Consider the following 57,671-nt stretch of genomic DNA (forward strand, 5'->3'; position numbering starts at 1 on the left):
CTGTCCCCTGCCCCGAACCCTCAGACTCCTCCCCCTCTTCCATATTTTGTATTTTTTACATGGTATAATTGGCAGGAATTGTGAGAATTCTCTTTAGTAGAAAATGAGAGCAGGAGGATTCGGCAATGGCACTGAATAAGGTGGAAATATGCGGGGTAAATACTTCAAAGCTTACGGTGCTTACCAATGAAGAAAAAACGCAGCTGTTTGAGCGGATAAAAGAAGGGGATGAGGAAGCCAGACAGCAGTATATCAAAGGAAACCTGCGGCTGGTGCTCAGCGTGATCAAACGGTTTTCCAACAGCAATGAAAATGTGGACGATCTGTTCCAGATAGGCTGTATCGGACTGATCAAGGCCATTGACAACTTTGACTCCACGCTGAACGTGAAATTCAGTACCTATGCGGTTCCCATGATTATCGGGGAAATCCGGAGATTCCTGAGAGACAACAACGCCATCCGTGTGAGCAGATCACTGAAGGACACGGCTTACAAGGCAATTTACGCAAAAGAAAACCTCATGAAGCAAAACCAGAAGGAACCCACCATTGCCGAAGTGGCAACGGAAATCGGGATTCCCAAGGAAGACGTTGTGTACGCCCTGGACGCCATCCAGAATCCCATGAGCCTTTATGAGCCGGTCTACACCGACGGCGGCGACACCCTCTATGTCATGGATCAGATCAGCGATAAAAAAAATAAAGAAGAAACCTGGGTGGAGCACCTTTCCCTCAGTGAAGCCATGAAAAAACTGAACGACAGAGAATATGAAATCATTTCCCTCCGCTTTTTCGAAGGAAAAACCCAGATGGAGGTAGCGGAAATCATCGGCATTTCCCAGGCACAGGTGTCAAGGCTTGAAAAAAACGCCCTCAAGGTGATGAAAAATTACCTCAGCGCCTGAAAACCACCCGATTGAAAAATGTGACCGAAAAAATGAAAAAGCATATAATAACAGTAAAAGACCACGCGCCAAGCGGACAGGGAGACGGATATGCTTTTTTCAGAGCTGAAATGCAAGGAAGTCATAAATCTCAGAGACTGCAGAAAGCTGGGACATGTGACGGATTTTGAATTCGACCAGTGCAGCGGCTGCATCTGCAAACTGATCGTACCCGGCGGAGCCAAATGGAAATCCTTTTTTTCCTGTGACACGGATCATGTAATCTGCTACAACGATATCAAGCAGATCGGCCCCGATATTATAATTGTAGATTTGCCGGAATAACCCGGCTGAAAAAAGACGGACAAAAAACACCCATGCCCGTCTTTTTTTGCGCCCAAAAACGCTGTTCCTGCGCCTAATATCCGAACACCAGTTCCTAAGTTGACATAAAACCAAACCTTCGTTATAATAAGTAAAAATAAAGTGCCTTTTTGCGGGCATTCGGAGGTTTAAATTATGAAATGTCCATTTTGCGGCCACGACAACACAAGAGTCATCGACTCCAGACCTGCTGATGAAAACAACTCCATCAGAAGACGCCGCGTATGCGATGAATGCGGCAAACGCTTCACCACCTACGAAAAGATAGAAACCATTCCCCTCATAGTCATCAAAAAAGACAACAACAGGGAAACCTACGACCGATCCAAAATAGAAGCCGGCGTACTCCGCGCCTGCCACAAAAGACCCGTCAGCGCCAACCAGATCACACGCCTGGTAGACGAAGTGGAGACAGAGATCTTTAACAAGGAAGAAAAAGAAATCCCCAGCCAGGTCATAGGCGAACTGGTAATGGACAGACTCAAAAGCCTGGATGCCGTTGCCTACGTCCGTTTTGCCTCCGTATACAGGGAATTCAAAGACATCAACACCTTTATGGATGAACTCAAAAAAGTAATCACCACAAAATAAGAAAGAGAAAACCATGACCGAAGAAAAAAAACAAAAACTCACCGCCGCCAGGGCAAAAGTAGACAAAGCCAATAAATGGAGACTGACCTTCCTCTTCATAGCCGTCCTTTTCCTCCTCTTCATCTTTTTCGGCGGCAAATTCTTCGAACAGACCCCCTGGTTCCAAACCGCAAAACAATGGATCTACTTCATCACCGGCTGGGACCTGATTTTCGTCCTCATCAGCACCCTCATCCAATTCTATTTCACCATTAAATACAACAAAATCGTAAAATCCTAAAAAAACCTATATTCCAATACACCACTACAAAAAATCCTCCGTGCCGCCCAAGCCACAGAGGATTTTTTACAACGTTCCATTTCCACGCCCTTCTCCTTTCTATTTCGTAAAACTGTCCGCTGCCCCTCACAGTTACAGCTAAAATCCATCCAAAATCTCCTTTGGCGACATATTTTAGCCCTCCTGAATCCCTTTCTTACGATCAGCGCAAACCGCTGTCCTGCTGAACAGTTACTCTATATTCTATTACAACAATAAATACAACAATAAAATTTACCGCATGAGCCATAATACGTAGAGCGTTGCGAGCCATCCCGTCTCTGTTTTGGGGGCCGGACTGCCGGGGGAGCCTCTGCTGTTGCTTACCGCTGGGGGGGCGGCATAGTTTTCTGTAAGGGTCGTATAAAAACGCCGGTCCTTACGACGCGTCCTCTGCGTCGTTAGTACCGCTGCGTTTTTAACCGAGCGAAAGCGTGCCCGCACAGAAAACTATGCCGCCCCCCCAGCGGTAAGCAACAGCAGAGGCTCCCCCGGCAGTCCGGCCCCCAAAACAGAGACGGGATGGCCCCCCCACGCCAACGAATTATCCCATGCCTGAAATTTTTCTTGCTTTTTAACTTATTTTTGTATACAATAGGGCGGTAAAACTAAATAAAGAAAAGGTACTTTTCACGCCCAGTCGGAAAAGTGCTGAGAGAGAAAGGAAAAACACATGAAGACAAAGGCTTTGAAAAGGTTTCTTTTGACTTTAGTGTTCACAACACTAACTATTGCACTGAGCGCATGCTCAGGTGATAAGGCAGGTGAGGACTCTTCTCAGATAACGATTGGCATACCTCAGGACATTGAAGACAGTCTTGACCCCCACAAAGCGGTGGCGGCAGGAACTGAAGAGGTATTGTTCAACCTGTACGAAGGACTTGTTAAGCCGGACAGCAGCGGCGAGCTGCAGCCGGCGGTGGCGAGTGATTATCGGATATCGGAAGATGCAACCACCTACACTTTTACCCTCAGAGATGGGGTAAAATTCCATGATGGCAGTCCGGTAACGGCGGAGGACGTGAAGTATTCCATAGACAGATGCGCCGATACCACGAACGGAGAACCCCTGGTAGCGGCGTATTCCCATATTCAGAGCGTGAATATTGTGGATGAGAAAACAATAGAAGTGGTGCTGGACGGCCCGGACACCGATTTCCTTGCTTATATGACCAATGCCGTCATTCCCGCTTCCAATGAGAATCCGGATACCAATCCCATCGGTACCGGCCCCTATAAATATGTGTCCCGTTCCCCCCAGGAGAATTTTGTCATAGAGAAATTCGACGATTACTGGGGAACTCCGGCCAATATCGAGCATGTTACCTTCAAGGTATGCGCCAATACGGATTCCATCGTCATGGATTTAAACGGCGGCTCCATTGATATGTTTGCCAGAGTGACCACCGCCCAGGCGGACCAGCTGGGAGATAATTACCAGGTGCTGGAGGGAACCATGAACCTGGTGCAGGCGCTCTACCTGAACAATGCGGCGGAGCCTTTTACCGATGAAAGAGTGCGGCAGGCGCTTTGCTATGCAGTCGATCCCCAGGGAGTCATGGACATGATTTCCGAAGGAAAGGGAACGGCCATCGGCAGCAGCATGTTCCCTGCCTTTGAAAAATATTTTATGCCCGAGCTTTCAGATATGTATGCTGTGAATCTGGAGAAGGCCAAAGAGCTTCTGAAGGAAGCCGGATATGAAAACGGATTTTCCTTCACCATCACCGTGCCCTCCAACTACCAGCAGCACATCGACACCGCCCAGGTCCTGGTGGAGCAGCTGAAAAAAATCGGTGTAACCGCTGACATTAACCTGATTGAATGGGACAGCTGGCTGTCCGACGTCTATGCGGAAAGAAATTACCAGGCTACGGTGGTGGGCGTGGATGCCTCGGCCCTGACGCCAAGCGCCTTGCTTTCCCGATTTGTTTCCACCGCGGGCAATAATTTCATCAATTTTAACAATGCCGATTATGACGCCGCTTATGCGAAAGCGCTTGGCACCATCGATGATGACGAGAAAACGGCTGCCTTCAAGGAATGCGAAACACTGCTGGCAGAGCATGCGGCCAATGTTTATATCCAGGATCTGCCCTATCTGGTGGCGCTGAATAAAAAATATGCAGGCTACGAATTCTATCCGCTGTACGTACAGGATGTTTCCAAGCTTTATATCGTGGAAGAATAGTTATAGTTCAGACAGGCCTGCACATTTACAAAGAATGAGCTGCGGCAGCTTCGCAAGGGAGAGTGAGTGCGACGTGAAATATTTTATAAAAAAACTGATATCCATGGCAGCGACCCTTCTGGTGGTATCCTTCCTGGTGTTTCTGGCGTTTGCAGTGATACCGGGGGATCCCGCCACTGCGAAGCTTGGTACGGAGGCTACGCCGGCCAAGGTGGAGGCGCTGCGGGAGGAGATGGGCTTAAACCGTCCGATTCCCGTGCGTTATGCTGCCTGGCTGGGCGGCCTGCTGCAGGGCGATATGGGAACCTCCTACAGCTACAGCATGCCTGTAACGAAAATGGTGTCGGATAAAATTCCGGTAACCCTGACCCTGACACTGATGTCCTTTGCCATGATGGTTCTTATTTCCATACCGCTTGGCCTGTATACGGCAAAGCATGAGGGAGGGACCGCCGATCATGTGGTTTTGGCGCTCAACCAGATCATCATGGCTGTGCCGCCGTTTTTTTCAGGAATACTGATTACGCTCCTGTTCGGGCTGATCCTGCATCTGTTTACGCCGGGCGGCTATGTTTCCTATACAAAAAGCATTCCGGGCTTTTTGGGCTACCTCTTTTTCCCGGCGCTGGCCATTGCCCTCCCCAAGGCGGCCATGGCGGTGAAGCTGCTGCGCAGTTCCATTGTGCAGGAAATGCGCCAGGATTATGCGAGAACGGCGTACAGCAGGGGAAACAGCACCAGGAATGTGATGTATAGGCACCTCCTGAAGAACGCCATGATTCCGGTAGTGACTTTTTTGGGAATGGCGCTTGCGGATATGATAGCGGGAAGCATTATTATCGAACAGGTTTTTAATATTCCGGGGCTGGGCAGAATCCTGCTCACCTCCATTTCCAACCGGGATTATCCTGTGGTGGAGGCCATTATTGTGCTGCTGGCCTTCCTTGTTATTTTCATCAACTTCCTTGTGGATTTTATTTACAAGAAAATCGATCCCAGGATCCGTGTACAGTAACCGGAAAGTCTGCCGGCGCGACGGTTTGGGCGGCTGCTTGTTTTTACAGCGCCCCAAGCGGCCGGGAACCGGCGGGAAGAGGCTTGATAATGAAAAAAAAGAACTTGAATTTTATTCTGGGAAGCATACTTACGGGAATCGTCCTTCTGGTGGTGCTGGTGGGCATTTTTTACACGCCCTATGATCCCACGGCTATGGACAACGCGAATAAGCTTTCCGGCATTTCCCTTGCACATCCCTTCGGCTGTGATAATTTCGGAAGAGATATTTTAAGCCGTGTTATGAAGGGCAGCGGGACCACGCTTCTGGTGGCGCTGTCCACAGTGGCCATCGGCACCTTTTTCGGCGTGCTGCTGGGGGCCTTTACAGGATATTTCGGCGGGCTCCTGGACGAGGTGCTGATGCGTATCATCGATGTGGTGTTCGCTTTCCCCAGCATCCTTCTGGCGCTGGTATTCATCAGCCTTCTGGGGCCGGGAAAGGGCAACGTGATCATATCCTTAGGAATCGCCTTCATTCCCAGCTTTGCCAGGATCGTGCGCTCGGAGTTCATCCGCTGCAAAAATATGGATTACGTGAAGCTGGCCAGGCTGGCCGGCGCGGGGCATCTGCGCATCATGTTCGTGCATATCCTGCCCAACACCATATCCGTGCTGGTCCCGGCAGTCATGATCGGCTTTAACAACGCCGTTCTGGCGGAAGCGGGCATGAGCTATCTGGGGATAGGCGTGCAGCCGCCGGATGCCAGCCTGGGCCGGATGCTTTCCGAAGCGCAGACTTATATTTTTTCCGCGCCGGGCTTTGCCCTGTTCCCGGGTATTTTTATCGTGGTGATGGTGCTTGGCTTCAGCCTGCTTGCGGAAGGCTTAAAAAGGGATTAAGGGAGGCTGTGTGCTCCCTCTGGAAAGGCGGTAAGCGATGCTTGACGTAATCGATCTGAATCTGGAATTTCATGATCACCTGGTCCCCGAAACCGTGGTGCATCATTTTAACCTGCATATGGAAGAAGGGGATATCGTGGGGCTGGTAGGGGAATCCGGCTCCGGAAAATCCATGACAGCGCTGGCAATCGCCGGGCTTCTCCGCCGGCACGATATGAAAAAGACAGGACAGATAATGTTTCGCGGCACCGACCTTCTGACCTGTCCGAGAAATCAGCTGCGCGGCTATCAGGGGGATGACATCGGCATTGTTTTCCAGGAACCGATGACCTCCCTCAATCCCGTATACCGGATAGGCTGGCAGGTGGAGGAAAGCCTTCGGATACACCGCCCTTCCATGAGCCGGGAGGACAGGAAGGGAAAAGCGATGGAAATGCTCCGCGCGGTGGAGCTTCCCGATCCGGAGCGAATTTACCATTCCTATCCCCATGAAATATCCGGCGGCCAGAGACAGCGAGTCATGATAGCGGCGGCCATGATCTGCGATCCGGCGCTGCTGATAGCGGATGAGCCCACGACAGCGCTGGATGTGACGGTGCAGCTGGCAATTGTAAAGCTTCTGAAAAAGCTGAACCGGGAGAAAAAAACAGGGATTTTATTCATCTCCCATGATCTGAGCCTGGTAAAACGTCTCTGCGAGCGGATTGTGGTGATGAAGGACGGTCGGATCGTGGAAGAGGGCGTATGTGATCAGATTTTTGATGCGCCGAAGGAAAGCTATACGCAAAACCTGATAGCTGCCATCCCCAGATGCGAAAAGCCGGCGGAGGTTTGACATGGAAAATACACAGACGAACAATATTCTGATGGTGAAGGATCTGCGGGTTTCCTATTCCCAGGAGGCGGGCAGCGTGTTCCGCCCCAAGAAGGATCTGGACGTTTTAAAGGGCGTTTCCTTTTCCATCCGTGAAGGGGAGGTTATGGGGCTGGTGGGAGAAAGCGGCTGCGGGAAATCAACGCTTTCCAAAGCGCTCCTGGGCCTGATTCCCAAATATGAAGGGGTGATTGTCCAGAAGTCGGAGCATCCCCAGATGATTTTCCAGGATCCCTTCAGCTCCCTCAATCCTGCGAAAAAGGTGGGATGGATTCTGGAAGAGCCGCTCCGCCTGAACACGGGGCTTAACAGGGCGGAAAGAGAGAAAAAGGTGTCTGAGATGCTGCGCAGGGTGGGGCTGGAGGAAAAGCTGGCGCAGCGCTATCCCAGACAGCTGTCTGGAGGCCAGCGGCAGCGCGTCTGCATTGCGGAAAGCCTGATGCTCTCCCCGAAGCTTCTGATAGCGGATGAACCGGTTTCCGCCCTGGACGTAACCATACAGGCGCAGATTATCGCCCTTTTGCGCAGCATACAGAAGGAGATGGGGCTTGCCATCCTTTTTATCTCCCACGATATGCGCGTGGTGTACCAGCTGAGCCAGCGGGTGATGATCATGAAGGACGGGGAAATCGTGGAAAGCGGCGACGTGGAACAGGTTTATTTCCATCCGGAGCATCCTTATACGAAGAAGCTTCTGGAAGCGGCGGGGATACTGGAGGAAGGCGACTGACAGGCGGCCTGGCTGCAGGCGGGCCGGTGGAAATGAGGAAAGGGAAGAAAACAGATGTTTGAAAGGTTTTATCCGGATAAATATGTGGAGAGCGCCTACGTGATAGATTACGAGGGCATGTATAAAAAGGGCTACCGGGGAATTATTTTTGACATTGATAATACGCTGGTGCCCCATGGGGCGCCGGCTGACAAGAGGAGCATCGCTCTTTTCAAGCGGCTGAAGGCCATTGGATACGAATGCCTGCTGCTTTCCAACAACAAGGAACCCAGGGTGAAAATGTTTAATGACGCCGTGCATGTCCGCTATATTTACAAGGCGGGGAAGCCGGGCGTTAAAAATTATGAACGGGCCATGGATTTGATGGGGACGGACGATGTGAACACTTTTTTTGTGGGCGACCAGCTGTTTACGGATGTGTGGGGCGCCAGGAATGCGGGGCTGTACAGCTTTCTTGTTAAGCCCATCAACCCAAGGGAAGAGATACAGATCGTCCTGAAGCGCTATCTGGAAAAAATCGTTCTTCATTTTTATAAGAAGAAACTGGAAAAGGAGGGCAGGAAAGATGATTGACGGGAAAACAAGGATTTGCGGTCTGTTCGGTAATCCTGTGGAGCATACGCTTTCCCCTGTTATTCATAATACGCTGGCGAAGCGGTGCGGGATCAATATGGTATATGTGCCCTTCCTGGTGGACGGGGACCAGGTGAAGCAGGCCGTGGAAGGCGCCCGGGCGCTGCAGCTACTGGGGGTGAATGTGACGGTTCCCCATAAGAGCGCAGTGATCCCGTACCTTGCGGAGATTGACAGGGAAGCGTCCTTAATCGGTGCGGTAAATACGCTTGTCCCGGTGGAAAACGGCTTCAAGGGCTATAACACGGATCTCCCCGGCCTGTACCGGGCGCTGGTCTCCGAAGGGATCAGCCTGTCAGGGGAAGAGGTGATTCTTCTGGGCGCGGGCGGAGCGGCCAGGGCGGCGGCCTTTCTCTGTGCGCTGCGGGGCGCTAAAAGAGTGTATCTGCTGAACCGGAGCCTGGAAAAGGCGCAGGCTGTTGCAGAGGAGGCCAATCTCGCGGCGGGACGGCAGTGTATCCTGCCCATGGAGCTTTCCAGCTGGAAGAGCCTTCCTGAAAAGAAATATCTGGCGATTCAGGGAACCTCCGTGGGACTTGCCCCCAATACGGACGAAGCGGTGATTGAGGACCGGGATTTCTACCGGCTGATACATACGGGCTTTGATCTGGTTTACCGTCCGGCGAATACCAGGTTCATGCGCCTGACCGAAGAAGCTGGCGGAAAAGCCTGCAACGGCCTGAAAATGCTGCTGTATCAGGGTGTGGAAGCCTTCGAGCTGTGGACCGGCCTTAAAGTGAAGGAAGAGGATGTGGCATTCTGCTATGAACAGATGAAAAAGGAACTGGAAAAAAATGAGTAGGAACAAAAGGAATATTATTCTTATCGGCTTCATGGGAAGCGGGAAAACAACCCTTGGCATCCGCCTTTCCTACAGGCTGCGCCGTCCGCTCCTGGATACGGACAGATGGATCGAAAAGGAGCAGGGGATGAGCGTGTCGGACATCTTTGCCTCCTATGGGGAAGAAGGCTTCAGGCAGCTGGAAACCCAGGCGGTAAAAAGCCTTCTGGAAGCTGACCCCGGCCAGGTGATTTCCACCGGCGGCGGGCTTCCCATGCGGGAGGAGAACCAGGCGCTGTTAAAGCAGCTGGGCTTTGTGGTCTTTTTAAGGATCCGCCCGGAAACTGTATGCGAAAGGCTGAAGGGGGACACCACCCGGCCGCTGCTTCAAAAGCCCGATCCCGAAGGTGAGATACGCAGGCTGCTCGCCGTAAGGAACCCCATTTACGAACAGGCCGCCGACCGGGTGGTGGACGTGGACGGGAAGGATTTTGAAGAGCTGCTGGAAGAGATACTGGATGGAACGGACATCCAGCCGGAAGGGAGATTAAAATGAAAATACTTGTAATTAACGGGCCGAACCTGAATTTCCTCGGAATTCGTGAGAAGAATATTTATGGAACCCAGGATTATGCGTATCTGCAGAAGCTCCTGGAGGAAAAAGGGAAGGAAGCGGGCTGCGAGGTGACCGTATTCCAGAGCAACCACGAGGGCGCGATTATAGACCGGCTGCAGGAAGCATATTTTGACGGGACGGATGGTATTGTCATCAATCCGGGCGCCTTCACCCATTACAGCTATGCCATCAGAGACGCGCTTGCAAGCATTACGGTGCCCAAGGTGGAGATCCATATTTCCGATATCACGAAACGGGAGGAATTCCGGAAAACCTCCGTTACCGCGCCCTCCTGTGACCGCCAAATCTACGGCCAGGGGCTGGACGGATACCTCCAGGCCATAGATTTTATACTGGAAAAGCAAATTCTGTAAAAAAACAGTTGAAAAAAGCATATTTTTATTATAAACTAGTAGGGAATTAAACGTGAAAATTTAGGAGGAATATTTTTTATGATTTCTGCAGGTGATTTCAGGAATGGTATTACAATTGAAGTAGATGGCAATATTTTTCAGATAGTAGAATTCCAGCATGTGAAACCTGGCAAGGGCGCCGCTTTTGTAAGGACCAAGCTGAAAAATATCATTAACGGAGGCGTGGTGGAAAAGACCTTCCGTCCTACTGAAAAATTCCCGCAGGCACGTATTGATAGAAAAGATATGCAGTATTTATATTCTGACGGTGATTTATTTACCTTTATGGATATGGAAACCTATGATCAGGTTGCGCTGAATTCCGAGACTGTCGGAGATGCGCTTAAATTCGTAAAGGAAAATGAAGTGTGCAAGATATGCTCAACCAATGGCGGCGTATTTGCAGTGGAGCCTCCTCTTTTCGTAGAACTAGAGATCACCGAAACAGAACCCGGATTTAAGGGAGATACCGCTACAGGCGCATCCAAGCCTGCCACAGTGGAAACCGGAGCTGTTGTATATGTACCTCTGTTCGTAAACCAGGGGGACAAGATCAAGATCGACACCAGAACCGGAGAATATCTGTCCAGAGCATAATCAGCAACGGAATGCTGTTCTATTATTTAGCCTATAAGACAATGGGATTTCTGCATGGCAGAGTTTTCATTGTCTTTTTTATTTCATGGAAAATGCGGCCTGCGGCCGGACGAAAGCCGCGGCCCAAATGCCTCATGAACCAAATTTTATCGGATCGAAAAGCATGTCTTAAAGTCAAATCTTAAATTCTAACAAAGAGAGGATATTAAATGGATTTTAAAAAATTTGTAAAAAAAGTAAAGGATGGCGCACAGGCCTATCTGGGAGACGGCGTTTCCCTGTCCGTAAGCACAGTATTAAAGAACAACGGCGTTAATCTTACGGGGATTATTTTCATGGACGGGGACAGCGACGTCGCTTCCACCATATATCTGGATGGGCTTTATGAGGAATATAAGAGAGGAAAAACGATGGGGGAAATCGTCCGCCAGGTATGTACGGTTTATGAGGAAAATAAACCGGAACAGAACCTGAATATGGATTTTTTCCACGATTATAAGATGGTGAAGCCAAGGCTGGCCTGCCGCCTGATTAACTGTGAGAAGAATCAGGAGCTGCTTGGCGGCCATCCCCACAGGGAATTTCTGGATCTTGCCATTGTATACTGCTGTATCCTTATGAGCGATAACATGGGCTGCGCCTGTGTCCTGATCAGCGATATGCACGCCCGGTACTGGGATGTGGACGAAGAGACGCTTTACCGGGATGCGCTGGAGAATATGCCGCGCATACTGCCTGACGAGCTTTCCGACATGGATGATTTCATGTATGACATAGTCAGGAAGGCAGTAGAGGAAAAGCTGGAGCTGACAGCAGAGGGTGAGAAAACGCAGGAGGATGAGGAGTGCCGGGCCATACTGGACGGGATTGCGGAATTCCTGGCAGGGCTTCCCCTGGAAAAGGAGCCGGAGCGTAAAATGTACATACTTACCAATAAGCAGCATTTTTATGGAGCGGCAGCCATTTTGTATCCCGGGATTCTGGAAAGCTATGCCGGTAAGCTGGGACATGATTTTTATATCCTGCCCAGTTCCGTGCATGAAGTGATTCTGCTTGCGGATACGGGAGTGGAAGACAGAGAGCATCTATATGATATGGTGCGGGAAGTAAATGCGCAGAATGTGCCTGAGGAGGAGCTTTTATCGGACAATGTTTACTATTTCAGCCTGAAAAGCGGAAAGATAACAATTCTTTGATATTCTGAATAATTCTTAAGATGCTATAAATTTTCTATTTTTCCAAAATGAGATCTGGACAACCGGAAAAACTTGTGCTATTATATGTCAGAGTGATGCATGTAACAAATTTGTAATATTTAATCAGTGCATCAACATATCTTATGCACCCGTAGTCTAATGGATAGAACGGAGGCCTCCGACGCCTTTAATGCAGGTTCGATTCCTGTCGGGTGCATTTGTGTCACTCTGGCATATAATTTGCCTTGCTGTGAATATATCAGCCAAGTGTAACTGGAGAACCGCCGCAGGGCGGTTCTGTTTTAAAGTCGATGTTTTCAGGATTGAAGGTGTGAAATTGAGCGAGGAACAGAAGAAAATGCCTGATGGCTCCAAGCCGGAGGGTGCGCTGAACGAATTTATAGAATTGCTGAAAAAGAACAAGAAGTCGCTTGCCGTTATCATTGTGACAGCGGTGGTGCTTTTGGGGATCGGGATTCTGCTCGGTTCGCTGATAGGCAAGAAATCGGGAGACAAGGATGCTACCCAGGAACAGTCCCAGGCTGCGGCTGCGCAGACACAGTCCACAGAGGCCATTCCCAATGTGCCCATGGAGGTCAACGCCTATCCCGAAATCAATTCACTGATGAAGAAATATTATAATGCAGCCGCAGAGGGAGACATGGAGACCGTCAAGTCCCTGAAGGACTATTCGGATCAGGCCGAGCTGCTGCGCATCCAGGAAAAGAGCAAATACCTGGAAAGCTATGATGATATCAACTGCTATACAAAGCCCGGCCCCATCGAGGATTCCTATGTTGTCTATGTCACCTATTATGCCAAGTTCCACGATATTGACCAGAAGGTGACGGGGCTGAATACCTACATTGTATGCCGGAAGGCGGATGATTCCTACTATATCCATGACTGCTCGGAAGATGAGTCCATGAAGGAATACCGCACCAACGTAACCAAGCAGGACGATGTGGTGGATTTGTTCAATAAAGTTCAGGTAGAATATAACGAAGCCGTGACGGAGAATGAAGAGCTTGCCGCATTCCTTACCGATCTGTCCGAGAAGCTCAAGACAGCGGTCGGCGATGCCCTGGCGGAAGCCGAAACAGTAAGCGGGACGGAGACCACTGAAGAAGAAGGCCAGGAGCCTGCCGATAATGCAGGGGAAGCCGCCTCTTCCAGGGTAAAGGCCACTGATGTGGTCAATATCAGAAAGTCCGACAGTGAGACAGCCGATTCTCTTGGAAAGGCTCAGGTGGGAGATGAATTCGCCCTCCTGGAGAACCGTGCCAACGGCTGGTCCAAAATTGATTATAACGGCCAGGAGGCCTTTATCAAATCGGAGTTCCTGGAAGCGGTTTCCGAAGAACCTGAGAATGCAGGTGACGGAAATGCCGAAGCAGGAAACGAAGCGGCTAACGCAGATAATACTGATAATACCGCCAATACCGATAATACGGCAAACACTGATAATACCACACACAACGGCCAGGCGGATACGCCGGGCGCAGGTGACGGCGCGCCGTCTGCCAATGTACCCAACAGCGGAACCTACCGCCTTACCACCACCGTTAATGTCCGTAAATCCGCAAGCGAAACAGCCGACAGGCTGGGCGTAGGGTACTCCGGTGACGAAGTAGAAATCCTGATGAAACAGGCCGACGGCTGGACAAAGGTCAAATTCAAAGGAGAGACCGGATATATTAAGACGGATGTATTAAAATAGCTAATTTGTTGTTTGTGACCCATGCGGCCTTGCGCTACAGGGATTGCGCCCCATACTGCTTCCCGCCTCCCATTTCGGGCCGGCCGGCAGCCGTATGGGGCTTTTTTGCGCCAACCTCAAAAACAAGATATTTCTAACTGCTCTGCCAGACTGTTGCCAACGTGCCTAAACTCCTCGCTGCGCTCGTCAGACAAGCCACTAAAATCAACAGCAGCCCGGCAGAACGAAGCAGTAAGAAATATCACCGTTTTTTCCTATGGAGCAGAAAAAAGCCCCACACAGCAGCCGGCCAGCCCGAAATGGGAGGCGGGAAGCAGTATGGGGTGCGATCTCCACAGCACAAGGCCGCACGACGCGTAACGTAACTAATTAAATAAGAAACCGTCATAATTATAAAGAAGAATAAAGAAAATAAAAATGAATAATAAAAATCTCCCCGGAAATACTTACTAAAAAAAGTATTTCCGGTTTTTCATTTTTTAAAAATATATTTTTTTCAATAACTACGGCTCAGCTCCGTGCTGTCCGGGGGTTTTTCCGCCGCTCCGCTATCCGGTCCTGCTCCGGCGCTGGCGGGTGTTTTCCGGTGCATGAGAAAAAATGGAGATGTTTCTTACTGCTCTGCCCTGCCAGGAACCGGCTGCTTTTAGCGGCTTGTCTGACGAACATAAGCATCTAAATACGCCCAGCCGCAAGGCGCCGGCGTATTTAGACGCTTATGTGAGGAGTTCAGCCGCGTTAGCCGATTCCTGACAGGACAGAACAGTTAGAAACATCCCATTTTTGAAATGCACCAGAAAACACCCGCCAGCGCCGGAGCAGGACCGGATAACGGAGCCAGCGGAAAAACCCCCGGACAGCACGGAGCGTACACAACCGGGAAGGAAGGCGGAGTATGAGAAGTGATGATGCGGCTATATACAGGGAAATCCAAAAAAATGCAGAAATGGGAATCAAAGCGATAGAAGCTGTCAGCCCCAAGCTGACGGACGATGCCTTTGCCCTGCAGCTAAGCAGGCAGGAACTGAAGTTTTCAGAAATCAGGGATAAAGCCAGGCATGAGATGCTGGAGGGGCGTGCGGAGGAGTACCGCAGCAGCGGTGTCACTGATTTGATGCTTAAGGGCGGGATACAGGCCAATACGCTTTTAAATACCAGCACCAGCCATATTGCGGAGCTGATGATTCAGGGCAGTAACAGGGGGCTGACAAGCATGTGGAAGGCATTGAACCACTATGGAAATGCCGGAAATGAGAGCACGGAGCTTGCCCGGGAGCTCATGGATTTTGAGGAAAAAACCATTGAAAAGCTGAAAAAATATCTATAAGCAGGTGTTTTTTAGCAAATTTCGTCAATTTAACGTAATAAAGTACTTGCGTACGGGCTTTATCCATTATATAATAAGAGCCGGACAAAGCCATCTGGAATGCCCAGGCCAGTTTTCTGTCCCGGGCATTTTTTGTAAAACAATTAAAGGAGGAATCACACATGTCATATGTAGATGAGGTCATTGCACAGGTAGTGGAGAAAAATCCTGCACAGCCTGAATTCCATCAGGCAGTTAAGGAAGTTCTGGAATCTCTCAGAGTTGTAGTGGAAGCCAATGAGGAAGCATACAGAAAAGATGCTTTACTGGAAAGACTGGTTAATCCGGAACGTCAGATTATCTTCCGGGTACCGTGGGTAGACGATAAGGGACAGGTTCATGTGAATACAGCATACCGTGTTCAGTTCAACAGCGCTATCGGACCCTATAAGGGAGGCCTGCGTCTGCACCCTTCCGTTAACCTTGGCATCATCAAGTTCCTTGGTTTTGAACAGGTGTTCAAGAACTCCCTGACAGGACTTCCCATCGGCGGAGGCAAGGGTGGTTCCGACTTTGACCCGAAAGGGAAATCCGACAGAGAGATCATGGCATTCTGCCAGAGCTTCATGACGGAGCTTTACAGACATATCGGCGCAGACACAGATGTTCCTGCCGGAGATATCGGAACCGGCGCAAGGGAAATCGGTTATATGTACGGCCAGTATAAGAGAATCCGCAATGTTTACGAAGGCGTTCTGACAGGCAAGGGGCTTACTTACGGCGGTTCCCTGGCAAGGACGGAGGCTACCGGCTACGGACTTCTGTACATGACAAAGGAAATGCTCAAGTGTAACGGCATTGATATTGCGGGCAAGACCATCGCAGTTTCCGGTTCCGGTAATGTGGCCACCTATGCTATCCAGAAAGCACAGCAGATGGGCGCTAAGGTAGTAACCTGCTCCGATTCCACCGGCTGGGTATACGATCCGGAGGGAATTGATCTGGCGGCGCTTAAGGAAATCAAAGAAGTAAAACGCGGAAGGGTTTCCGATTACCTGAATTACAGGCCCAATGCGGAATATCATTCCGGAAAGGGCGTATGGAGTGTGAAGGTGGATATCGCACTTCCCTGCGCAACACAGAATGAACTGACACTTTCTGATGCGGAAGGGCTGGTTGCAAACGGCGTAAAGGCAGTATGCGAGGGCGCTAATATGCCTACTACCCTGGAGGCTACCGAGTATCTGCAGAAGAACGGCGTTCTGTTCGTTCCCGGAAAGGCTGCAAATGCAGGCGGCGTGGCAACCTCCGCTCTGGAAATGAGCCAGAACAGCGAGCGTCTCAGCTGGAGCTTCGAAGAGGTGGACAGCAAGCTGCAGGGCATCATGATCAACATCTTCCACAACCTGGATGACGCCGCAAAGCGTTACGGCATGGAAGGCAACTATGTTGCAGGCGCTAATATTGCAGGCTTTGAGAAGGTTGCAACAGCCATGACCGCACAGGGCATTGTATAAATTTTCAGGATAATCCATGAAAATGTGAAGACGCTTAAACAGTTGCAAATTCTGAACTGTTCCCCAGCTTCACAGCTTTAATGATAATATTTCAAGGCAGTGTAAAACTTCCGCAGACAGGTATCCATACCTGCAAGCGGAAGTTTTTTTGCCTGCGTTTTTGTCTTGATTTTTTGCCGTCCGCCGGCTGTACCGGCAGCAAGCCACCATCCTGCAGCCCACTATCCTGCGGCATTGCCTGTTTGCCGGGTATCTGTTATAATGCGGTTAAAGCGGAACCAGATCACCAGCCGCGTAAATGCGTGCAGATAGGAGCGAACATGGAGAAAAAGGACAAAAGATATCAGGCGTATCTCAGAATTCTGAAGGAAGAGCTTGTGCCGGCCATGGGCTGTACGGAGCCGATAGCGCTGGCCTACTGTGCCGCAAAGGCCAGGGAAATACTGGGCTGCATGCCGGACAGCGTGCTGGTGGAAGCAAGCGGTAATATAATTAAGAATGTAAAGAGCGTGGTGGTCCCCAACACCAACGGCCTGAAGGGAATGGAGGCAGCGGCGGCTGCCGGAATTGTGGCAGGTGAGGCGGACAGGGCGCTGGAGGTCATCGCCGGGGTGACGGAAGGGCAGAAGGAGGAAATCAGCCGTTTCCTAAAGGCCGGGAAAATACAGGTCAGGCCCATGGATACGGAGGAAGTGCTGGATATGGCGGTTACCCTCTGGAAGGGTGGGGAAGAAGCCAGGGTGCAGATTTCCCGGAGCCATACGAATATTGTACTGATCGAAAAGGACGGGGAAGCGCTGTACCGGGAAAAGTGCGCTGATAAGGTGCTCCGGGCGGCGGAGGATGCGGATAATGACGGCGGGCAGGGCGCTGTGGGCTGCAAACCGGAAGCGGGTGCAAAAGGCGGAAACAGGGAAGAGGCCGACAGGGCGCTTCTGAATATGGAAGCAATTTATGATTTTGCCGAAACGGTGGATCCGGATGATGTGCGGGAGGTTATCGGAAGGCAGATTGCATTGAATACGGCGATCTCCGAGGAAGGCCTGAAGGGAAATTACGGAGCCAATATCGGCAGGGTTCTGCTCCATACCTATGGAAATGATATTAAAAACCGGGCAAAGGCGGCAGCGGCTGCCGGTTCCGATGCCAGGATGAGCGGCTGCGAAATGCCTGTGGTTATTAATTCCGGCAGCGGCAACCAGGGAATGACGGTTTCCCTTCCTGTGATTGAATATGCGAAGGAGCTGGGCTGTCCGGAGGAAAAGCTGTACCGTGCGCTGGTACTGTCCAATCTGACGGCAATCCATCAGAAAAGCGGAATTGGACGGCTGTCCGCTTATTGCGGCGCGGTGAGCGCCGGCTGTGCGGCCGGCTGCGGCATCGCTTATCTGCAGGGCGGTGATTTGGAAGCGGTCAATCATACGCTTGTCAACGCGCTGGCCATTGTGTCGGGCATTATCTGCGATGGAGCCAAGCCCTCCTGTGCGGCGAAAATCGCCTCTTCCGTAGATGCGGGAATTCTTGGATATGCCATGTACAGGGAAGGACAGCAGTTCTACGGCGGTGACGGGATTATATCCAAAGGAGTGGAAAAGACAATAGGAAACGTGGGCCGCCTGGGCAAAGACGGCATGAAGGAAACAGATAAGGAGATTATCCGCATTATGACAGGCTGTTAAGGGAAAGCCCCTGCCGCAGTGAAGGACGGAAAAAAAGCGTACTATTCTTCCGGCTGTTTTTGGAAGAAGTCTTCGAAATCCGCATGAAAAACTTCTTTCATAGCCAGCAGCTCCTGTACGCTTATATTCTGAATACCGGCTTCTATTTTTGCATAGGAGCCTCTTGTAAGGCTGCAGCCTAAAAGCTGCAGCTTTGCTATTGTCTGCTCCTGAGTCAGGCCGCAGTCCCTGCGGAGTGCGCGGATATTAGCACCCAAAGAAACATTGTATTTTATTTTCTGCATGAATTACTCCCAATACCGCTGCAGGGATAGAAATTCCAAACAGCGGCCTCCCAGATTCAATTGTGGGATATATTATTGATTTTAGTAAAAAAGTAAGATATAATTGCTCTATAAATAGAGCAAAGAGAAGTTGTGGCCGGGAAAGGTGCAGGAATGATAGATAGAGAATTATGTGACTTAACAAAACAGCTGATGTTTACCTGCCTGAGCGGTCAAAATTCGGGTAAAATACAGGAAATAAGCGGTATTCTTGAGGAAAATTCGGTGGTAATAGGAAGCAGGGCCCATGAATACTACACAACTGTAGAACAAATAAAAAGTGAACTGGATTCCGGTAAGTGGGAAGATGGCAGGGAGTATGTGTACAGGCCTGTGAAGGACTGGTACCAATGCACCCGGCTGGCCGAAAATATCTATCTGGTCTGCGGCAATCTCCGGGTAGAAAAAATATTTCAGCCCGGTAATGAAGAACAGGCTTTTGAGAATGCCGGCCTCTCAGTTACAGGATTGACAGAAACAAGCGTCCGTATAAGCATGGTATGGAAAAAAGATGGAAAGGCGAACCGGATTATACATATTCATATATCCGTTCCCCAGGAGGACGGCTGCGGGCAGCCGGCCCGAAGGCCGGACCAGGCTGCAGGAGGAACGGAAATGCTGCCGGAGCCGGAGAAAAAGACGGTGGATTACTACAGACGCCTTTCTGAAAAGGATCTGATGACAGGACTTTATAACCGGGGCAGCTTTGAATATTATGTGAAAAAAAGGCTGGAAAGCGGTGAAGGCGGCACCTTCTATATGATCGATCTGGATGACTTTAAGGCGGTGAATGATACCTACGGGCATGTGGCAGGCGACAGGGTCATCATGGACATGGCCGATATCTTACGGCGGATATTTGCAAAGGAAGCTGTCATCGGCAGGCTGGGCGGCGATGAGTTCGCAGTTTATGAGGCGGGCTGCTGCGGCAGAAAGGAAGCGGAGGAAAAAGCCCGGGCCGTTCTGCAGGACTACAGCGCTTTATCCGAAAAATACGGAAATGATTTTCAGCTGAGCTGTTCCATCGGCATGTACCGGGAAGCCGATAAAGAAACCTTTGAAAACCTGTACTCCCGCGCCGATGAAGCCCTTTATTTTTCAAAAAATTCATACAAAGGCACCTTCCACTGGTACTACCGCCAGCACAGATTCTGATATCCTCTGTGTCTGGCGTTTTTTGTAACTGTCTGCACCCCGCCCGGGTCCCTGCCGCCGCCGTCCTGTGCCTGCAGGGCCCCGGGCGGAGGAGGACAGTTACTTTTTTTATGTTCCGATTTTTATTCAAAACAGGAAAGGACTACATTTCTGGAAAGATTTGTGGTAATATAGATTAATATTGTTTATGAGGAAGTTGCAACTAACCTGCAGGAGTTTACGGAGGTACTATGAAAAAGAAGAAAACGGATTTTGCTGTGATTATTTATATCTGCCTTGCGGCGCTGCTGATTCTCGGGATTAAATATTTTGACCAGATAGCCGGAGTTGCCCTGAAACTCTGGAATGTGGCGTTTCCGCTGATTCTGGGAGTGGCTGTCGCCTATGTTATCAACATCATTATGGTCCGGGTGGAGCGGATTTATTTCCCGAAAACAAAGAACCGGTTTGTTACGGCGAGCAGGAGAGGCGTAAGCATCGTTGTGTCCCTGCTGCTGGTTGCGGGGATTTTTTCCCTGGTTGCAAGGCTGGTCCTGCCGGAGCTTGGGAAGGCCTTTGCCGTAATCGGCAGGAATGTGCCGATTTTCCTGGAGGAAGCGGCGGCATGGCTGGAGAAAAATAATGCAGGCAATACTGCTGACATGCTGAAGAATGTGGATTGGAACAATGTCATGGATAAAGTGGCGGATGTTGTAAAATCGGGCTTTACCAGCTTTGTGAATTCCACACTGACCGCAGTTGGCGCTGTGGTCGGCAGCGTGGTGAACTTTTTTATCGGCCTGATTTTCGGCATTTATATCCTTTCAGGAAAGGAAAAGCTGCATTCCCAGGTGAGCAGGATTATGCATGCGTATATGAAGGAAAGGACAGTTGCCAGAATCAGGTATATTTACAGGACAGCCAATGAAACTTTTTCCAGTTTTATAATAGGACAGTGTACGGAAGCGGTAATTCTGGGTACACTGTGTACTATAGGAATGCTGCTGTTCCGTTTCCCTTATGCGCCGATGATCGGGGCATTTATCGGGGCTACGGCGCTGATCCCCATTGTAGGCGCTTATCTGGGCGCTGCGGTGGGAGCATTCATGATTTTGACGGTAGATCCGCTGAAGGCGCTTCTGTTCATTATATTTATTGTAGTGCTGCAGCAGCTGGAAGGAAACCTGATATATCCCAGAGTTGTCGGTTCCTCCATCGGCCTTCCCGGTATCTGGGTGCTGGCGGCCGTAACGGTGGGCGGCGGACTGGGAGGCATCGGCGGAATGCTTCTGGGTGTTCCGGTTGCGGCAACCGCCTATAAGCTGATAAGAAATGATGTGGCGGGACGCAACGGCAGGAGACCGGATAACCCGCAGGAAAATATCCGGGAAACCCCGCAGGAGGCTCAAAAAAAGGTTCCCCGGGAAGCGGCCGCATCTGTAGGGCGGCGTGAGAAGCAGAAAGGAAGATAGACAGCTGATGAAGGGGAAGTACAAAAGACTTGTGGTCAACCGGATAGTTATTACGGTTGTTCTTATATTGCTTCAGATAGTTTGGTTTGTTTTTATGCTGGAAAAGCTGGCGAGATACTCCAGCTGGATCACCACGGCGTTCACAGCACTGAGTATCGCCATTGTACTCTACATTATCGGAAAAGATGATAATTCGGCCTATAAAATAGGCTGGATTGTCCTTATCATGACGCTGCCGCTGTTCGGCGGCCTGCTGTATCTGTTTTTGGGGGATAAAAAGCCTTCCCGGAATATGCGCAGGAAGCTGAATGCCCAGCATGATGTTTTTAAGGATACCCTGATACAGGAGGGAGAACTGCAGGACCGGCTGGGAAAGATACACGGACGCGCGGCGGGGACGTTTCAGTATGTGCGCCGTGTGAGCGACTTCCCTGCCTATGAAAATACGGACGTGACCTATTATCCCAGCGGGGAAGAGATGTTTGTGGATATGCTGGAAGAGCTGCGCCAGGCAAAGCATTTTATTTTCCTGGAATATTTTATTGTGGCGGAAGGCAAGATGTGGGAAACTATCCTGGAAATCCTGAAGCAGAAGGCGGAGGAAGGGCTGGATGTCAGGATGATTTACGATGACATGGGCTGCCTGACCCTGCTGCCCGCCGGCTATTACGCCGGACTGGAGAAATACGGGATAAAGTGCATGGCCTTTAACCATGTCATCCCTTTCTTCTCCCTGGTAATGAACAACCGGGATCACAGGAAAATCCTTGACATTGACGGCCATACCGCATTTACGGGCGGAATCAACCTGGCGGATGAATATATTAATGAAAAGGTCAGGTTCGGCTACTGGAAGGATACGGGAGTGCGCTTAAAGGGCGACGGCGTGTGGAATTTTACAGAGATGTTCCTGGAAATGTGGAATGCCTTCAGGAAAGAGGATACGGATATCAGCTGCTTCAAGCCTCATGTGCATCATCCGGAGCCTTTTGAGGGAAAGGGCTTCGTGCAGCCCTATACCGATTCGCCCCTGGATAACGAAACCATTGCGGAAAATGTATATCTGGACATTCTCCATCAGGCGAAAAAATATGTCTACATATTTACGCCTTACCTGATAGTGGACGACGTGATGAGAAACGCGCTGTGCACGGCGGCCAAAAGGGGTGTGGATGTGCGGATAGTGACGCCGGCCATTCCTGACAAGCCAACCATTTTCCGGCTGACCCGTTCCAATTATCCTCCGCTTTTGCGCGCGGGCATCCGGATTTTTGAATATACGCCGGGCTTTATTCATGCGAAGAGCTATATCTGCGACGACGAGTTCGGCGTGGTGGGAAGCGTAAATATGGACTTCAGGAGCCTGTACCTGCATTTCGAATGCGCCACGCTTCTTTACCGTACGAGCGGGCTGGAGGAATTAAAAAAGGACAGTCTGGAAACCATTGCGGCGAGCCGGGAAATTACGTTAAAGGACTGCAAACAGGGAATTATCGGAGGCCTTTTCGATTCCGTCCTCCGTGTATTTGCCCCGCTGTGCTGATATTGGCGGGAAGATATTGATAATGGTCAGATTCAGGGAAAAGGCAGGAGTACTGTTAAGATGAAATGTTTGATTTGCTATCAGAGTAAAACGGGGACAACGGCAAAATGCGCGGAAATTCTGAAAAAGAAGCTGGAAAAAAGAGGGGCGCAGGTCACGGCTGCCAATCTGGCGGCCGGAAGGCCGCAGCTTGCCGGCTATGACTGCATTATTACAGGAGCGCCCGTGCGTATGGGTAAAATCCCGAAAGAAACAAAGGCTTTTCTGGAAGCGAGTAGGAATGAGCTTCTGAATTGTAAAAAAACCGCTTTTTTTATCTGCAGCGCTTTTCCCGCACAGACACAGCAGGTGCTGTTGGAGAATTTCCCCAGGGAGCTTCTGGAGGCCTCGGTCTGTGCCGCCGGGTTCGGCGGTGAGGTGGATATCCATAAGCAGAAGGGCTTTGACCGGTTCATGGCCAGGATGATGACCAACCTGGTGAAGCATTATAAGGCCGCCATGCCGTCCGTGCGGGAAGAAAATATAGAAGCCTTTGCAAATACCCTGTGCGGCGGCGTTGACAAGGAAAAAAATTAAACATATAATAGGATAGATTGAGCGTGTCTGAGATCCGTTTTGCGGCCCGGGAACCGGCCTGCGGGAAGGATGCGGACATACTGCAGTGATGTGGAGGAAAGAAACGTGAATAAATACGGAGTAAATGAACTGAGAAAGATGTTCCTTGACTTCTTTGAAAGCAAAGGACATCTGGTGATGAAAAGCTTTTCCCTGGTGCCGCATAACGACAACAGCCTGCTGTTAATCAATTCAGGCATGGCGCCGCTCAAGCCTTATTTTACAGGACAGGAGATTCCGCCCCGCAAAAGGGTGACTACCTGCCAGAAGTGTATCCGTACCGGCGATATTGAAAATATCGGCAAGACGGACAGGCACGGAACCTTTTTTGAAATGCTGGGCAACTTCTCCTTCGGAGATTATTTCAAGCATGAAGCGATTGCCTGGTGCTGGGAGTTCCTGACCGAAGTGGTGGGACTGGAAGCGGACAGGCTTTATCCTTCCGTATATCTGGATGATGATGAAGCCTTTGATATCTGGAATAAGGAAATCGGAATCCCGGCGGAGCGCATCTTCCGTTTCGGCAAGGAGGATAACTTCTGGGAACACGGCTCAGGCCCCTGCGGCCCCTGCTCCGAGGTTTACTATGACCGCGGCGAGAAGTACGGTTGCGGAAAGCCCGGCTGTACCGTAGGCTGCGAATGCGACCGCTATATTGAAGTATGGAACAATGTATTTACCCAGTTTGACAACGACGGACACGGAAACTATAAGGATCTGTCCCAGAAGAACATAGATACTGGCATGGGACTGGAACGTCTGGCTGCCGTTGTGCAGGATGTGGAGTCTATTTTTGATGTGGATACCATCCAGGCGTTGCGCAACCGCGTATGCGAGCTGGCGGGAAAGACCTACAAAGAAAAGCATGAATGGGACGTATCCATCCGTATTGTAACGGATCATATCCGTTCCGCCACCTTTATGATTTCAGACGGCATCATGCCCTCCAATGAAGGAAGGGGCTATGTGCTGCGCCGTATCATCCGCCGCGCGGCCCGTCATGGAAGGCTTCTGGGAATCGAAGGAGATTTCCTGGCCAACTTGAGCAGTACGGTAATTGAAGGAAGCAAAGACGGTTATCCGGAGCTGGAAGAGAAAAAGGACTTTATTTTCAACGTCCTGACGCAGGAAGAAAGCAAATTCAACAAAACCATTGACCAGGGCCTGAATATTCTGGCCGAGATGGAAGAGAATATGGAGAAGGAAGGCAGGACGCAGCTTTCGGGCGAAGATGCTTTCCGGCTTTATGATACCTATGGCTTCCCTCTGGATCTCACCATGGAAATCCTGGAGGAGAAGAACCTCACCATTGATGAGGAGGGCTTCCAGGCTGCCATGAAGGAGCAGAAGGAAAAAGCCCGCAAGGCCAGGAAGGTAACCAACTATATGGGCGCGGACGTTACGGTTTATGAGTCCATCGACCCTGCTATCACTTCTGAATTCGTAGGCTATGACAAGCTGTCATGGGAATCTGGCGTAACGGCAATGACTACGGAGGAGGCTGTTGTGGATGCCCTTACCGACGGGGAGTCCGGCACGATTATCGTGGCGCAGACACCCTTCTACGGAACCATGGGCGGACAGTGCGGCGATACCGGTGTAATCCGCTGCGGCGACGGTGAATTTGTAGTACAGGATACCATTCATCTGGCAGGCGGCAAAATTGGCCATATCGGAAGAATGACCAGTGGAATGATCAAGCTGGGTGATAAAGTGGAGCTTTCCGTGAATCCTGCAGGAAGAGCGGATACCTGCAAGAACCACAGCGCAACCCACCTTCTTCAGAAAGCCCTGCGCACTGTGCTCGGTTCCCATGTGGAACAGGCCGGTTCCTATGTGGATGCCCACAGGCTGCGTTTTGACTTCAGCCATTTTTCCGCCATGACCCCGGAGGAGCTGGCAAAGGTTGAGCAGATTGTAAATGATGAAATCAATGCGCATCTTCCCGTCAGGACTTCAGTCATGACGCTGGAGGAAGCGAAGAAAACAGGCGCGATGGCGCTGTTTGGCGAGAAATACGGCGACAGTGTGCGCGTGGTGCAGATGGGAGATTTCTCCACAGAGCTGTGCGGCGGCACCCATGTGGCCAATACCGGTGATATTGCCGTATTCAAGATCCTTTCGGAAAGCGGTGTGGCGGCAGGCGTGAGAAGAATTGAGGCGCTTACCGGCCCGGGCGTATTCGCTTACTATAAAGAACTGGAAGACAGGCTTTCAGAGGCCGCGAAGATTGTGAAGGCGACTCCCGCCAATCTTACGGAGAAGCTTACGCACCTTATGGCTGAGGTGAAGCAGCTTTCCAGTGAAAACGAATCCTTAAAGAGCAAGGCTGCCAGGGAATCCCTGGGCAATGTCATGGATCAGGTGAAGGAGATCAAGGGTGTGAAGCTGCTGGCTGCCAAGGCGGACGGCGCTGACATGAACGGTCTCCGCGATCTGGGAGACCAGCTTAAAGAGAAGCTGGGCGAGGGCGTTGTTGTCCTGGCTTCTGAAAAAGACGGAAAGGTGAACCTGGTGGCGATGGCAACGGACAGCGCTATGGCACAGGGAGCCCATGCCGGCAATCTGATCAAGGGAATCGCGGCACTGGTAGGCGGAGGCGGCGGCGGACGTCCGAACATGGCGCAGGCCGGAGGAAAGAATCCCGCAGGAATCCCCCAGGCGATTGCCGAAGTGGAGAAGGTTCTGGAAGGACAGCTTAAGTAACTTGTTAACAGCACGGAAATTTGGAAAAAGTGACCAAAAACTGATGAAAAAAGGACTTTCAATGCACTTTTTCTTAAAATATACTTAAATTGCAAAAAAAATGGTTGACGTACCTGTAATTTTTGGTATAATGTTTCTTGTGCATTGGTATGCATAAAAAACCCAATCAGTCGTGAACTTGAAGGGACTGAAGGGAGGTCAGGTGTGAGCTATGTCAAACATTATCGTAAAAGAAAATGAGACTTTGGACAGCGCTTTACGTCGTTTTAAAAGAAGCTGCGCAAAAGCCGGGATCCAGCAGGAAATCCGCAAGAGAGAGCATTACGAGAAGCCCAGCGTAAGACGTAAGAAGAAATCCGAAGCGGCTAGAAAACGTAAATATAACTAAGCAAACGGAAGTCCTTGGCATTTACTACCAAGGACTTGTGTTTTATCCGGCTGGAAATTTCTGCCAGGGAGATTGGGCTGACGCTGCTTTATACGGAAGCTGCATTCAGGACATCCTGTGCATTGAACTGAAGGCCGGAGATCAGAGGGGAAAGAAATATGTGGATAGGTGGAATACTGGGAAATGATGTTTATCATCTGCTCGCGGCGTTCTGTATTTACAGTATTTTGGGCTGGTTTGTGGAATCTGTCTACATGTCGTTCTGTAACCGCAGGCTGACAAACAGAGGATTTGCAAAAGGTCCATTTTGCCCTATTTATGGGATCGGAGCGCTTGCAGGCTATTTTTTACTGCGCCCTTTTGCCGGGAATCCGGTAATGCTGTACCTGGCGGGAGCCTTTACGGCGACTGTCTTTGAGTACATGGTAGGGCGTCTGATGCTTCGCCTTTTCGGTGAGGTATGGTGGGACTACAGGGAGAAGCCCTTTAACTATCAGGGAATTATCTGCCTGGAAAGTACAATAGCATGGGGATTTTATGCGGTAATCATAATCGGTTATCTCCATCAGGCTGTGATGGATGTTGCCTCATGGTATACATACGGCCCCGGATTGTGGGTGCTGAAAGCGATTATTTTTATTTTTACAATTGACTTTTTACATCAGCTGCTTGCTGCGCTGCACTTCAATGTGACGGATCAGAGGGACAGGCTGGTGGAAAAATATCAGGAATTCAAAGCCAGATGGTATTAACTCTGACGTAAAAGGCGGGGACCTTCAGGCCCCCGTCTTTTATTATTCATCGGGACACAAAAGCAGGAGGGAAGCTACATATGAACTGGAAGAAAAGAATTGTCAGCCTGGCGCTGGCTGCGGTAATCGGGCTGAGCACGTTCCTTGCGTCCGGCGTGGATGCGGAAGCGGCCGGAGCCATAGCAAAGGGGATTGACGTTTCCAAATATCAGGGCGCCATTAACTGGAGCGCGGTGGCAGCGGAGGGATACAGCTTTGCATTTATTAAGGTAGGCAGCGCCAAGAGCGGCCTGGATCCTTATTTTGCCGCCAACATGGTGGGAGCCAATGCGGCGGGGCTTAAGACGGGAGTTTATCTTTATTCTTATGCCACGACAGTTGAGGCGGCCATGGCGGAGGCCCAGTTCACACTGGCTGCCATCGCGCCCTTTACGGTAAGCATGCCCGTGGTTTTTGATCTTGAGGATGCGGTGCATAAAACGATGACTCCGGAGCAGCTGCAGGCGCTTACGGTGGTTTTCTGTTCCATTATACAGAGTGCAGGCTACCAGCCCATGGTGTACTCCAGCAAGAACTGGCTGACACAGAGAGTTGGTCCAATTCCTTTTGACGTATGGGTGGCACAGTATGCAGAGGCCTGTGAATATCCCAATCCGGCCTTCTGGCAGTTTTCCAACAGCGGAACGGTGAGCGGAATTGATGGACGTGTGGATTTGAATTTCCAGTTCAAGGATTATTCCAATATCATCATCCCTTACGGCTTTACCACAAGGGGCGGTAATACCTATTTTTACAATAATTACCGTATGCAGTACGGCTGGGTGGACTATGAAGGGAACCGTTATTTCATGAATGCGGACGGAACCCTTTACACCAATGGCTGGCTGACGGACGGCGTAAATACCTTCTATATGGACACGAAGGACGGCCATATGCTCCATGATCTGGTGAATATCCAGGGAAAGAATTACTATTTCGACGTAAACGGCTTCATGCAGAAGGGATTTGTAAACATCGGCGGCCTGACCTATCTGTTCGGTGCGGACGGTTCCATGCAGTACGGCTGGTTTACCGATGAGAAGGGCGTACGCTACTTCCAGGAGGACGGCAGCATGGCGATGAACAAGACGCTGGTGCTGGACGGCAAGACCTATATATTCGATGCAACAGGCTACGGCCAGGAAGTGGTGGTGCCGGATATCGATCTGACCGGCGTGGATCCTTCCACCTGGGTGCTTGACCCGGCGACAGGGAACATGATTGACACCGCAACGGGGCTTCCTGTGGATCCTGCAATCGCCGCAGCGGTAATCGCCCAGGCACAGGCGGCGCAGTAACCGGATAAAATATAAAAGGTGTAAGAAGCGCGGCACAGGAATTCAGGTGCCCGAAAGGAACCGCGGATCTGCCGGAGTGATAAAGCTCCGGCGGAACCGCGGATTTTTCTTTTTATTTTCAGGGACAGGCACGCCGAAGGAATAATCCCCCCAGGTCTACATAAAATGTGTTATAGAACTTATGTAGAGGGGAGTTTCCCTTATGAATTGTGTGTATCGAAAGGTGACGGTGAGGAAAATCATTTCTTTCATGCTGGTCATATGTCTGATATGGATGCCGGGGATAAAGGCGTATGCGGAGGAAGGCGCTCCGGTTACCATTGCAGCGCCCTCTGCCATTCTGCTGGAGGCATCTACCGGAACTGTGATCTATGAACAGAATGCGGACGCTGCCTGTTCTCCGGCCAGCATTACCAAAATCATGACGCTGCTGCTGATTTTTGAAGCGCTGGAAAGAGGGGACATCAAGCTGGAGGATGAAGTGATGACCAGCGCCCATGCGCAGTCCATGGGCGGCTCCCAGGTTTTTCTGGAGGAAGGGGAAATGCAGACGGTGGACACCATGATCAAATGTATTGCGGTGGCCAGCGGAAATGATGCGGCAGTGGCCATGGCGGAGTTCATTGCGGGCAGTGAAGAAGAATTTGTCTCCAGGATGAATGAAAAAGCGCAGGCGCTGGGGATGAACGGCACTCATTTTGAGGACTGCTGCGGCCTGACGGATTCGGATAATCACTATACCACGGCCCGGGATGTGGCGGCCATGTCAAGGGAGCTGATTACAAGGCATCCGGATGTTTTTAATTACACCATGATCTGGATGGAGGATATCACCCACAATACGGCAAGGGGCAGCTCCACCTTTACCCTTTCCAGCACCAATAAGCTGCTGAAGCAGTACCAGTGGACCACGGGCCTGAAAACCGGTTCCACCAGCAAGGCGAAATATTGCCTGTCCGCCACGGCCAGGAAGGATGATATTGATCTGATAGCTGTGGTAATGACAGCGCCGGATTATAAGGTACGTTTCAGCGATGCGGCCACCCTGCTTAACTATGGCTACAGCGTGAGCGCCCTGTATAAGGATGCCAACCAGGATGCGCTGCCCAGGCTTCTCATTGACGGCGGCGTCCAGGATGACGCGGGCCTGTCCTATCAGCAGGGCTTTTCCTATCTGGACGTGAAGGGAAATGATTTGAGCACTATAGAAAAGGTGATACATCTTCCGGAGAGCGCACAGGCACCGGTAAAGGCGGGAGATAAGGCGGGAGAAGCGGTCTACAGGCTGAATGGAGAGACGATTGGCACCGTGCCCATCCTGTTTTCCGAGAATGTGGAGAAGGCCGTTTACCGGGATTATGTTTTGAAAGTTCTGGCATATTTTCTTTTATAATATTTAAAAATATGATATACTGCTGATAACTGTTCAGCATCCCCTTTTCGTGCAGGCGGCCGGAGCAGGGATGCCGTACAGCTGCTGCTTCTTATATATAAGAGGAGCTGAAGGCAAAGGAGTAAGCGATTGATACAGATTTTATTGGGCCTGATGGCTTTATGTGTTCTTTTTTTCCTTGTTGTTATTATACGGGATGTCAACCGTTTTGTAACCGTTGAATACCGCATCCCCTGCAGGGGACTGAAGAAGAGCTGCTGTTTCGTCATGCTCTCCGATCTGCATAACAAGCAGTTCGGGGAACATAACGGCAGGCTGCTTGAAGCGGTGGAGGAGTGCCGTCCCGACGGCGTCCTGATTGCGGGGGATATGCTGACCTCACAGGTTTCCGGCTCCTTTGCGCCGGCGCTGGAGACGGTGAGCGCCCTGGCGGAGAAGTATCCGGTTTATTATGCCAACGGCAATCACGAATACCGTGTGAAAACGGATACGGAGAGGTACGAGGACCGGTATGAGCGATATGCAAAGCAGCTGCGCCGGGCGGGAGTGGTGCTCCTGGAAAATGAGAGCGTTTTACTGCCGGAAACGGGAATCCGGATTTTCGGCGTGGAAATCGATATGGATTATTATAAGAAGCTTCGCAAAAGTGTGATGAAGGTTTCTTACCTCAATTCGCTGTTGGGACGACCCTGCGCGGATGAATATAACATCCTGCTTGCCCACAATCCGGATTATTTCCAGGCCTATGCGGGTTGGGGAGCGGATCTGGTGCTTTCCGGGCATGTGCATGGCGGCATTATGCGGCTGCCGGTGCTGGGAGGCGTGCTTTCCCCGGCGCTGCGCCTTTTCCCCAGATATGACGGGGGCCTGTATGAGGAAGGAAAGAGTAAAATGGTACTGGGCAGGGGGCTGGGAACCCACACGCTGCCAATACGGGTATTTAACCCGGGAGAACTGATTGTGGTCCGCCTGGAGCCGGAAAGAGGGAACTGATGGCGATCGAAGTCAAGCTGCAGGTATTCGAAGGCCCGCTGGACCTTCTGCTGCATTTAATAGAAAAGAATAAAGTGGATATTTACGATATCCCGATTGCGGAAATCACGGAGCAGTACATGGAGTATATCCGTCAGATGGAAGAAGGGGATATGAATGTGATGAGCGAGTTTCTGCTGATGGCGGCCACGCTGCTGGATATCAAATGCAGGATGCTTCTTCCCCGGGAAGTGAATGAAGAGGGCGAGGAAGAGGACCCCAGGGCGGAGCTCGTTCAGAAGCTGCTGGAGTATAAGGCTTATAAATATATGTCCTATGAGCTTCGGGACATGCAGGTGGATGCCCTGAAGGTTTTCTATAAGCCCCCCACCATTCCTGAGGAGGTGCTGAAGTTCAGGGAGCCGGTCAATTATGAGGAGCTGCTTGCGGATCTGACGCTGACCCGATTGAATGAAATTTTCAGAAACTGCCTGAAACGGCAGGAGGACAAGGTGGATCCTGTCCGCAGCCATTTCGGAAGGATAGAAAAGGATGAGGTCAACATTGACGCCAAGGCAAATTATGTGGCCGGTTACATAAGAAGCCATAAGCGGATGAATTTCAGGGAGCTTCTGGAGAACCAGAAAAGCAGGATGGATGTCATCGTCACCTTTCTGGTGGTACTGGAGCTGATGAAGACGGGCGTTGTTTCCGTAGAGCAGGAATCCATTGAGGATGATATTATCATTACCACCCGGGAAATCCCGGAGGACGGGCTGGAATTCCATGGCCTGACCTCGCTGGGGGACGTTGTGGGGGAGAATGAGGACATTGACAGGGAGGAAAATCAGTGATGGAGCGCAGACAGCAGGAGGCGGCCATTGAAGCGGTTCTTTTCGCCATGGGGGAATCCGTGGAAATAGACAAGCTGGCTGAGGTGATAGAGGAAGAGGAAGAGACGGCCAGGCAGATTATTGCTGAAATGAAGGATAAGTGGGAGAAGGAAGGCAGAGGGGTTTCCATTGTGGAATTTGAAAATGCCTACCAGATGTGTACCAGAGGGGATATGTATGAATATCTGCTCAAGGTGGCCAAAACCCCGAAAAAATATGTCCTGACGGAAACCCTTCTGGAAACGCTCTCCATTATCGCCTATAAACAGCCGGTAACCAAGCTGGATATTGAAAGAATCCGCGGAGTCAACTGCGATCACGCGGTAAACAGGCTCATTGAATTTGATCTCGTGACGGAGCTTGGCAGGATGGACGCGCCGGGAAGGCCGCTTCTGTTCGGAACGACGGAACAGTTCCTGAGAAGCTTCGGGGTGAAATCCCTGGAGGATCTGCCTGAGTTAAATGAGATGAAGCTGGAAGAATTCAAGGAGGAGGCCGAGGAAGAGGCCGAGCTTGCTTTGAACATATAAAGGTTCCCAGGCCCTGGCGGTTTTGCTTTCCATAAAGCAAAGGGCAGCTCCGTATGGGCCATAGAACACGGTGATCCGCCGTTAAAACGGATGCCGCATATAAATTTGCCGCAAGGCACCTACGAAAAAGGAGGAGAAGGTATGATACAGTTACCATATATCATTGCCGGAGTAGTCATCATTTTAGTAATTGTCATTATATTCACCGGATATAAGAAAGCGCCCCCGGATACGGCCTTTATTATTTCCGGCCTGCGTAAGAAGATCATTATCGGAAAGGCCAGCGTGAAGCTTCCGTTCCTGGAAAGAATGGATAAGCTGAGCCTGAAGCTGATCGCCATTGACGTAAAGACCACCAATGCGGTCCCCACTGCGGATTACATCAATATCCAGGTGGATGCGGCGGTTAATGTGAAGATCAGCAGCGAGCCTTCCAGGCTTGCCCTGGCGGCGCAGAACTTCCTGAACCAGAATACCCAGTACATTGCATCCATTGCCAGAGAGGTGCTGGAAGGCAACATGAGAGAGATCGTGGGCCGCATGCGTCTGGAGGAGATGGTCAGCGACCGTCAGAAATTCGCCAATCTGGTAAAAGAGAATGCGGAACCCGACCTGGCTGCCATGGGTCTTGATATCGTCAGCTTCAACGTGCAGAATTTCTCCGATGGCAACGGCGTCATCGAAGATCTGGGAATTGACAATATTTCCCAGATTAAGAAAAAAGCTGCCATTGCAAAGGCGGAGGCGGAAAAGGAAATCGCCGTTGCCAAAGCGGAGGCAGATCGCCAGGCCAATGACGCAAGGATTAATTCAGAACGTGAAATTGCCAAAAAGAACAATGAGCTTGCACTGCAGAAGGCCGAACTGAAGAAGATGGAGGATACCAAGAAGGCGGAAGCGGACGCAGCCTACAGTATCCAACAGCAGCAGCAGAGAAAGACCATTGAAATTACCACGGCGGAAGCCAGCATCGCCAAGCAGGAAAAGGAAGTCATCCTGAAGCAGCGCGAGGCCGAGGTGCAGGAAAAGGCGCTGGACGCACAGGTAAAGAAGAAAGCGGAAGCAGACCGCTACGCGCGTCAGCAGCAGTCAGAGGCTGAACTGTATGAAAGACAGAAGAGGGCTGAGGCTGAGAAATTCGAGACTGAGAAGAGCGCCATGGCCATGAAGGCTACGGCGGAAGCCCAGGCGTTTGCAAAGGAGCAGGAGGCTGCCGGTATCCGCATGGTCGGTGAGGCGGAAGCGGAGGCTATCCGTGCCAGGGGTCTTGCGGAAGCGGAGGCCATGGAGAAAAAGGCGCTGGCTTACCAGAAGTACAACAATGCCGCCATGGCGGAAATGCTCATTAATGTACTGCCTGATATCGCCGGAAAGATTGCGGAGCCTCTCACCAAGATCGACAAAATTACCATTATCGGCAGCGGAGACAGCGACGGCGTGGGCGCCGTGGCGGATCATGTGCCTGCCGTTATGACGAAGCTGTTTGAAACCATGAAGGAAACCGTGGGAATAGATATGTCCGAAATCGTAAAGGCAGGCACCTATGATGCCAAGGTAAACCGGAATATCAATATCAGCGGCGTAACGCAGGAGGAAGCATCCAAAGCGGCTGCACAGGCTGCGGCTGTTGAGGCTATGGGGGATTAATTCCCAAAAATTACATCGCAGGAAAAGCTGCATACATAAAAACGTTACCGCGGCAATAAAATGTATCAATACATTGCGAACAGGTATCCGTATGCGCACAAAATTTTTTCATGTGATAGTTCTTTCCTGTATCCTGGCACTCAGCCCGGCTGTCCTATTTCCCGTAAGACCTCTTGAGGTAAGTGCCCGGGAGAATGATGAAAATAGTACAACCAGTGAATTATACGCCCTGTCCGCCGTCCTTATGGATGCGGACAACGGGCGTATTTTGCTGCAGAAAAATGCTTCGGAGGTGCTGCCCATGGCCAGCACAACCAAGATCATGACCTGTATCCTGGCGCTTGAGCAGGCAAGTCCAGACGATTATGTTTCCGTTTCCTCCTATGCGGCGGGCATGCCCAAGGTCCATCTAGGCGTATCCAGGGGGCAGGTGTTCCGGCTGGGTGATCTGCTCTATTCCCTGATGCTGGAATCCCATAATGACTCGGCCGCCATTATAGCCGAGCATGTAGGCAACTGCCTGGACGGGGGCGGCAAACGCAGCGCGGACAATTCGGAGGAGGAGAGCAGGGCGGCCGTACTGCGGTTTGCAGCGCTGATGAATGCGAAGGCGGAGGAGATCGGCTGTACGGATACTTTTTTCATTACGCCCAACGGCCTTGACGCCATTATGACTTATACGGACGATGAGGGGAACGAGGCCCAGCGGCAGCATTCCACCACAGCCGGGGATCTGGCCCGCATCATGAGCTACTGCATTACCGATTCCCCCAAAAAGGAGGATTTCCTTGCAATCACCCGGACTCCCAATTATTCTTTTACCGATTATAAGCTGGGGGAAGATAATCAATGGTTAACGGGAAGCAGGCAGTTTTCCTGTACGAACCACAATGCCTTCCTTAATATGATGGAAGGGGCGCTCACCGGAAAGACCGGCTTTACGGGCAAAGCAGGCTACTGTTACGTAGGGGCGCTTTCCAGGGAGGGAAAGACCTTCTCCATCGCCCTGCTTGCCTGCGGCTGGCCGAACCATAAGAGCTGGAAATGGCACGATGCCAAGCTGCTGTATGAATACGGGCTTGCCAATTATGAGAAAAGGAATATTTATGAAAAGGCAGAGCTGGCGCCGGTGCCGGTAACGGGTGGAATCCAGGCGGAAATGCCCCTCCAGGTGCAGGAACAGGAGATTTCTCTGCTGCTGTGTGATCAGGATGAGGTGCGCATGGAGGCGGAGATCCCTGAGACTATGGAAGCGCCCGTACAGGCCGGGAAAACGGTGGGCTTTGAAACCTACTATGTCAACGGCGAGGTATATGCCCAGCTGCCGATCACCACGGCGGCGGATGTGCTTGCGCTCACCTACCGGTACTGCCTGGACTGTATCCTGGAGCTGTTCTGGCTCTGATGCAAAGCACGGCCGGCCGATCCGTAAAAGAAAAATATGGCAGAGAGGAAAGCTGCTGAAAAAACAGGGGAATTTGCACGGAAAAAAACCGAAAAAAATTTGTTTTCTGCATGAAAATTTTACTTTTTCCATCTAGTCCTTTTTCAGGTTTCGTGTTATACTACTAAAATACGGATGCTATGAGCACGGGTCAGGAAGCAGCGGTGAGGTTGTCCCAATCAGAACCACTGCCCGCGGCCGCAGATTTCAGCCTGCAGGTGCTTGTACAGCCGTAGATTAAAGTTAACTTTTTTATTAATATAAAATGGAGGGCTGAAAAATGAGTATTACTTCACAAGCGAGTCAAAGAATTACCGCTTTGCTCGATGACAACAGTTTCGTTGAAATTGGCGCTATGGTAACTGCCAGAGCAACTGATTTCAATTTGAAACAGACAGAAACTCCTTCCGACGGATGTATCACCGGCTATGGAGTGATTGAAGGCAACCTTGTGTATGTTTACAGCCAGGACGCTTCCGTATTGGGCGGCAGTATTGGCGAGATGCATGCAAAGAAGATTGCCGGACTCTATGATCTGGCGATGAAGACAGGCGCACCTGTGATTGGCCTGATTGATTCCGCCGGACTCAGATTACAGGAAGCAACGGATGCGCTGAACGCTTTCGGGGAGATCTATAAGAAACAGACGCTTGCTTCCGGTGTTATTCCTCAGATTACAGCTGTTTTCGGAACCTGCGGCGGCGGACTTGCACTGTTCCCCGCGCTGACCGATTTTACCTTCATGGAAGAGAAGAAGGCCAGGCTGTTTGTAAACGCGCCCAATGCGCTTGCAGGAAATGAAATTTCCAAATGTGATACCTCCAGTGCGGCTTTCCAGAGTGAAGAAGCAGGTATCGTGGATTTCGTTGGTGACGAAGCAGCCGTTCTCGGACAGATCAGGGATCTGGTATGCATGCTTCCTTCCAACAATGAAGATGACAATTCTTTCGTGGAATGCACGGACGATCTGAACCGTGCGGAAGCATCTCTGGCCAACTGTGTGGGAGATACATCCATCGCTCTTTCCACTATCGCAGACGACAATGCTTTTGTTGAAGTTAAGGCTGCATATGCCAAAGAAATGGTAACCGGCTTTATGAAGCTGAACGGTATTACCGTAGGCGCTGTGGCTAACCGCTGTGAAGTTTACAATGACGAAGGTGAGAAGACCGCTTCCTTTGATGCTGCGCTTTCTCCCGCAGGCTGTGATAAGGCCGCTGAATTCGTCAGCTTCTGCGATGCCTTCAATATTCCGGTACTTACACTGACCAACGTAAACGGCTTTACGGCGGACAAGTGCTCCGAGAAGAAGATTGCAAAGGCTGCTGCCAGACTTACATATGCGTTTGCGGACGCAACTGTTCCGAAGGTTAATGTTATTATCGGAAAGGCTTACGGAAGCGCTTACGTTGCAATGAATTCCAAGGCTATCGGCGCAGATATGACCTACTGCTGGCCGGATGCTGAAATCGGAACCATGGATGCCAAGCTGGCAGCCAAGATCATCTGCGACGGACAGGGTGCTGACGCAGTGAATGAATGTGCAAAGGAATATGCTTACCTGCAGACCAGCGCAGTTTCTGCTGCTAAGAGAGGATATGTGGATGCTATTATCGAACCCGCCGATACAAGAAAATATGTAATCGGTGCATTCGAGATGCTCTTCACAAAGAGAGAAGACCGCCCTGCAAAAAAACACGGTACAGTATAAGAAAGGATGATACTTAATATGAAAAAAAGGTTGTTAGTATTAGGTATGGCTATCATCTGTATCTTCGGCATGACGGCCTGTGGCAAAGCCGCAGATGAGTCTGCAGCGAATGCACTTGGTATAACGGAAGAGGGAGCTATCAATTATGCGGACCAGGTACTTGATTCCGTAAGGACCATTGTGGAACAGGAAATGCAGGATCAGTATGCAAACGACGCAGTAGTTTCCGCGGCCCTGACAAGTTGGGCTTCCGCGATGGAAGATATCGGGGAATTCAAGTCTGTTACGGACCATGAGGTAATTGTTGACAAGGACGGCGCCACCATTAATGTCATGGTGGAAGGAACCGATCATGATGCGGTTGTGGAAATCCTTTTGGATGACCAGCTGACACTGACCGGTATTACGACGAACGTTAAGTATTCCATGGGAGAGCTTATGGAAAAAGCGGCCCTGAATACCATTCTTGGTATGGGAACCGTATTCGTTGTACTGATTCTTATCAGCCTGATTATTTCCTGCTTCGTAGTAATTCCTAAAATACAGGATGCTTTCACAGGAAAGAAAAAGGAAACCGCAGAGCCGGTATCCGTACCCGCTGCACCTGCTCCCGCAGCAGCAGCGGCCGTTGAAGAAGATCTGACAGATGATTATGAACTGGTAGCAGTTATTGCAGCCGCCATTGCAGCAAGCGAAGGAGCTGCATCCACGGACGGTTTTGTAGTAAGAAGCATCAGACGCGCCAATACCAGCAAATGGAAAGCTAATTATTAAATAATTGTTTAACAGGAGGAAATTTCACCATGAAGAATTATACAATTACCGTTAACGGAAACGTATATGATGTAGTAGTAGAAGAAGGCGCTTCCACAGGCGCACCCGCAGCAGCTCCCAAAGCAGCACCGAAGGCGGCTCCCAAGGCAGCTCCCGCTGCAGCACCCAAAGCAGCAGCTCCCGCAGGCGCAGCAGGCAGCGTGAAGATTGAAGCCGGCGCAGCAGGAAAAGTATTCAGCATTGACGCCAAGGTTGGACAGGCTGTTAAGGCTGGTGATGCTATTGTTACTATTGAAGCAATGAAGATGGAAATCCCTGTTGTTGCTCCTTCTGACGGAACCGTGGCAAGTATTGACGTGGCTGTTGGCGATGCCGTTGAAGCAGGCGGTCTGCTTGCAACATTAAACTAATCAGAAGAAGCGGTTTATACCGTTTTCTACCAAAGCCCATGAAGTCGTGATTTATGAGTTTTGGCTGAAATAACATGGGAGGTCAACAGAATGGATTACATAGTAACCACATTAGACAATCTGGTGCATCAGACGGCATTCTTCAACCTGACCTGGGGAAACTACCTGATGATCGCAGTAGCTTGTATCTTTCTTTACCTGGCAATTGCCAAGGGTTTTGAGCCTCTGCTTTTAACTCCGATTGCATTCGGTATGCTGCTTGTTAATATCTATCCTGATATTATGCTGCATGCGGAAGACGCGGCCAACGGAGTGGGCGGACTGCTCTATTATTTCTACAAACTGGATGAGTGGGCAATCCTGCCGTCCCTGATTTTCCTGGGCGTAGGCGCCATGACGGACTTCGGTCCCCTGATTGCAAACCCCAAGAGCTTCCTGCTGGGCGCAGCGGCGCAGTTCGGTATCTTCGCAGCTTATTTCGGAGCTATCGGCCTGGGCTTCAATGACAAAGCGGCAGCCGCTATTTCAATTATCGGCGGCGCTGACGGCCCTACCTCCATTTTCCTCTGCGGTAAGCTGGGACAGACAACTCTTCTGGGGCCCATTGCGGTAGCGGCATATTCCTATATGTCCCTGGTTCCGATTATCCAGCCGCCTATCATGAAGCTTCTTACCACAGAGAAGGAAAGAAAAATCAAAATGGAACAGCTTCGTCCCGTTACCAAGCTGGAGAAAATCCTGTTCCCTATTATTGTTACCATCGTTGTATGTCTGATTCTTCCTACCACAGCACCCCTTGTTGGTATGCTGATGTTAGGTAACCTGTTCAGAGAATCCGGCGTTGTAAGACAGCTGACAGACACAGCCTCCAATGCCCTGATGTACATTGTAGTTATCCTGCTGGGAACTTCCGTAGGCGCTACAACAAGTGCAGAAGCATTCCTGAATCTGGATACCCTGAAAATCGTTGCTTTGGGACTGCTCGCATTTGCGTTTGGTACTGCAGCAGGCGTGCTCTTCGGTAAGCTGATGTGTGTAGTAACTCACGGCAAGGTCAATCCTCTGATTGGATCAGCCGGTGTATCCGCAGTGCCTATGGCAGCCAGAGTTTCTCAGAAGGTCGGTGCCGAAGCGGATCCTACGAACTTCCTGTTGATGCATGCTATGGGACCCAACGTAGCCGGCGTTATCGGTACTGCAGTTGCAGCCGGTACCTTCATGGCTATCTTCGGAGTATTCTGATTGGAGCCGCCTTTGCAGTTCAGCCTGCCCGGCAGGTAAGCGGGGTGAGGCTGAACTGTAACGGTCAGTCTTTCAGATTACTACACTTTATTAGAAATTTAGGAGGAAAAGGAAATGTCAGACCCGAAACCCATTAAAATTATGGAAACCGTATTACGTGACGCACATCAGTCTCTGATTGCCACCAGAATGCCTACCGAATTAATGCTTCCCATTGCTGAGAAGATGGACAAGGTTGGCTACGAGGCAGTAGAGTGCTGGGGCGGCGCTACTTTCGATGCATCCATGCGTTTCTTACATGAAGATCCGTGGGAAAGACTGAGAAAGTTAAGGGCAGCTTTCAAGAACACAAAGCTGCAGATGCTGTTAAGAGGACAGAATATTCTTGGATATCGTCATTATGCTGATGATGTGGTTGAGTACTTCGTACAGAAATCCATCGCAAACGGTATTGACGTTATCAGAATTTTTGACTGTCTGAACGACCTGCGTAACCTGGAATGCTCCGTAAAAGCCTGCAATAAGGAAGGCGGACATGCACAGGTAGCTCTGGCTTATACATTGGGCGATGCCTACACCATGGAATACTGGATGAACATTGCCAAAGAAATTGAGAACATGGGTGCAAACTCCATTTGTATCAAGGATATGGCGGGACTTCTGGTTCCTTATGAAGCAGACAGACTGATCCGTTCCATGAAATCCGCTACCAAGCTGCCGATTCAGCTGCATACCCACTATACCTCAGGTGTTGCCAGCATGACATATCTGAAGGCTGTGGAAGCGGGCGTTGATATTATCGACTGTGCAATTTCCCCGTTCGCACTGGGAACCTCCCAGCCTGCAACAGAGGTTATGGTTGAAACCTTCCGCGGAACCCCTTATGATACAGGATATGATCAGGCTCTGCTTGCTGAAATCGCTGATTACTTCAGACCTTACAGAGAAGAGTGCCTGAAGACCGGCCTGATGGATCCCAAGGTTCTCGGCGTTAACATTAAGACTCTTATGTATCAGGTACCCGGCGGTATGCTTTCCAACATGGTTAGCCAGCTGAAGGAACAGAACGCAAGCGACAAGTATGATGCAGTGCTTCAGGAAATCCCCAGAGTCCGTAAGGATCTTGGTGAGCCGCCGCTTGTTACTCCTTCCTCCCAGATCGTTGGTACCCAGGCTGTATTCAACGTTCTGATGGGTGAGAGATATAAAATGGCTACCGATCAGACCAAGGATCTGCTTGCCGGCAAATACGGTGTAACTGTTAAACCTTTCAATCCGGAGGTTCAGAAGAAGGTTATCGGAGACAGGGAAGTTATTACCTGCCGTCCTGCAGACCTGCTTCCTAACGAGCTGGACAAGATTGAATCTGAAATGAAGGAATGGAAACAGCAGGATGAGGACGTACTGAGCTATGCTCTGTTCCCTCAGGTTGCCATGGACTTCTTCAAATACCGTCAGGCGCAGCAGGAGAAGGTTGATATGACTCAGGCTGACACCAAGAACGGCGCTTATCCGGCATAAGCAAAGCAACAGGACAGATATGATAGTGACAGGCGGACATCTGCAGGTGCCCGCCTGTTGTTTATCAGCCGCTGGAAACGCAGTGTCCGGGAAAGGAAGGCAACGAATAATGACAGAAACAAAGGATTATGTAAGAAAAGTACAATATTATGAGACTGACAGAATGGGAATTGTCCATCATTCCAACTATATCCGGTGGATGGAAGAGGCCAGGACGGATGTGCTGGAGCAGATCGGACTTCCTTATGACAAGATTGAGAGAGCGGGGATTCTGATACCGGTTCTGGGCGTATCCTGTGATTACCGTATTTCCTTCCGGTATTCTGAAGTTTTCAGGGTAAAGGTTATTCCGGAGAAGTTCAATGGAATCAAAATGAGCCTGCGGTACGAAATATATGGGCAGGAGGATGGAAAGCTCCATGCAGCGGGGGAGACAAGCCATTGCTTCCTGGACAGGAAAATGAAACCGGTCCATATGAAGAGGGATTATCCTGAAATCTACAGCAGACTGACGGAGTACATGGGAGTGAAGGAAGAGGAAGAAAGCCTCTAACGCATTTTCCCGTATTCCCGGGGAGCGCAGCCGCAGTATTTTTTGAAGTATCTTGTAAAATGCTGCAGGTTGCAAAAACCGCATAGACGCGCTACTTCTTTGACCTGCAGGGCTTCGTTGCTCAGCAGGTTTTTTGCTTTTTCCAACCGGACCTGAAGAAGGTCATTTTTGGGCGTGGTGGAAAAGAACTGGCGGTAGTAGACATAGAACTGGCTCTTTTCCATATTGACGGCCTGGCAGAGGCGTTCCATGGTCCAGTCCTCCTGGCAGTCGGACAGCATTTGCAGACGCAGGCTCTGGAAGGCAGGATAGAGATTCCCTGTATCCTCGCTGCGTACTGCGGAGCTGGTCAGAGTACGGGAAATGGAGATAAACAGCTGGGTAATCAGCGTATGGATGTATTCTTCCCGGAAGTCCGCCGTGGAAAAGTATTCCTGTTGGAGATCTCGGATGAAGGAATCAATCTCCATATAGTTGGCAGGATAAAATATGGTATTTGCCGGGATGCCGAAACGGAGGCAGGGATTGGTGTCGGAAGAAAAGTGCAGATAGCTGTTGCAGAAACGTTTTACAGCCTGATAATGCTGGGGCGTCTGCGGGGTGTAAAGAATACATGCATTTTCCTTGGTGATATGCAGCTTGTCCTCCAGATATACCTTCATTGGAGTTTTCAGGAGAAGAAAAAGGTAATCGCCGCTGCCTGATGGCCTGCAGATCCGGTCATAGTCCTGATTGAAACGGTTGTATTCACAGAAATTGAGAGTCATCATGACAATTTACTCCTCAAAGGGTTTTTCAGGAATCGGGGGTTCCGGATTGAGCATAGCACAGGACCGGAAGAAAAGTCAAATATATCGGAGAAAAAGAACTGGCTTGTTTTTATCTTCCAGATTATGATAGGGTTATTAAGAAGAGGAGATTTGCCGCGTTGGCGGCGGAATGGAGAGGGAATGAAGAAAGCAGAGATTATTGTAGACAAATACTACCTGACAGGAAAGGTAGATAAGAGAATTTTCGGATCCTTTATTGAGCATCTGGGACGTGCGGTATATGAAGGAATTTATCAGGAGAACAGCCCTTTTGCGGATGAGCAGGGGATGAGGAAGGATGTTATCGACCTGGTGAAGGAGCTGCAGGTTCCTATTGTGCGTTATCCCGGCGGAAATTTTGTTTCCGGTTACCACTGGGAAGATGGTGTGGGACCTAAAAGTGAGCGCCCTTCCAAGGTGGATCTGGCCTGGTCCGTTATTGAGACGAACCAGTTTGGGCTGAATGAGTTTGCCGATTGGGCAAAGAAGGCCGGAACGCAGATAATGATGGCGGTAAACCTGGGAACCAGGGGACCGGAGGAAGCCAAGGATGTTCTGGAGTACTGCAATTTTAAGGGAGGCACCTACTACAGCGATCTGAGAAAGAAGCACGGCTATGAGCAGCCCCATGATATCAAGCTTTGGTGCCTGGGAAATGAAATGGACGGCCCCTGGCAGATGGGACATAAGACGGCTAAGGAATACGGCCGTGTGGCGGCGGAAACAAGCCGGCTGATGAAATTCATGGATCCTACCATTGAAACGGTGGCCTGCGGAAGCTCTTCCCTGACCATGGATACCTTCGGCTATTGGGAAGATGAGATGCTCAGTGAGTGCTATGATCAGGTGGATTATCTTTCCCTGCATCAGTATTATGGCAACAGAGACAACAATACTACGGAATTTCTGGCAAATTCCAAGGGGATGGATGAGTTTATTTCCTCCGTGCTTTCTATCTGTGACTGCGTAAAGGCCAAGAAGAGAAGCAAGAAGCAGATCAATCTTTCCTTTGATGAATGGAATGTATGGTATCACAGCAATGAAGCTGATTCTCAGCTGGAAAAATGGGTGCAGGCGCCTCATCAGCTGGAGGATGTATATAATTTTGAGGATGCGCTGCTTGTGGGAAGCATGCTGATCACGATGCTGAGACATGCGGACAGAGTGAAGGTAGCATGCCTGGCACAGCTTGTGAACGTAATTGCTCCGATAATGACTTCCGATACGGGCGCATGGAGACAGACAATTTTTTATCCTTATATGCATGCCAGCGTTTTCGGCAGGGGAACAGTGCTGAACACACTGGTTCAGGCTCCTGTTTATGAAAGCAAAACCTACGGTGAGGTTTCCTGTCTGGACAGCGTATGTATCTGGAATGAAGAGGCGGAAGAACTGACCGTATTTGCAGTGAATAAGGATCTGGAAGAGGATATGCAGGTAACCTGCGATTTCAGACAGTTTGCAGATTATAAGGTCGTTGAGCATATCGTGCTGACCAATGATGATATGAAGGCAGTGAATACGGAGGCTGCTCCGGACTGTGTGGCTCCTGTTTACAGCAATGCTTCCGTTATGGAAGACGGACGTTTCAGCACTGTGTTCGGTAAGCACAGCTGGAATGTGGTAAGGCTGAAGAAGAATTAAGAATAGTAAGCATTGAATTTCAGAAAGCGCTTTCCCCGAAAAGGGAAGGCGTTTTTTATGGTATTTCAGGGGAAAAACCGACGCTTTTGGACACTCGGAGAGAATTGGGTAAAAAAGAATGCGGAATCCAGCTTGCCAATAATCGGTGAGGGGACTATAATTGCCTCTTGTGAAAGTGACTTAAAGTATATGACAAGAGGTGTCTTCGATGGAAGAGAAAAAAGAAAAAGGGAATTTCTGGTTGACGGTGGCCACATTTATTGTCAACAAACGTAAAGCCATTTATGTGCTCTTTTTTATTGCGATTATTTACAGCGTGGTTTCTGTCAATAAGGTTTCGGTGAATCAGGATATTACCAAATATCTGCCGGCGGACAGTGAGACCAACCGGGGGCTGAATCTGATGGAGGAGCAGTTTTTGACCTATGGCAGCGCCAGGGTGATGGTGTCCAATATTACATATACGGATGCTCAAAAGCTGGTGGATGAGCTGGAAGCGGTCAAGGGCGTGAAGGAAGTGGCTTTTGACGATTCCGAGGATCATTACACGGGGACCAATGCTCTTTATGACATTACTTTTTCCGGAGAGGAAGAGGAGCAGGTAAGCAAGGATGCTATGAACGCGGTCAGGGAAACGCTGGCGGACTACGATACCTATGTGTCTACGGAGGTCGGGGCGGAAGAGGAAACAAGCAAAGCCCTGGCAAAGGACATGAATCTGATCCTGGTGCTGGCCGTGATTATAATCGTTGCGGTGCTGCTGCTTTCCACAAAAGCATATATGGAAATTCCGGTGCTGCTGATTACCTTTGGCGTGGCGGCCATTTTGAACAAGGGGACCAACTACTGGCTGGGGACCATCTCCAGCGTCACCGATTCCATTGCGGTGGTGCTGCAGCTGGCGCTGGCGATTGACTATGCCATTATCCTGTGCGACCGTTTTATGGAGGAGCACGAGACGATGGATGCGGAAAGCGCCGTAAAGGTGGCGTTGTCCAAGGCCATACCGGAAATCAGCGCTTCCTCGCTGACCACCATTTCAGGTATGGTGGCCATGATGTTCATGCAGTTCAGGCTGGGCTATGACATGGGTATTGTGCTGGTGAAGGCGATTATTTTCAGCCTGGTTTCCGTATTCCTGCTGATGCCCGGCATCCTGCTGCTTTTTGCCAAAGGGATCGATAACTCCCATCACAGGTGCTATGTCCCTAACATAACGTTTGCAGGGAAGCTGGCGAATAAGACAAAATACATCATACCGCCGCTGTTTGTGCTGGTGCTTGTATTTGCTTTCCTCAAATCCAGCGGATGTGAATATATATATGATACCAGCTCCGTGGAGAGTGCGAAAAAGAGTGAGGCAAAAATCGCCCAGGAGAAGATAGAAGGGGCCTTCGGGACCTCCAATCAGCTGGTGGTTATGGTTCCCAGGGGGAATTATGAGGCGGAAGAGAAGACGCTGAAGGAAATAGAAAAGCTGGATTATGTGGACAGTGCCCTGGGGCTGGCCAATGTGTCCATCAATGATGATTATGTGCTGACAGATAAGATTTCGCCCAGGGATTTTTCGGAGCTGGCGGATTTGGATATTGAGATTGTCAGGCTTCTTTATGTGGCCTACGCTTATAACCAGGAGCAGTACGGACCTGTTTTTACGGGAATTGATGAGTATGATGTCCCGATTATCGACATGTTCCTGTTCCTGTATGATCAGTATGAGCAGGGCTATGTGACGCTGGATGATGAAATGGATAAAAACCTGAATGAGCTGTATGATACGCTGCATGATGCCAAGCAGCAGCTGCAGGGAGAGGATTACAGCCGTTTTGTACTGTCTCTCCGGCTGCCGGTGGAGGGGGAAGAGACTTATGCGGCGATGGATGAGATCAGAGGAATCTGCAGGCGGTTTTATCCCGGGAAGGATGTGATCCTGGTGGGAAATTCCACCAGTGATCATGATCTGATGTCCTCTTTTGGCTCTGATAACCTGATTATCAGCATCCTGACGGCGCTGTTTGTCATGATAATCCTGTTCTTTACCTTCCAGTCCGCGGGACTTCCCGTACTGCTGGTTTTGACGATTCAGGGCAGTATCTGGATTAACTTCTCCGTGCCTGCTTTGTCGGGGGAGCCTGTATTTTTTATCGCGTACCTGATTGTATCCGCAATCCAGATGGGCGCGACCATTGATTATGCGATTGTTATCTCCAACCGGTATCTGCAGCTGAAGCAGCTGATGCCGATAAAAGAGGCAATTGTGGAGACACTGAACCAGTCCTTCCCCACGATTTTTACGTCCGGCTCCATCCTGACCTGCGCGGGCTTCCTGATCGGCAGGATCGCCTCCGATGCCACCGTGGCTTCCATTGGTATTGCGTTGGGACGGGGAACGTTGATTTCCATTATCCTGGTACTGTTCGTGCTGCCGCAGATATTGCTGTTCGGTGACTATATTATTGAAAAGACGGCTCTTACCATAAATCTGTCCAAGTACAATGCCAGGGAAATCGGCGGAAGAATGTCGGTTACAGGGCATGTGAAGGGCTACATTCAGGGCGAAATCGATGCGGATATCAAGGGCAGCTTCCAGGGGAAAATGAATGCATCCCTGGAAACCTGGGTGCCCGGAAAGCAGACGAATATTGACATGCTTGATGGCGGAGGACAGGATGGCGGTACTTTGGAAGATACCGTTTCTCCGGAAGGCTGCGGGGCAGCGGAAGCTGCCGGGAAAGGAGGAGATGAGGAATGAAAGCAAAAGCATATATGAAAAAAACAGCGCTGACTTTTCTGCTGGCCCTTTCTCTCTTTGCCTCCGAAACAGGCAGATGCATGGCGGCAGAGCAAGGCAGCACGGGAAAGCAGGAAAATAGTGCAGCAAAAACAGGTGCAGCGGAAACAGAAACTGCTGTTCAGGAAACAGAAGCTGCGGACAGCATCGAAATATCCAATGTGCAGGAGCTTGAAAGCTTTGCACAGGAATGCAGGAATGACTGGTACAGTTACGGGAAGGTCTTTTCCCTGACTGCGGACATTGATTTGACAGGGACGGATTTTCAGGGAATACCATATTTTAACGGGATGCTGAAAGGAAACGGGCATACCATATCCGGGTTCTCACTTTCCAGGAAAGGTTCCGATTATGGATTTTTCCGCTATCTTGGGAAAAATGCGGTGGTTGAAGAGCTGACTGTGGAAGGGACTGTGCGGATGGACGGCAGCGCGGAAAATGTGGGCGGCCTGGCAGGTATGAATTTCGGCATGCTGTCTGGCTGTTCCTTTCATGGCACAGTGTCCGCATCCAAATCGGTCGGCGGAGTCGTAGGGTATAATAAGGCGGACGGGAAGGTGGTGGGATGCAGTGCATCCGGCACGGTTACGGCCACTAACGGCACCGGCGGTATATGTGGTGAAAATAAAGGGCTGCTTAAGGACTGCGTAAGCGAATGTGTGGTGAATGGAGAGGATTTGAAGCCGACGCTGGATTTGGATGGCGTGGATTTGGGAAGCCTGAATCTGACGCAGAATGTGGTTACCAGAAATGACAGCGGCGGAATTGCAGGGATCACCTCCGGGACTGTCACAGGCTGTATTAACCGCGGCCCGGTGGGGTATGCGCATGTGGGCTACAACGTGGGAGGCATTGCCGGAAGACAGAGCGGAACCATTATTGAATGTGAAAATGAAGGGGAGATTCTGGGACGTAAGGACGTGGGCGGTATTGCCGGCCAGGCTGAGCCTTATATGGAATCCGAATATTTGTCGGACCGTCTGGAAAAGCTGCAGGATGATCTGGGGACTATGAATCGTCTGGTGATACAGATGTCGGATGCTCTCAGCCAGACCTCCAGTGATGCCAGCGAGTATACAAAGGCGCTCCAGAAGCAGTATGAGGATACGATTGACAGCCTGAACCGGGAAGTGAATTCGCTTCGCGATACGATTTCCGAGGATCATCAGGAAACAAGGGACTATATCGACAGTATCAGCAGTGCGCTGGACAACATCGGAAATCTGGGAAATGATACGGTAAAACGGCTGGTGGATGGCGTTCGCAGTGACATCAATAACGCTATGGATACGGTCAACGGCGTTGTCGATGATGTGAAGAATGAGATTGATAAGATTAAGCCGGTTATCCCTGATAAGGGTGAGGATGGCAAGGGCGATACGGATCCTACGGAGACGCCTTCTGAGGATGAGTCGGAAAGCGGTGGGGATGATAAGAACCATTCCGGCGGCAGCGGAGGAAATGGTTCCGATGGCAACGGCGGTTCGGGGAACCAGGGCGGCAGCTCCAGCGGCGGGGAAAGCCCGGACAGCGGAAGTACGGGCGGCAGCACGGCGGACGGAAGCGATAGTACGGGTGGCAGCGGAACCGGCGGAAGCGGAAGTGCAGGCGAAAGCGAATCCGAAGGAAGTAGCAGTGCGGGTGGAAGCGGATCTGAAGGAAGCGGCTCTTCCGGCGGGAATGGAAGTACGGACGACGGCAGCGGTACGGAAAGCAATTCCGGCGGCGGTTCTTCGGACAGCGGTTCCTCCGGAAAGGCGGAAAATCGCGAGAGCGGCAGTTCGGGTGGAAAGGGCAGCGGAAAAACAGAGGAAGCAGGCGTGCAAGGGTCGGACAGCGCACGGGCTTCTGTGCAGAAAAGACAGAATGATGCGGCAGTATATGGTGTAAGGGCGCTTTTGGGACGAAATCAGGTCCGGGAGCTTACTGCGACAGGAGAAGAGGGGGCATTTATCAGCTGTACCGTTGTTGGAGGGACGGGTGATAGGACGGATGATGCTTCCCTAAATGGCGGCAGCAGTTCCGGCGGGAAGGAAGCCGACGGCGGCGGAAACGGTACCGGAGGGAACAGTAACGCCGATGGGAATAGCAGCACTGATGGGAAGAATGAGGATGGCGGCAGTGATGCAGGAGATAATTCCGATGCAAATCCGGGCGATGAAGGCGGGAATATAACCGATGGCAAGGATGAAATCAAAGATGAGATCAAGGATCAAATCGATGACATCAAGGATAAAACCGACAAGAAAAAAGGTGAGCTGAAGAAACCGGAGCCTGATCCGGAGATAGAATCCAACCTAAATAAAATGAAGGACGAAATATCCTCCATCTCCGGGAATATGAAAAATATGCAGAACACCATTTCCTCCACAGGGGATTCGGTATCTGATGCTGCGGGCAATATTTCCAATGAACTGACGGATCAGAGCAAGCTTTCAGGGGATACGATTGACAGCCTGACCGATTCCATTGATGGGGGCATCCAGAGTCTGACGGACAGCATGAAGGGCCTGATGAATACGCAGCAGCGGATTACGGATTCCATGAATGCGGATCTGAACATCCTGATGGGAAACGGCGATCCCCTGCTGGATATTTCCTCCGGAAATGTGACGGAAAAGACGCTGGGAGTTATTTATGGCTGTACGAATAACGGGTCTGTGGACGCGGATATTAACCCCGGCGGTATTGCAGGGACCATGAATGTGGAATACGACTTTGATCCGGAGCTGGATTTGGATTTATCCAAGCTGACGGATGTGGCGGTACGCTCCACCACCAATGATGTGGTGATTCACTGTATAAATTACGGGAAAATAAATGCAAAGAAAAATAACTGCGGCGGCATTGCAGGCAGCGAGGAGCTGGGCCTGATCTATGACTGTGAAAATTACGGCGACATCAGTGCGGAAAGCGGAAAGAAGCTGGGCGGAATCGCCGGTGTCAGCACCAGCACCATCAATAAAAGCTATTCCTTCTGCAATATCAGCGGAGTGGATTATCTGGGCGGCATCGCGGGAGACGGCTATAACATCAGCGGCTGCGCGTCGATGTGTACTCTGGAAAGTGATGAAGGAGAGTATATCGGAAGTATCGCAGGGCATGTGAATGAGGAAGCGGAGCTTTCTGCCAATTATTTTGTTTCCGATGAATGGGGCGGTATTGATAACATCAACTATTATGGCAAGGCCGAGAGCTGTGCCTATGAGGAGCTGGTGCAGAAGGAAGAGATACCCCAGGGCTTTACCACGGTTACCATTACCTTTAAAAATGAGGATGAGGTGTGCGGCACACTGACGATCCCTTACGGCGGAAGCATACAGGAGGAGGATGTGCCGAAGATTTCTGCAGAAGGCGGATATACAAAATGGAACATAGAATTTCCGGTCCGTAGGGTAACGGAAAATATTACGGTAGAAGCCGAAGAACAGAGGTGGACATTGAGCCTGGCCTCTGCACAAAAGGCGGAGAACGGCAAGCCGCTGTTCCTTCTGGAAGGTAATTTCTATGAAAATACGCTTCTTACGCTGGACGAATGCCAGTCTCCGGAAAGAGAAGAAGCCTGTGCCTATGCTTATTCCTGGTCGCTGGAAAACCAGCCTGAGGATGAGAAAACTTCGGAAATGACAGCACATTTCCTCATACCGGAAGGGGCTGACAGCGCACAGGTCTGGATTGCAGGCAGCGACGGTAAGTGGAAAATGGTGGAAACGAAAGAGGACGGAAGCTATCTGACTGCGTCCGTTCCCTATGGCTGTTCCTTTGCTGTTTATGGAATAACAGAAAGCAAGGTTATGTATTACGTGCTTGGCGTTGCCGGTGTGGCGCTTCTTATGGCGGTTATGATTGGCAGAGCAGGAAAACGGAGAAGGAACAGGAGGAAGGCGGCAAAGGAAGATAAGGACACAAAGGACGAGAAGGTCATAAAGGAAGATATGGCCATAAAAGAAAAGAAGGCCACAAAGGAAGAGAAGGACAAAAAGGAAGAAAAGACCACAAAAGAAGATTAGGATACAAAACAAGAATACACAAAAATCGTTATAAATGCCGGATTATAGAATCAGACAGTTCAAGAAGTATATAAAGCTGCGGAACCTTTCACGAAGACTCCGCAGCTTTATATTTTTTTGCAGCTTTATATTTTTTACAGTTATTAATTTTTTTGCAACTTATTCATTTCCAGGTGCAGCTTGCGCATCCTCACATTGCAGGATGAAAATGGTCTGCTATAATCAGTATATGGCTGAAGGCAGTAAGAGAGCTGAAAGCTATTTGAAGGAACGTTCTAAAAATAAAGGTGGAAAAGGGTAATGAAGATTAACAGGTTCCGGGAACCCGGGCTTTCTGAAGATTATATAGACATCCATTACAGGGAATATAATGAGAGAATCAGGAGGATAGTGGCTCTGGCAGGGAAGGAGCCGATGCTTCTGGGAAAACTGGAAGGAGAGCAGGTTTTCCTGAAGCCGGAGGAGGTATATTACTTTGAGGCGGTGGACAGGAAGTGCTTTGCCTGCCTGGAGGAAGAGGTATTTCAGGTGGAACAGGGAATCCAGGCCGTGGCAGAGAAATATTCCGAACTCGGTTTTATCCGTATCAGTAAATCCATTGTGGTAAATATTTACAGAGTACGTAAAATCAAAGCAGATGTGAACATGAAAATGCAGCTTGTGCTGGATAACGGTGAAAAAGTGATTTTGAACCGTTCCTATAAAAATGATTTTCTGCAGTTTATCAGGGAGAGGAGAAATGAACATGCAACTCATTAGCCGTAAAAATTTTTTCCCATCGGTTTGCTGTACCTATACGATATTGTCTCTGTTAAAAATTGCCACTGAGGCCTTTACACAGGGAAAATGGGAAATTGATCAGCAGAATTTTGTTATGATATTCTGTATATCGCTTGTTGCCACCTTTGTACTGTCACAATACTATCGTTTTCAGCGCTTTCCGCCGCTGGCGGTAATTTTGGGGCAGTATCTGGTGATACTTGGCGGAATTATGTTTACTATTTGGGTGATAGGACATTTTACGGAATTATCCGAATATGCTTACTGGGATATGTTCCGGTCCTTCACCATTCCTTATGTGATCATTGCAGGCTGGTATTATATATCACTTTTCCAGGAAATAAAAAAAGCGAATGAAATGCTGGAGGAAATCAGAAAGGAGAAAAAAGATGGAGACAGCTATGAAGACTATGACAGATAAAAAAAGAGGATGGGGGCTTTTATCGCTTGGGCTTGATGCTTTTGCGGGCCTGGGGCTGGAGGTGGTTTATGCTTTTTTGCTGGAACCCCTGCTGTACGGAGCGTCCATGGAGGGGTGGAATACCTGGCAGACGATTGTACACTGGATTATCACCTGTATTTCCTGGGGACTGGTGGCGGCCTGGGTACTGCGGACGGGGGAAAAGAAGTATGGCCTGAAGCTGTTTGAGGGCAGCCTGAAAACGGTTAAGCTCTGGCAGTGGGCGCTGGTGGCGGCGGGAGCGGCACTTAAAATCTACGCCTCTGTGATGGACTGGGGAGGTTTTAAGGTATATCTTGAATGGAAGTCCCATGGCACGCTTCTTTTTATCTTCCAGTACATATATTATGTGTTTGAAACGCTTCTTTTTACGCTGATTCTGGTATTTGCCCAGTTGGCCTTTGAGACCTGGTTTAAAAACCGGAAAATCCCCTATGGCGGGATTGTCATGGGGCTGACTTGGGGGCTTGCCCACATTTTTACCAAAGGAAGTCTTTTGATAGGATTGGAAGGAGTTGCGATTGGGCTTTTGTTCGGTTCGCTTTACCTGCTGCTGAACCGGAACCTGAAGGGAACCATGGTACTGTTTTTCTTATTGTTTGTTCTATAAAATGCAGTTTACAGTCCGTACCCTGTTCAGGCTCCCGCCGTCCGGTGCCTGTTCCTCTGTGTCCGCCGCACGGGACAGGGAAATGTAAAATTACCACTGGCATTCAGGAAGAAAATCTGGTAAAGTTCCTTTAGAAGTGATGTGTCCGTTCGGTCCCCGCTTATGATAATTAACAGAAAGGAACCATGATAATGCTTCCAGAGAGCTTTGTAAACAGAATGAAAGAAATGCTGGGGGAGGAATATGAGGCGTTTTCCGAGGCGCTGAAGGAGGAAAGGCATCAGGCCCTGCGGGTAAATCCGCTGAAGGCGGAGCCGGAGGATTTTGCGCGGACAGGGCCTTTTTCCCTGACGCCGGTTCCCTGGGCGAAAACAGGTTTTTATTATGACAAGGCGCAGCAGCCCGGGAAGCATCCGCTTCATGAAGCGGGCGTTTATTATATCCAGGAGCCCAGTGCCATGGCGCCCGCTCAGTTCCTGCAGGCGCGTCCCGGGGAAAGGGTTCTTGATTTGTGTGCGGCGCCGGGAGGGAAGAGCACCCAGATTGCAGCACAGATGAAGGGTGGGGGACTGCTGGTATGTAATGAAATCCATCCTGCCCGGGCAAAAATACTGTCTGAAAACATAGAACGGATGGGCATCCGCAATGCGGTGGTCACCAATGAGACGCCGGAGCGGCTGGCAGAACGTTTTTCCGGGTTTTTTGACCGGATTCTGGTGGATGCGCCCTGCTCCGGGGAAGGGATGTTCCGCAAAAATGAAGAAGCCTGCGGGGAATGGAGCCTGGAAAATGTGGAGATGTGCGCTGAAAGACAGGATACGATTCTCGACAGCGCGCAGCAGATGCTGCGAAGCGGCGGGCTTCTTGTGTATTCCACCTGCACCTTTTCCCCGCAGGAAAATGAAGGGAGCATCAACCGTTTTCTGGATCGCTTCCCGGATTTTACGCTGGTGAATGTGGATATGCCGGAGGGTTTTGCGGCAGGACGGCCGGACTGGGTGCCTGGCGGAAGAGAAGAGCTTGTCAGGACAATGCGGCTGTGGCCTCATAAAATCAGGGGCGAGGGGCATTTCCTGGCGGTTCTTAAAAAGGAAGGCAGCGTATCGGAGACGGAGCGGATGCCTGTGCGCCGGGACGGCATAAAGGGCCTGTCGGTGAAGGAATATGCGGATTATCTGGAATTTGAAAAGCAGTATCTGACAATAAGGCAGGAAGGGATTTTTATTGCCTTCGGTGATCAGCTTTATCTGGCGCCTCAGGGAATGCCGCCTCTTAAGGGGCTGAAGGTACTGCGGCCGGGACTGCATCTGGGCACGAGAAAAAAGAACCGGTTTGAGCCTTCCCATGCGCTTGCCCTGGCGCTGAAGCCGGAGGAGGTGCGCTTTTCCTGTGACCTTCTCTCAGACAGCCGGGAAATTTATGGCTATCTGAACGGAGAGACGTTCCGGGAGGATGTGGGTGTTTACCGCGAGGAAGGCGGAAAGGGCTGGCATCTGATAACAGCGGACGGCTACAGTATCGGCTGGGGCAAGCTGGCCGGTGGAATCATGAAAAATCATTATCCCAAGGGGCTGAGAAAGAACCGGAGCTGCTGAGGCGGTTTGCAGTATCTGCCAGATGTACAAAATCAGGCATGGGACAGATCGGGAAATCTCAGCCTGTGCCCATCGAAGGGATTTTCTTTCGGAATACGTGTAAAAAGAGTGTCATCCTCATTGGAAAGCGGTGTGAGAAGGCTGTCTGGGATTCCATCCGGCAGAAATCCCAGAACCGCTTTTTGCGTGCCTGCAGGAGCAAGGCAGGACAAAATTTCCTGCAGGGAGTGACCCGGGGGACAGAAAATGTCATGGCAGAGTAACGTCCCGGATGTTACATCCTGCTCTGCGACTGCTGCCGCGTTGTATTCCGGCAGATAATACACACAGTCCTTCAGAAACGAACCGCAGTAAAACATCAGCAGGTTAAAATTATCCAGCGAAGGCAGCAGGGAAAAAGGATTGGACATCCGGTAATGGGCTTCCAGCAGGCTGCGGCCGGAGGGAGAGTCCATATCCAGCCGGCGCGCCTTTCCTCGTTTTATGTCCGCAGAAGGGGCAAGCGGAAGGCTGCACTGGTATTCTGTTTCCCTGCGAAAACCGAAACGGGGATAGAAATCCAGTACGGTTTCGTTGGCAAACAGATAGAAGCCGTCGCAGCGCTCCTCCCAGTCCCTGAAGATTTCTTCAATCAGATAGCGGGAAAGCCCCTGGTTGCGGTAAGCCGGATGGGTCATGACTGTGCCCAGCTGGATATAGTTTTTTATCTGCCCGTTCCAGCGGGTTTTCATTAGATTGACGGATACATTTGCGGCAGCAGTACCGCCGTCCATCAGGGTATAGGGCTGATAGCGCTGTGACCAGCAGCCGTTTTCATACCAGCCCTCAAAGGACAGCTGAAAGGTCTGCATGGCCAGAGCGTTAAAGGCATTTCTTACAGGCGCGGTATCACGCACATTTTTTTCCAGCTTGTATTTCATTTGTTTTCCTGTTCCTCCCTGTTCAGTTCCTTCAGCCGTTCATTCATTTTTCTTGCTTCCCTTCTGTTGTAAAAGAAAAAAATACTCCAGATTGCCGTAAAAATCAGAACGCCCAGGATGATAAAGGTTATCATGTACCATTTATTTTCCAGCGGGATCCATCCCAGGAAAAAAGCGGCCAGAAAATATCCGCTCATGCCAAGCGTGAAATGAATCAGAATCTGTATACCGAGGGAAAGCCTGTCAATTCGGTAAACGATGCTGGTGGAGCCGCAGGCGATACCAACAAATACGGCGCCCAAGACCTGCCTTGGAAAATTATTCACAACAGGCGCAAGGAAAGCCGGGCCGCTGATGAGATAACCGATAAGGCAGGTAAATACGAAAAAGGTGCAGCCCCACGAAATTCCCAGGAAAAGATAGTTGATAACTTTTTTTACGCTCATATCTATACCCCCAGTCGTTGTTTGAATTGCTGACGGTAGCTTCGGGTAATCACTTCCTCCACTCCGTTTTTCATCACAAGCTCCATCGTGCCATTGAAAGAGGCTTCTACATGGCTGATCCGGCGGATGCTGACAAGCGCCGACTTGGAAATGCGCACGAAATTTTTTCCCAGCTGTTTTTCCAGCTCGTACAGAGGCCTGTTTAACAGAAAGCGCCTTTTCTGCCGGTCGTAGAGCGCGAGTTCGCGGCCCTCCGTGCGGATAATTTCTATGGCGTCCGGCTCAATAAGATAGGTTTTCCCATCACGCTGGGCGGGGAACACGTTTTCCTCCCCTTCTTTTTCCAGAAGCGATATGGCGGCCTGCAGGTTCGGGGTCAGCCTGGCGGCGTTTATGACCGCGCAGGGTTCCTGGCAGGCCGGATCGATTTTCAGCTCCACACGCATGGGTGGTTCCCTCCTTTGCAACGGTTTGAGTCTTTCAAAGCGGCTGTGAACTGATTGATTATAACATTTTTCCATTATATCATATCCGCTCTGCGGATATGAGCCTCCGGCGGAATTTAGCGCCCGGATTTCTGCGGCGGGCGTAGAAATCAGCATGCGCAGCTATATAATGTCCCTACGCCGACATTATATCATAAAACGGGGGAAAGGAAATGCGCTTTATCTCCGTTATAAGCAGGTTGCCCTGCAAAACCTGCATTTCACACGCCGTCTGTTGCCGTGCAGGCCGCAGCTGCTTATGATGAAGAAAAAGGAGGAATGCATATGGATAAGACACTTGTAGAAATAGATAGGCTGCGGCTGGATTATGGGTCGGTATGCGCGGTGAAGGACGTATCCTTCCGCATGAAGGCAGGAGAAATACTTGCCGTCATCGGGCCTAACGGCTCCGGGAAAACCTCTACGGTAGAATGTGTGGAGGGTCTGCGCAGGCCCACTTCAGGGAGCGTGCAGGTTTTCGGGGTGAACCCGCTTAAGAACCGCAGTCAGGTGTACCGGGAAATGGGGATACAGCTGCAGGAGGCGGAATATCCTGACAAAATTAAAGTAAAGGAGCTTTGCGGGCTGTTCTCTTCTTTTTATGAAAATCCTGCCGACTGGCATCTGCTCCTACAACAGCTGGGCCTGGGGGAAAAGGCGGGCCGTGCGGTAAAAAAACTGTCCGGCGGGGAAAAACAGCGGCTGTCGGTGCTCCTTGCCCTGCTACCCCGTCCGCGTCTGCTGATCCTTGATGAGCTGACCACCGGGCTTGATCCGGAAATCCGCCACGGCCTGTGGGAAAGCCTGCGGCGGATAAAAGAGGCGGGAACCGGTATTTTGCTGGTGTCCCATTATCTGGATGAGGTGGAGGCCCTTGCGGACCGGCTTCTGTATCTGGTGAACGGACAGCAGGAATTCATGGGGACGCAGGAGGAATTCCGGGCGTATGTGAAACGAAAGACACAGGGGGAAGGCTGGAGGGAGGATATGTCTTTGGAAAAGATGTATCTGTTGATTTCGCCCAAAACGAATGTGGTGACCATGGAGGGGATATTATGAAAAAACTGCTGGCTGTTTTCCGTATTGAGGCATTGCTGTTTCTGAGAGATTTTTATGGCTTCTTTTTTACCTTTGTTTTTCCTCTCCTGATGCTGTTGCTTTATGGGAGCATTTATGGAAATGAGCCTTCGGCTTATTTCGGAGGCAGAGGAACGATGGATGTTTCCGTGCCGGCCTATTCGGCCATGATCATCGGCGTTACCGGGCTGATGGCGTTTCCGCTGACGCTGGCTGGCTATAAGGAAAGCCGGATTTACAAACGCTTTGACGCTACTCCGGCGGGGAAGGGCGTGGTCATTGCGGCGCAGGTGCTTGTCAACCTGCTGATGACGCTGGCCGGCTTTGCGCTGCTGTTTGCGGCTGGAAAGCTGGTTT

The 57,671-nt window shown here is 50.4% G+C and carries 53 protein-coding genes and 1 tRNA gene (1 of these 54 running past the window's edge); 48 read left to right on the plus strand and 6 right to left on the minus strand.

Going from position 1 to position 57,671, the window contains the following annotated elements; translation table 11 throughout:
- Positions 1-125 precede the first annotated feature (125 nt).
- The 3 genes from sigG (at position 126) to nrdR (ending at position 1,859) form a co-directional block, all read left to right on the plus strand.
- Positions 126-905: an RNA polymerase sporulation sigma factor SigG gene (gene sigG / locus DXC51_RS26385; RefSeq protein WP_021638901.1), complete on the plus strand. Its 780-nt coding sequence runs from the start codon at positions 126-128 to the stop codon at positions 903-905.
- Positions 906-995: 90 nt separating this feature from the next.
- Positions 996-1,229 carry a YlmC/YmxH family sporulation protein gene (locus DXC51_RS26390; RefSeq protein ID WP_021638900.1) on the plus strand — a complete coding sequence of 78 codons (234 nt, stop codon included), beginning with the start codon at positions 996-998 and terminating at the stop codon, positions 1,227-1,229.
- Between the two features lie 174 nt (positions 1,230-1,403).
- Positions 1,404-1,859 (plus strand): transcriptional regulator NrdR, encoded by a 456-nt coding sequence (nrdR, locus tag DXC51_RS26395; RefSeq protein WP_021638899.1) that lies wholly within the window; start codon positions 1,404-1,406, stop codon positions 1,857-1,859.
- On the opposite strand, the gene DXC51_RS29350 is transcribed toward nrdR, so the two are convergent.
- The gene (locus DXC51_RS29350) at positions 1,846-2,097 is read right to left on the minus strand and encodes a hypothetical protein (RefSeq protein WP_147332410.1); all 252 of its coding nucleotides are present in this window, start codon (positions 2,095-2,097) and stop codon (positions 1,846-1,848) included. The two genes, nrdR and DXC51_RS29350, sit on opposite strands and share 14 nt — an antisense overlap.
- 754 nt (positions 2,098-2,851) lie before the next feature.
- Here DXC51_RS29350 and DXC51_RS26405 point away from each other — a divergent pair.
- The 16 genes from DXC51_RS26405 to DXC51_RS26475 all read left to right on the plus strand — a co-directional run bounded on the left by DXC51_RS26405 (position 2,852) and on the right by DXC51_RS26475 (position 18,327).
- Positions 2,852-4,369 (plus strand): ABC transporter substrate-binding protein, encoded by a 1,518-nt coding sequence (locus tag DXC51_RS26405; protein ID WP_021637560.1) that lies wholly within the window; start codon positions 2,852-2,854, stop codon positions 4,367-4,369.
- Positions 4,370-4,442: 73 nt separating this feature from the next.
- Positions 4,443-5,384: an ABC transporter permease gene (locus DXC51_RS26410; protein WP_025490905.1), complete on the plus strand. Its 942-nt coding sequence runs from the start codon at positions 4,443-4,445 to the stop codon at positions 5,382-5,384.
- Between the two features lie 89 nt (positions 5,385-5,473).
- Positions 5,474-6,265 carry an ABC transporter permease gene (locus DXC51_RS26415; RefSeq protein ID WP_021637562.1) on the plus strand — a complete coding sequence of 264 codons (792 nt, stop codon included), beginning with the start codon at positions 5,474-5,476 and terminating at the stop codon, positions 6,263-6,265.
- 37 nt (positions 6,266-6,302) lie between these two features.
- Positions 6,303-7,100: an ATP-binding cassette domain-containing protein gene (locus DXC51_RS26420; protein WP_117545732.1), complete on the plus strand. Its 798-nt coding sequence runs from the start codon at positions 6,303-6,305 to the stop codon at positions 7,098-7,100.
- 1 nt (position 7,101) lies between these two features.
- Positions 7,102-7,869: an ABC transporter ATP-binding protein gene (locus DXC51_RS26425; RefSeq protein WP_044916079.1), complete on the plus strand. Its 768-nt coding sequence runs from the start codon at positions 7,102-7,104 to the stop codon at positions 7,867-7,869.
- A gap of 54 nt (positions 7,870-7,923) precedes the next feature.
- Positions 7,924-8,442 carry a YqeG family HAD IIIA-type phosphatase gene (locus DXC51_RS26430; protein ID WP_021637565.1) on the plus strand — a complete coding sequence of 173 codons (519 nt, stop codon included), beginning with the start codon at positions 7,924-7,926 and terminating at the stop codon, positions 8,440-8,442.
- Positions 8,435-9,304, plus strand: a complete 870-nt coding sequence (gene aroE / locus DXC51_RS29735) for a shikimate dehydrogenase (protein ID WP_181970207.1) — start codon at positions 8,435-8,437, stop codon at positions 9,302-9,304. Before DXC51_RS26430 ends, aroE begins: the two co-directional genes overlap by 8 nt.
- Positions 9,297-9,839, plus strand: coding sequence for a shikimate kinase (locus DXC51_RS29740; RefSeq protein ID WP_181970208.1), 543 nt, complete (start codon positions 9,297-9,299; stop codon positions 9,837-9,839). The genes aroE and DXC51_RS29740 overlap by 8 nt, the downstream gene beginning before the upstream one ends.
- The gene (gene aroQ, locus DXC51_RS26440) at positions 9,836-10,273 is read left to right on the plus strand and encodes a type II 3-dehydroquinate dehydratase (protein ID WP_021637568.1); all 438 of its coding nucleotides are present in this window, start codon (positions 9,836-9,838) and stop codon (positions 10,271-10,273) included. The genes DXC51_RS29740 and aroQ overlap by 4 nt, the downstream gene beginning before the upstream one ends.
- A 78-nt stretch (positions 10,274-10,351) precedes the next feature.
- On the plus strand, positions 10,352-10,909 hold the full coding sequence (efp, locus tag DXC51_RS26445; RefSeq protein WP_021637569.1) for an elongation factor P: 558 nt from the start codon (positions 10,352-10,354) through the stop codon (positions 10,907-10,909).
- 209 nt (positions 10,910-11,118) lie between these two features.
- Positions 11,119-12,105, plus strand: a complete 987-nt coding sequence (locus DXC51_RS26450) for a DUF5688 family protein (protein WP_117545733.1) — start codon at positions 11,119-11,121, stop codon at positions 12,103-12,105.
- A gap of 145 nt (positions 12,106-12,250) precedes the next feature.
- Positions 12,251-12,322: transfer RNA gene (locus tag DXC51_RS26455), tRNA-Arg, on the plus strand.
- 120 nt (positions 12,323-12,442) lie between these two features.
- Positions 12,443-13,825 carry an SH3 domain-containing protein gene (locus DXC51_RS26460; RefSeq protein ID WP_055725919.1) on the plus strand — a complete coding sequence of 461 codons (1,383 nt, stop codon included), beginning with the start codon at positions 12,443-12,445 and terminating at the stop codon, positions 13,823-13,825.
- 895 nt (positions 13,826-14,720) lie between these two features.
- Positions 14,721-15,152: a hypothetical protein gene (locus DXC51_RS26465; RefSeq protein WP_021637576.1), complete on the plus strand. Its 432-nt coding sequence runs from the start codon at positions 14,721-14,723 to the stop codon at positions 15,150-15,152.
- 161 nt (positions 15,153-15,313) lie between these two features.
- The gene (gdhA, locus tag DXC51_RS26470; RefSeq protein WP_021637577.1) at positions 15,314-16,648 is read left to right on the plus strand and encodes an NADP-specific glutamate dehydrogenase; all 1,335 of its coding nucleotides are present in this window, start codon (positions 15,314-15,316) and stop codon (positions 16,646-16,648) included.
- A 320-nt stretch (positions 16,649-16,968) separates the two neighbouring features.
- Positions 16,969-18,327: an L-cysteine desulfidase family protein gene (locus DXC51_RS26475; protein WP_117545734.1), complete on the plus strand. Its 1,359-nt coding sequence runs from the start codon at positions 16,969-16,971 to the stop codon at positions 18,325-18,327.
- Between the two features lie 41 nt (positions 18,328-18,368).
- Here the strand turns inward: DXC51_RS26475 and DXC51_RS26480 are convergent, their stop codons facing one another.
- Positions 18,369-18,611: a helix-turn-helix domain-containing protein gene (locus tag DXC51_RS26480; protein ID WP_021637580.1), complete on the minus strand. Its 243-nt coding sequence runs from the start codon at positions 18,609-18,611 to the stop codon at positions 18,369-18,371.
- 153 nt (positions 18,612-18,764) lie between these two features.
- Between DXC51_RS26480 and DXC51_RS26485 the strand changes: the two genes are divergently transcribed.
- The 20 genes from DXC51_RS26485 (at position 18,765) to DXC51_RS26580 (ending at position 41,687) form a co-directional block, all read left to right on the plus strand.
- Entirely contained in the window at positions 18,765-19,805 is a 1,041-nt protein-coding gene (locus tag DXC51_RS26485) for a GGDEF domain-containing protein (protein WP_147332411.1), read from the plus strand.
- Positions 19,806-20,035: 230 nt separating this feature from the next.
- Positions 20,036-21,256: an AI-2E family transporter gene (locus DXC51_RS26490; protein ID WP_117545736.1), complete on the plus strand. Its 1,221-nt coding sequence runs from the start codon at positions 20,036-20,038 to the stop codon at positions 21,254-21,256.
- A gap of 7 nt (positions 21,257-21,263) precedes the next feature.
- Positions 21,264-22,799, plus strand: coding sequence for a cardiolipin synthase (gene cls / locus DXC51_RS26495; protein ID WP_021637584.1), 1,536 nt, complete (start codon positions 21,264-21,266; stop codon positions 22,797-22,799).
- Positions 22,800-22,859: 60 nt separating this feature from the next.
- Positions 22,860-23,375 (plus strand): flavodoxin domain-containing protein, encoded by a 516-nt coding sequence (locus DXC51_RS26500; RefSeq protein ID WP_117545737.1) that lies wholly within the window; start codon positions 22,860-22,862, stop codon positions 23,373-23,375.
- Positions 23,376-23,444: 69 nt separating this feature from the next.
- Complete coding sequence (gene alaS, locus DXC51_RS26505) at positions 23,445-26,120, plus strand: alanine--tRNA ligase (RefSeq protein WP_117545738.1); 2,676 nt, start codon at positions 23,445-23,447, stop codon at positions 26,118-26,120.
- 211 nt (positions 26,121-26,331) lie between these two features.
- Entirely contained in the window at positions 26,332-26,508 is a 177-nt protein-coding gene (gene rpsU / locus DXC51_RS26510; RefSeq protein WP_009252110.1) for a 30S ribosomal protein S21, read from the plus strand.
- A 158-nt stretch (positions 26,509-26,666) separates the two neighbouring features.
- Entirely contained in the window at positions 26,667-27,260 is a 594-nt protein-coding gene (locus DXC51_RS26515) for a putative ABC transporter permease (RefSeq protein WP_021637588.1), read from the plus strand.
- Positions 27,261-27,340: 80 nt separating this feature from the next.
- A complete protein-coding gene (locus DXC51_RS26520; protein WP_117545739.1) occupies positions 27,341-28,597 on the plus strand; it encodes a GH25 family lysozyme in 1,257 nt (418 codons plus the stop codon).
- A 202-nt stretch (positions 28,598-28,799) separates the two neighbouring features.
- Entirely contained in the window at positions 28,800-29,990 is a 1,191-nt protein-coding gene (locus tag DXC51_RS26525) for a D-alanyl-D-alanine carboxypeptidase family protein (RefSeq protein WP_117545740.1), read from the plus strand.
- Between the two features lie 129 nt (positions 29,991-30,119).
- Positions 30,120-30,983 (plus strand): metallophosphoesterase, encoded by an 864-nt coding sequence (locus tag DXC51_RS26530; RefSeq protein ID WP_117545741.1) that lies wholly within the window; start codon positions 30,120-30,122, stop codon positions 30,981-30,983.
- Positions 30,983-31,816, plus strand: coding sequence for a segregation and condensation protein A (locus DXC51_RS26535; RefSeq protein WP_117545742.1), 834 nt, complete (start codon positions 30,983-30,985; stop codon positions 31,814-31,816). Before DXC51_RS26530 ends, DXC51_RS26535 begins: the two co-directional genes overlap by 1 nt.
- Complete coding sequence (gene scpB / locus DXC51_RS26540) at positions 31,816-32,385, plus strand: SMC-Scp complex subunit ScpB (protein ID WP_025490918.1); 570 nt, start codon at positions 31,816-31,818, stop codon at positions 32,383-32,385. The genes DXC51_RS26535 and scpB overlap by 1 nt, the downstream gene beginning before the upstream one ends.
- A 141-nt stretch (positions 32,386-32,526) precedes the next feature.
- A complete protein-coding gene (locus DXC51_RS26545) occupies positions 32,527-34,032 on the plus strand; it encodes a flotillin family protein (protein WP_025490919.1) in 1,506 nt (501 codons plus the stop codon).
- Between the two features lie 91 nt (positions 34,033-34,123).
- Complete coding sequence (locus DXC51_RS26550) at positions 34,124-35,437, plus strand: D-alanyl-D-alanine carboxypeptidase family protein (protein WP_117545743.1); 1,314 nt, start codon at positions 34,124-34,126, stop codon at positions 35,435-35,437.
- A gap of 319 nt (positions 35,438-35,756) precedes the next feature.
- Positions 35,757-37,187 carry an acyl-CoA carboxylase subunit beta gene (locus DXC51_RS26555; RefSeq protein ID WP_021637597.1) on the plus strand — a complete coding sequence of 477 codons (1,431 nt, stop codon included), beginning with the start codon at positions 35,757-35,759 and terminating at the stop codon, positions 37,185-37,187.
- A gap of 18 nt (positions 37,188-37,205) precedes the next feature.
- Positions 37,206-37,961: an OadG family protein gene (locus tag DXC51_RS26560; protein ID WP_243003278.1), complete on the plus strand. Its 756-nt coding sequence runs from the start codon at positions 37,206-37,208 to the stop codon at positions 37,959-37,961.
- A 29-nt stretch (positions 37,962-37,990) separates the two neighbouring features.
- Positions 37,991-38,371: a biotin/lipoyl-containing protein gene (locus tag DXC51_RS26565; protein ID WP_021637599.1), complete on the plus strand. Its 381-nt coding sequence runs from the start codon at positions 37,991-37,993 to the stop codon at positions 38,369-38,371.
- A 90-nt stretch (positions 38,372-38,461) separates the two neighbouring features.
- Positions 38,462-39,613: a sodium ion-translocating decarboxylase subunit beta gene (locus DXC51_RS26570; protein ID WP_021637600.1), complete on the plus strand. Its 1,152-nt coding sequence runs from the start codon at positions 38,462-38,464 to the stop codon at positions 39,611-39,613.
- A gap of 114 nt (positions 39,614-39,727) precedes the next feature.
- Positions 39,728-41,134, plus strand: coding sequence for an oxaloacetate decarboxylase subunit alpha (locus tag DXC51_RS26575; protein WP_021637601.1), 1,407 nt, complete (start codon positions 39,728-39,730; stop codon positions 41,132-41,134).
- 109 nt (positions 41,135-41,243) lie between these two features.
- Entirely contained in the window at positions 41,244-41,687 is a 444-nt protein-coding gene (locus DXC51_RS26580) for an acyl-CoA thioesterase (protein ID WP_025490923.1), read from the plus strand.
- Here the strand turns inward: DXC51_RS26580 and DXC51_RS26585 are convergent.
- Positions 41,684-42,457 (minus strand): helix-turn-helix transcriptional regulator, encoded by a 774-nt coding sequence (locus DXC51_RS26585; RefSeq protein ID WP_025490924.1) that lies wholly within the window; start codon positions 42,455-42,457, stop codon positions 41,684-41,686. The genes DXC51_RS26580 and DXC51_RS26585 overlap by 4 nt on opposite strands.
- Before the next feature lie 180 nt (positions 42,458-42,637).
- Here DXC51_RS26585 and arfA point away from each other — a divergent pair, with 180 nt between their 5' ends.
- From arfA to DXC51_RS26625, 7 genes are all read left to right on the plus strand, one after another.
- Positions 42,638-44,140, plus strand: a complete 1,503-nt coding sequence (arfA, locus tag DXC51_RS26590) for an arabinosylfuranosidase ArfA (protein ID WP_117545745.1) — start codon at positions 42,638-42,640, stop codon at positions 44,138-44,140.
- 208 nt (positions 44,141-44,348) lie between these two features.
- A complete protein-coding gene (locus DXC51_RS26595; RefSeq protein WP_242991354.1) occupies positions 44,349-46,892 on the plus strand; it encodes an efflux RND transporter permease subunit in 2,544 nt (847 codons plus the stop codon).
- Positions 46,889-50,941, plus strand: a complete 4,053-nt coding sequence (locus DXC51_RS26600; RefSeq protein WP_117545746.1) for a hypothetical protein — start codon at positions 46,889-46,891, stop codon at positions 50,939-50,941. The genes DXC51_RS26595 and DXC51_RS26600 overlap by 4 nt, the downstream gene beginning before the upstream one ends.
- 300 nt (positions 50,942-51,241) lie before the next feature.
- Entirely contained in the window at positions 51,242-51,700 is a 459-nt protein-coding gene (locus DXC51_RS26610; RefSeq protein WP_021633684.1) for a LytTR family DNA-binding domain-containing protein, read from the plus strand.
- A complete protein-coding gene (locus DXC51_RS26615; protein WP_117545748.1) occupies positions 51,687-52,142 on the plus strand; it encodes a DUF6608 family protein in 456 nt (151 codons plus the stop codon). Before DXC51_RS26610 ends, DXC51_RS26615 begins: the two co-directional genes overlap by 14 nt.
- Positions 52,111-52,791: a hypothetical protein gene (locus DXC51_RS26620; protein ID WP_243003279.1), complete on the plus strand. Its 681-nt coding sequence runs from the start codon at positions 52,111-52,113 to the stop codon at positions 52,789-52,791. Before DXC51_RS26615 ends, DXC51_RS26620 begins: the two co-directional genes overlap by 32 nt.
- A gap of 191 nt (positions 52,792-52,982) precedes the next feature.
- The gene (locus DXC51_RS26625) at positions 52,983-54,386 is read left to right on the plus strand and encodes an RsmF rRNA methyltransferase first C-terminal domain-containing protein (RefSeq protein WP_117545749.1); all 1,404 of its coding nucleotides are present in this window, start codon (positions 52,983-52,985) and stop codon (positions 54,384-54,386) included.
- Between the two features lie 32 nt (positions 54,387-54,418).
- Here the strand turns inward: DXC51_RS26625 and DXC51_RS26630 are convergent, their stop codons facing one another.
- From DXC51_RS26630 to DXC51_RS26640, 3 genes are read right to left on the minus strand one after another with little or no spacing between them, the layout of a single operon-like run.
- On the minus strand, positions 54,419-55,306 hold the full coding sequence (locus DXC51_RS26630) for a GNAT family N-acetyltransferase (protein ID WP_117545750.1): 888 nt from the start codon (positions 55,304-55,306) through the stop codon (positions 54,419-54,421).
- Positions 55,303-55,752 carry a DUF3021 domain-containing protein gene (locus DXC51_RS26635; RefSeq protein ID WP_117545751.1) on the minus strand — a complete coding sequence of 150 codons (450 nt, stop codon included), beginning with the start codon at positions 55,750-55,752 and terminating at the stop codon, positions 55,303-55,305. The genes DXC51_RS26630 and DXC51_RS26635 overlap by 4 nt, the downstream gene beginning before the upstream one ends.
- 2 nt (positions 55,753-55,754) lie before the next feature.
- A complete protein-coding gene (locus DXC51_RS26640) occupies positions 55,755-56,198 on the minus strand; it encodes a LytTR family DNA-binding domain-containing protein (RefSeq protein WP_035320448.1) in 444 nt (147 codons plus the stop codon).
- A gap of 324 nt (positions 56,199-56,522) precedes the next feature.
- On the opposite strand from DXC51_RS26640, the gene DXC51_RS26650 reads away from it, so the two are divergent.
- Positions 56,523-57,296, plus strand: a complete 774-nt coding sequence (locus tag DXC51_RS26650) for an ABC transporter ATP-binding protein (RefSeq protein ID WP_181970210.1) — start codon at positions 56,523-56,525, stop codon at positions 57,294-57,296.
- Positions 57,293-57,671, plus strand: the 5' portion of a protein-coding gene (locus DXC51_RS26655) for an ABC transporter permease (RefSeq protein ID WP_117545754.1). Its footprint extends 374 nt past the window's final position; only the first 379 of its 753 coding nucleotides appear in the window; the start codon lies at positions 57,293-57,295; its stop codon lies beyond the right edge, outside the window. The genes DXC51_RS26650 and DXC51_RS26655 overlap by 4 nt, the downstream gene beginning before the upstream one ends.

The organism is Eisenbergiella massiliensis (assembly GCF_003435485.1).

Excerpts from the sequence above, each read along its gene's own strand:
- sigG (WP_021638901.1), top strand. The coding sequence starts at position 126 with ATGGCACTGAATAAGGTGGAAATATGCGGGGTAAATACTTCAAAGCTT.
- DXC51_RS26390 (WP_021638900.1), top strand. The coding sequence starts at position 996 with ATGCTTTTTTCAGAGCTGAAATGCAAGGAAGTCATAAATCTCAGAGAC.
- nrdR (WP_021638899.1), top strand. The coding sequence starts at position 1,404 with ATGAAATGTCCATTTTGCGGCCACGACAACACAAGAGTCATCGACTCC.
- DXC51_RS26405 (WP_021637560.1), top strand. The coding sequence starts at position 2,852 with ATGAAGACAAAGGCTTTGAAAAGGTTTCTTTTGACTTTAGTGTTCACA.
- DXC51_RS26415 (WP_021637562.1), top strand. The coding sequence starts at position 5,474 with ATGAAAAAAAAGAACTTGAATTTTATTCTGGGAAGCATACTTACGGGA.
- DXC51_RS26420 (WP_117545732.1), top strand. The coding sequence starts at position 6,303 with ATGCTTGACGTAATCGATCTGAATCTGGAATTTCATGATCACCTGGTC.
- DXC51_RS26425 (WP_044916079.1), top strand. The coding sequence starts at position 7,102 with ATGGAAAATACACAGACGAACAATATTCTGATGGTGAAGGATCTGCGG.
- DXC51_RS26430 (WP_021637565.1), top strand. The coding sequence starts at position 7,924 with ATGTTTGAAAGGTTTTATCCGGATAAATATGTGGAGAGCGCCTACGTG.
- aroE (WP_181970207.1), top strand. The coding sequence starts at position 8,435 with ATGATTGACGGGAAAACAAGGATTTGCGGTCTGTTCGGTAATCCTGTG.
- DXC51_RS29740 (WP_181970208.1), top strand. The coding sequence starts at position 9,297 with ATGAGTAGGAACAAAAGGAATATTATTCTTATCGGCTTCATGGGAAGC.
- aroQ (WP_021637568.1), top strand. The coding sequence starts at position 9,836 with ATGAAAATACTTGTAATTAACGGGCCGAACCTGAATTTCCTCGGAATT.
- efp (WP_021637569.1), top strand. The coding sequence starts at position 10,352 with ATGATTTCTGCAGGTGATTTCAGGAATGGTATTACAATTGAAGTAGAT.
- DXC51_RS26450 (WP_117545733.1), top strand. The coding sequence starts at position 11,119 with ATGGATTTTAAAAAATTTGTAAAAAAAGTAAAGGATGGCGCACAGGCC.
- DXC51_RS26465 (WP_021637576.1), top strand. The coding sequence starts at position 14,721 with ATGAGAAGTGATGATGCGGCTATATACAGGGAAATCCAAAAAAATGCA.
- gdhA (WP_021637577.1), top strand. The coding sequence starts at position 15,314 with ATGTCATATGTAGATGAGGTCATTGCACAGGTAGTGGAGAAAAATCCT.
- DXC51_RS26475 (WP_117545734.1), top strand. The coding sequence starts at position 16,969 with ATGGAGAAAAAGGACAAAAGATATCAGGCGTATCTCAGAATTCTGAAG.
- DXC51_RS26480 (WP_021637580.1), bottom strand. The coding sequence starts at position 18,611 with ATGCAGAAAATAAAATACAATGTTTCTTTGGGTGCTAATATCCGCGCA.
- DXC51_RS26485 (WP_147332411.1), top strand. The coding sequence starts at position 18,765 with ATGATAGATAGAGAATTATGTGACTTAACAAAACAGCTGATGTTTACC.
- DXC51_RS26490 (WP_117545736.1), top strand. The coding sequence starts at position 20,036 with ATGAAAAAGAAGAAAACGGATTTTGCTGTGATTATTTATATCTGCCTT.
- cls (WP_021637584.1), top strand. The coding sequence starts at position 21,264 with ATGAAGGGGAAGTACAAAAGACTTGTGGTCAACCGGATAGTTATTACG.
- DXC51_RS26500 (WP_117545737.1), top strand. The coding sequence starts at position 22,860 with ATGAAATGTTTGATTTGCTATCAGAGTAAAACGGGGACAACGGCAAAA.
- alaS (WP_117545738.1), top strand. The coding sequence starts at position 23,445 with ATGCGGACATACTGCAGTGATGTGGAGGAAAGAAACGTGAATAAATAC.
- rpsU (WP_009252110.1), top strand. The coding sequence starts at position 26,332 with ATGTCAAACATTATCGTAAAAGAAAATGAGACTTTGGACAGCGCTTTA.
- DXC51_RS26515 (WP_021637588.1), top strand. The coding sequence starts at position 26,667 with ATGTGGATAGGTGGAATACTGGGAAATGATGTTTATCATCTGCTCGCG.
- DXC51_RS26520 (WP_117545739.1), top strand. The coding sequence starts at position 27,341 with ATGAACTGGAAGAAAAGAATTGTCAGCCTGGCGCTGGCTGCGGTAATC.
- DXC51_RS26525 (WP_117545740.1), top strand. The coding sequence starts at position 28,800 with ATGAATTGTGTGTATCGAAAGGTGACGGTGAGGAAAATCATTTCTTTC.
- DXC51_RS26535 (WP_117545742.1), top strand. The coding sequence starts at position 30,983 with ATGGCGATCGAAGTCAAGCTGCAGGTATTCGAAGGCCCGCTGGACCTT.
- scpB (WP_025490918.1), top strand. The coding sequence starts at position 31,816 with ATGGAGCGCAGACAGCAGGAGGCGGCCATTGAAGCGGTTCTTTTCGCC.
- DXC51_RS26545 (WP_025490919.1), top strand. The coding sequence starts at position 32,527 with ATGATACAGTTACCATATATCATTGCCGGAGTAGTCATCATTTTAGTA.
- DXC51_RS26550 (WP_117545743.1), top strand. The coding sequence starts at position 34,124 with ATGCGCACAAAATTTTTTCATGTGATAGTTCTTTCCTGTATCCTGGCA.
- DXC51_RS26555 (WP_021637597.1), top strand. The coding sequence starts at position 35,757 with ATGAGTATTACTTCACAAGCGAGTCAAAGAATTACCGCTTTGCTCGAT.
- DXC51_RS26560 (WP_243003278.1), top strand. The coding sequence starts at position 37,206 with ATGAAAAAAAGGTTGTTAGTATTAGGTATGGCTATCATCTGTATCTTC.
- DXC51_RS26565 (WP_021637599.1), top strand. The coding sequence starts at position 37,991 with ATGAAGAATTATACAATTACCGTTAACGGAAACGTATATGATGTAGTA.
- DXC51_RS26570 (WP_021637600.1), top strand. The coding sequence starts at position 38,462 with ATGGATTACATAGTAACCACATTAGACAATCTGGTGCATCAGACGGCA.
- DXC51_RS26575 (WP_021637601.1), top strand. The coding sequence starts at position 39,728 with ATGTCAGACCCGAAACCCATTAAAATTATGGAAACCGTATTACGTGAC.
- DXC51_RS26580 (WP_025490923.1), top strand. The coding sequence starts at position 41,244 with ATGACAGAAACAAAGGATTATGTAAGAAAAGTACAATATTATGAGACT.
- DXC51_RS26585 (WP_025490924.1), bottom strand. The coding sequence starts at position 42,457 with ATGATGACTCTCAATTTCTGTGAATACAACCGTTTCAATCAGGACTAT.
- arfA (WP_117545745.1), top strand. The coding sequence starts at position 42,638 with ATGAAGAAAGCAGAGATTATTGTAGACAAATACTACCTGACAGGAAAG.
- DXC51_RS26595 (WP_242991354.1), top strand. The coding sequence starts at position 44,349 with ATGGAAGAGAAAAAAGAAAAAGGGAATTTCTGGTTGACGGTGGCCACA.
- DXC51_RS26600 (WP_117545746.1), top strand. The coding sequence starts at position 46,889 with ATGAAAGCAAAAGCATATATGAAAAAAACAGCGCTGACTTTTCTGCTG.
- DXC51_RS26610 (WP_021633684.1), top strand. The coding sequence starts at position 51,242 with ATGAAGATTAACAGGTTCCGGGAACCCGGGCTTTCTGAAGATTATATA.
- DXC51_RS26615 (WP_117545748.1), top strand. The coding sequence starts at position 51,687 with ATGCAACTCATTAGCCGTAAAAATTTTTTCCCATCGGTTTGCTGTACC.
- DXC51_RS26620 (WP_243003279.1), top strand. The coding sequence starts at position 52,111 with ATGGAGACAGCTATGAAGACTATGACAGATAAAAAAAGAGGATGGGGG.
- DXC51_RS26625 (WP_117545749.1), top strand. The coding sequence starts at position 52,983 with ATGCTTCCAGAGAGCTTTGTAAACAGAATGAAAGAAATGCTGGGGGAG.
- DXC51_RS26630 (WP_117545750.1), bottom strand. The coding sequence starts at position 55,306 with ATGAAATACAAGCTGGAAAAAAATGTGCGTGATACCGCGCCTGTAAGA.
- DXC51_RS26635 (WP_117545751.1), bottom strand. The coding sequence starts at position 55,752 with ATGAGCGTAAAAAAAGTTATCAACTATCTTTTCCTGGGAATTTCGTGG.
- DXC51_RS26640 (WP_035320448.1), bottom strand. The coding sequence starts at position 56,198 with ATGCGTGTGGAGCTGAAAATCGATCCGGCCTGCCAGGAACCCTGCGCG.
- DXC51_RS26650 (WP_181970210.1), top strand. The coding sequence starts at position 56,523 with ATGGATAAGACACTTGTAGAAATAGATAGGCTGCGGCTGGATTATGGG.